Here is a 57,671-nt window from a genome sequence, read left to right on the forward strand (position 1 = left end):
ACGAGGCAGGGCTCATTACTAGGCGAGAACTCACAGAGCTCAATCGCAATCAACGCTTATTAGAAACCTTGCGCGCTAATCTGCACCTTATCGCCGGACGTCGGCAAGATGTGATTGCATTTGATTTGCAATCTCCTTTAGCGCATGCGATGGGCATAGAAGAAGAATCATCACGCCGAGCAAGTGAAGCGATTATGCGTCGCTATTATTGGGCGGCTAAAGCCGTTACCCAATTAAACGATGTGCTGCTACAAAATATTGAAGCGCTACTATTTCCACAAGAATCTAAAACGACCCATCCAATACCTGGCGAAGGAAATGAATTCTTTATCGAGCGTCAAGGCGTTCTAGATATCACGGATCCACAGCTCTTTCAAAAACATCCAGAACAAATTCTGCGCACCTTCCTTGTATTTGCGCAAACCGCTAGTGTAAAGAGCCTCTCTGCCACCATTTTTAGAGCGCTTTATAACGCTCGCACAAAAATGGATGCCAAGTGGCGCAGCAATCCTATTAATCGAGCACTTTTCATTGAAATCCTGAAGCAACCGGAAGGTGTTAGCCGAGCTTTTCACCTCATGAACCGCAGTAGCGTGCTTGGAAGATACTTGCCAGCATTCAGAAAAATTGTTGGCCAAATGCAGCATGACTTATTCCATGTGTATACCGTTGATCAACATATCTTGATGGTGTTACGTAATGTTCGTCGCTTTATGGTGCTTGAGTACACCCATGAATTTCCATTTTGCAGCAGCTTAATTGCTCGTTTCGAGAAACCTTGGCTACTCGTCATCGCGGCACTTTTTCACGACATTGCAAAAGGTCGTGGAGGCGATCACTCGCAACTTGGAAAAGCGGATATGCGCAAGTTCGCAAAAGATCATGGTCTAGATAAAAAAGATACTGAACTTTTGGTGTGGCTAGTAGCTGAGCATCTTAATATGAGTCAGGTTGCTCAGAAACAAGACATTACCGATCCCGATGTTGTGAAGGCATTTGCTAAGAAGATGGGTGATGAACGACACCTCACCGCCCTATATCTTTTAACTGTAGCCGATGTACGCGGTACCAGCCCTAAAGTGTGGAACGCCTGGAAAGGCAAACTACTTGAAGACCTCTATCGCGCTACCCTGAGGGTTTTAGGCGGTGCAAAACCCGATGCTTCCTCAGAGCTGGCTCTACACCAAGAAGAATCTCGAGCCAAACTTCGACTTTATGGCATCAGTGATGTCTCGTATGAAGATCTTTGGAAGCAATTAGATGTTGCATTCTTCCTAAGACAGGATTCATCCGATATCGCCTGGTTAACGCGCCACCTATACAACAAGGTAAATACAGATCAGCCGATTGTGAGGGCCAGACTCTCACCTGTTGGAGAGGGATTACAAGTAGCTGTCTATGTTAAGGATCAAGAGGATCTATTTGCTCGAATTTGCGCCTACTTTGAAAAACATGGCTTTTCTATTTGGGATGCGCGCATTCACACGACGCATCATGGCTATGCTCTTGATAGTTTCCAGATTTCAGGAAGCAATCTTGTAGATGAAGGCGGCAGCTATCGCGACCTGATTCAACTAGTTGAGTTCGAACTGACTGCGGCACTCTCAAAAGCCGACCCCTTGCCAAACCCTAGCATGGGCCGTTTATCAAGACAATCACGCATCTTCCCAATTCAGCCACGAGTTCACATGATGCCGGATGATCGAGGTCGCTATTACACCCTTGCACTATCTGCCAGTGACCGTACGGGCTTGCTTTACACAATCTCTAGAGTTCTAGCAAAGCACCAGGTTTCTATTCACTCCGCCAGAATTAACACCCTCGGCGAGCGCGTTGAGGACGTATTGCTATTAGATGCGGCCAACCTTGGGAAAAATCCAAAGCTGCAGATTCAGTTAGAGACTGAGCTGCTTGAAGCGTTAAGCGCTTAAGCGGTTTAAGGCCCTCTGAATACGAGCGCTTTCTACTTCATCAAAAGAGAACCAAGCGCAGCCTATGCTCTCAAGAGGCTTTTCTTCACGCAGTACTTTCAACTGATAAAGAAGATCGATGTGCAGATGGGCTGATTCGTTCTTTGCAGGATTAGCGGGTATTTCATGTACATCGACATCAATTGGCTCTGGATTCTCAGCATCAGCAACGCAAACTAAGCCTGTTTCTTCATAAACTTCACGAACAGCCGCTTCAATCGGTGACTCCCCTTCATCAATATGGCCACCTGGCTGAAACCACTTTTTAATGTGGGGATGAAAGATCAGCAGGACCTTATTGTCTCGAATAACCAAACCACTAGCAGTGATATGCCCTTCATTGGTTGCACGTGAATAGGGTCTCGAAGATGCAAGAATCGCATTTGCTTGTTCCACGCAATTCGATTGACTAACTATGGGAGAGATTTTTTCTAGAAGATTCATATGCAAGGGAAAAGCATAGACTTATGCTGCTGTGTGCGCCACCTTAAAGCAGTATAAGAAAGTTCTTACTTCAAGAGATCAAGCATACCCGCTTCATCAATCACTGGCACACCCAACTCTTCTGCTTTGGCGAGCTTGCTGCCTGCATCGGCACCAGCAACGACGTAGTCGGTTTTCTTCGATACTGAGCCAGCTACTTTTGCACCCGCTTTTTCAAGCAAGTCTTTAGCTTCATCACGTGTCATGGTTGGGAATGTACCCGTCAGAACAAAGGTCTTTCCAGCCACGGCGGCGCTGATCACCTTCTCCTCTACCGCAAGTTGCATGCCTGAGGCTAAAAGTTGCTCAATAACTTCGCGATTATGGGCTTCTTCCATAAAGCTTGTGATGGACTCAGCAACGACGGGGCCTACATCTTTAACGCTGAGTAACTCTTCTGTAGTTGCATCCATTAATGCATGCATAGACTGAAAGTGATTCGCTAAATCTTTAGCCGTAGTTTCACCAACGTGGCGAATACCCAAGGCAAAGATGAATCTTGCTAAAGTTGTATTTCTAGACTGATTGATTGCCTGTATAAGATTATCAGCAGACTTCTCACCCATGCGCTCAAGATTAGCTAAAGCGGTGAAACCCAAGCGATAGAGATCTGCCGGCGTTCTGACTAAGTTTTGATCAACTAATTGATCCACGATCTTTTCACCCAATCCTTCGATATCCATCGCCCTTCTGTGGGCGAAGTGAATAAGCGCTTGTTTGCGCTGGGCGCCGCAAAATAAACCACCACTACAACGAGCAACAGCTTCATCTGCCAGGCGCTCAATATGAGAGTCACATACTGGACAACGGGTTGGCATCTGAAATTCTTTGGCATCACTAGGACGACGATCTTTAACAACCGATACCACCTCGGGAATCACATCGCCTGCTCGCCTTACGGAAACCGTATCACCGATCCGAACATCCTTACGCCTAACCTCATCTTCATTGTGCAGTGTGGCATTGGTAACAGTAACGCCCCCCACCTCTACTGGGGCTAGACGCGCTACCGGCGTAATCGCTCCTGTACGCCCGACTTGAACGTCTATTCCTAAAACGGTTGTGAGTGCCTCTTGAGCGGGATACTTATGCGCCAATGCAAATCGAGGCGCTCTGGAGACATAGCCCAACTTAGCTTGCTCTGCAAATGAATTCACTTTATAGACAACGCCATCTATGTCATAAGGCAATTCATCGCGCTTAGCCCCAATAGCATTGTAGAAGTCGAGGATTTCTTGAACGGAATGCAATACCTTGCGCTCAGAGCAAACAGGCAAACCTAATTCAACATATTTATTTAGCAGTTCTTCATGCGTTTTTGGGAGCCAAGATTGTGGCTCAAGTGCACCAAGGCCATAGGCAAAGAATGAGAGTGGTCGTTTAGCCGTAATTTTGGAATCCAACTGGCGCAAACTACCAGCAGCTGCATTGCGAGGATTCGCAAATTCTTTTTCACCTGAGGCAGCAGCCTGTTGATTCATTTTTTGGAAATCTTTGAGGTACATAAATACCTCGCCACGCACCTCTAAGACCTTAGGAAGGTCTTTACCAGTCAACTTCAATGGAATAGCGCGAATCGTTTTGATATTGGCTGTGACATCCTCACCGCTAGCACCATCCCCACGAGTGGCGGCGCGCACTAAAGACCCATTCTCATAACGCAAGGAAATTGCAAGGCCATCAAACTTAAGTTCGCCAGCATAAGCCACGTGATCGGCGTGCAAACCTTCACGACAGCGACGATCAAATGCAACTAACTCTGCTTCTTCAAATGCATTATTGAGAGACAGCATTGGCACTTCATGCGTTACCGAGTCAAACTCTTTTAACGCAACACCTCCAACACGCTGAGATAAAGATTCAGAGGTCACCCATTCAGGATGGACTGCTTCAATATCTAGTAGCTCGCGATAGAGTTTGTCGTACTCAATATCTGGCAATAAGGGATTATCAAGAACGTAATAGGCATGCTCTAAGCGAGCCAATTCTGCTTGCAGAAATGCATAACGCTCCGCTAAATTTGTCGGACTTTTGGACGACAAAGTAATTCCTAACTAAAGAGTCTACTGGCAGTAGAAGAGCCTGCGGCAATACCAGACTTCTCGAGATTGGCATAAAGCATATCGAGGTGCTGTCGAATGCTAATCACAGCTGCTTCACTGAGATTAATACCATTGTCATCAACTAAGCGGCCATGCGCTGCTTGAGCAATCTCAACACCCTCACCCAACATTCTTTCGAAAGCTCGTTGATCTTGCGTAACTAAAGGAATCTCTAATAACAAGGTCAATTGTGTAACAGGTGTATTTGGATTTAGGTTGGTACTATTAAAAATAAGGTTGCCATTGCTAAAAAATTCATACCCACAGCCATTGCGAGCCAGTTTAAAACCACGCCGCCTCATTAGGGCATCAAAATTTTCCCAAGCACAAGGCTCATCAAACAAAACATTAATACTTAATTGAATATCGCTTTCTGCTGCAACCGCATCCAACTCTTTAGCACTCTCAAGCATCATATTGACACTTGGCATGTCGATTTGAGCGCCCAATGTATCCGCTAGGGCCTGTGCTCGAGAGCAAAAATCTGATAACTCAAGAACGCCTATTGGGCCTCGACGACTTGCCAATTGAATCGCTAGTTGTAACTCGGAATAGGAAGCTTCTGATCGGAGATCCTCCCAATCTTCTGTGGCATCTTGATCGGCATTAAGCCCCTCGCAACTCCATTGGATCGCAGAATTTTCATTCAAATCAGTCCAATGATGAATTTCAGCAAGAATTTCTGAACCAGAAATGGCTTCATCGAAGCGAAGTGTGATCACACAGTCAATGCGAGGATCGATTGAAAATTTTTCTTGCATAGAGCTGGTCACTGGTATTACATCACCAAAGCTTGGCTCTAAGCGACTTCCTAAATTGACATCAGCGAACCCTTTAGTAAGTGATGGTTCGGGTGCAATGCGATCATCAAACACATATGTGCTTTGCTCATTTGTCTTACGACGAGCACGAGAGTACTTCCAATTGAGAACGGCAACCAATATCAATATTAGCAAGCCGATAGCGGCCAAAGCAAACTGCAAATCAGACAAACCCAACATCGTCATGATTTGTTCTACGTACACTTAAGCAGCCTCCACCATAGAAACCGCCGAAGAAATATCCACGGCAACAATACGAGATACGCCTTGCTCTTGCATCGTGACGCCAATTAACTGATGTGCAATTTCCATGGTGATCTTATTATGCGAAATGAATACAAACTGTGTCTTTTCTGACATTTTGGCAACCATCTGCGCGTAACGCAAGGTATTTGCATCGTCTAATGGCGCATCAACCTCATCTAGCAAACAGAACGGAGCCGGATTCAATAAGAATAATGAGAAAACCAAGGCAATCGCAGTCAAGGCTTTTTCACCGCCAGAGAGTAAATGAATGCTGCTATTTTTCTTACCAGGAGGCTGCGCCATTACCTGAACGCCAGAGTCCAGAATTTCTTCACCAGTCATAACCAATTCAGCGTGTCCACCACCGAACAATTCTGGGAAAAGTTTTCCAAAGTGTGTATTGACTTGATTAAAGGTACCCTGCAATAAATCACGTGTCTCGGCATCGATCTTGGCGATTGCATCTGTCAGCGTCTGCATTGCTTCATTCAAGTCTGCAGATTGCGCATCTAAGAACTGCTTACGCTCACGAGAGCTGGCGAGCTCATCTAAAGCAGCCATATTTACCGGGCCCAAAGACTGAATTTCAGTATTAAGACGATTGACTTCGCTTTGTAGTGCGCCAATCTTCAGATCAGGACTAAAGCTTGCCTCTAAAGCACTTAGATCAGCCTCTGCATCGGCCAGCAATGTCGCAAATTGCTCATAGTTCAAACGAGCAGCTTGTTCACGTAACTGGAGATCAACCACCTTATCTCGCATCGGTTGCAAGCTACGCTCAATTTGCATGCGGGCTTCATCAGCCTCGCGCAATTGGTGCAATAGAGCATCCTGCTCCGTGCGCGCGTTTGCTAATGCAGCTTCGCGCGCACTCCGGGCTAATAACAAGCCCTGCAACTTCTCCTGTGCTTCTTCATCACTGAGGGTTTCTAGCTCTTGTGTAGCTTGATCATGTTTATCCTGAATCTCCATGATTTGGGTACGCGCAGTACTTTGATCACGCTGCAAATCAGCAATACGCTGTTGGAGTGAGCGAGTAGCAAATGCCGCTTCTTGAGCAGCCATCTCGGCAACACGCAAAGACTCACGTAAATGGTCGCGCTCTTGACTGGCGAGCTCTAATTTTTGCTGAGCTTGAGATAACGCTTCTTGATGCCCCTGTTTGGAATCTTCCAACTGGCTTAGCTCAGCAGCAGCTTGTTCATGAGTCAAACTCAACTGCTCCATTTGCTGACGCAGCTCGCTCAACTCATTCTGAATCTGCGTAGCGCGCTGACTATATTGCTCTTCAGCTTGAGTCAATTGCATTCTTTCCACTTCGAAGCCATGGGCCTCTTGCACAGACTGCTCAGCGGCAATGCGGGCTTGCTCCGCAGCCTGATGAGCGGCTTGGTAATTCGCTACGCACTGATCAAGTTCACCCTGCAATTCACTTTGCATTAATTGTTGAGCGCGTAATTGCTTCTCAAGACTTTCCATCTCTTGAGCGCGCGCCAACATGCCAGCTTGCTCAGAATCAGCCGCATAAAGCTGAACGCCGACACGACTTACTAAATGTCCTTGCTGGGTAACAAATGCACCGCCGGCAGGAAGCTTTTCGCGGCGATGTAAGGCATCTTCAAGACTAGAGGCAATATAAATATTGTCTAACCACTCTTGTAACACTGCAGTCAATCGAGCGGCGCCAGCACTTTGCACGCGACTTAGTAAAGGCGTGAAATCCGCCGGGGCAGATGTATGCGCAGGGCTAATTTCCTCAGTGAGCAAAATTGCCAAACGGCTTGGAGGTGCATCATTCGCTAATGCCAATGTTTCTTGAACGCTTTTTGCTGTTACCGCGGCTAAACGCTCACGCAATACTGATTCAAGAGCGGCTTCCCAACCACTCTCCACTTTTAATTCTTGCCAGAGTCGCTTACTTTCTTTGAGCCCCTTACTTTCCAACCATGGACCAATCTTGCCTTGCGCCTGAACGCTTGCTTGCAAAGCAGTTAGTGCCGTTAGCTTAGCCTCTGTTTGTGCTAAATCTTGATTGGCAACTTGTATCTTTTGCTGTGCGGCATTACGAGCCTCATCGGCCGCTGGAACGCGTTGCTGAGTTTCACTAGCGCGTGCTCTTGCCTCTTCTACCTTACGTTGCGCCATAGCATGACGATCAATCGCCATTTGCAATGCTTCAGCGTCCGGACGACGCATACCATCAAGCTCGCTCGTTAAGCGCGTCTCGCGACCTTTTAGCTCATCAGCCTGTGCAGCCATTGAACGAATACGCTCACCAAAACTGGCAAGACGTTGCTCAATTGTTGCCAAGGTCTCACGGGCGTTATTCAAATCTCGAGAAGCATTTTGATAAGCCTCATCGCGACTTGGCATTTGCTCTTGCAAACCATTTAACTCTGTTAGCAAGGTTTGTTCTTTTTCACCTGCTAATGTGAGCTCGTGTTCAGTAGTACGTTGCGCCTGCGCAGCATCGGTCTCTTGCACGGTCCAGCGCTGTAATTGTGCTTGCAGATCTTGAGTTTGTTGTTGCAATCGTTGGCGTGCTTCTTGAACATAATGAATTTGTGATTCAACCTGACTTACATCAGCATTAGTTTGATACAGCTCACCCTGTGCTTCAGATACCTTGTCTTGTAAGGCGTACTGTTGAGTACGCATGGTTTCAAGCTCAGCTTCAGAGTGGCGCAGCTTTGCTGTTTGCTCTTCCAAATTCACTTGAGTGTCGCGAATGCCGTTGGCATGGCGCTCTTGCTCTTTACCAGCCTCGGTCTGACGGACAAACCACAAAAGCTGTTGCTGCGATTTCATTTGCGCAGAAAGTTCAGCATGACGCTCAGCAACTGTTGCCTGCTTTTCGAGACGAGTCAGCTGCTGATCGAGTTCGCGCAGAATATCTTCAACACGCGTTAAATTTTCTACAGTATCTTCAAGACGAGCTGCGGTTTCTTTGCGACGCTCTTTATATTTAGAAACGCCAGCTGCTTCCTCAAGGAATACACGCAACTCTTCTGGTTTCGCTTCTAAAATTCGATTGATCGTTCCCTGACCAATAATCGCGTAACCTCTTGGACCCATACCAGTGCCCAAGAAAATATCTTGAATATCCTTGCGACGTACCACTTGGTTATTCACGTAATAACTAGAATTACCGTCACGCGTCAGTACACGTTTAATACCTAATTCAGTAAATGCGCTCCATTGACCTTGAGCACGACCTTCAGAATTATCAAAAATGAGTTCAACGCTGGCGCGGCCAGATGGTTTACGTAAACCAGAACCATTAAAAATGACATCCTGCATGGATTCACCACGCAATTCACTGGCACGGGATTCACCCAAAACCCAGCGAACAGCATCAATAATGTTGGACTTTCCACAACCATTTGGGCCTACAACGCCAATTAATTGGCCAGGCATTTCAAAATGGGTTGGGTCAACGAAAGACTTAAAGCCGGAAAGTTTGATGGATTTCAGTTGCACGGCGTACTTTGCAGGGAAAAAGGGGTTCTAAATAAAGGGCTAAAAAATTACATCCAAAGTGGGAAGATGATAGCAAGCTTAGGGCTACTTAGACGGGTTTTTGCCCCATCGTTATAATGATAAATCTACCTTCAGGGACAAAATCCCTTAACAATCTGATAGTTAACCAAAAAGCATGAGCCAATCACCACAAAACATCATTGAACAAGCCTGGGAAAACCGCGCAAACCTCTCACCAAACAGCGTTCCTGGAGATGTCCGTAGCGCAGTAAATGCCGTTTTAGAAGGCCTAAATAATGGCAGCATTCGAGTCGCCGAGCGTCGTGATGTGGGTAAGTGGGAAGTAAATCAATGGGTTAAGAAGGCTGTTCTGCTCTCTTTCCGCCTAGAAGACAATATTCCGATGAGCGCTGGGGGTTATACCCAGTTCTACGACAAGGTTCCAAGTAAGTTTGAGGGCTATACCGCTGCTGACTTTGCTGCAGGCGGTTTCCGTGTAGTACCACCAGCCGTTGCTCGTCGCGGCTCCTTTATTGGCAAAAATGCGGTGTTGATGCCTTCCTACGTCAATATTGGCGCTTATGTAGGCGAAGGTACCATGGTTGATACCTGGGCAACTGTTGGCTCTTGCGCCCAAATTGGTAAAAATGTTCACCTCTCTGGTGGCGTCGGAATCGGTGGTGTCTTGGAGCCAATTCAAGCTGGCCCGGTAATTATTGAAGATAACTGCTTTATTGGTGCTCGCTCTGAAGTGGTGGAAGGCGTTGTGATTGAAGAAAATGCTGTTCTCTCTATGGGGGTCTACATAGGACAAAGCACCAAGATTTACGATCGCGAAACTGGTGAAGTGCACTACGGTCGCGTTCCAGCAGGCTCAGTGGTTGTTCCTGGCTCGCTTCCTTCCGCCTGCGGCAAGTACAGTCTGTATGCTGCTGTGATTGTGAAAAAAGTAGATGCTCAAACACGAGCAAAAACCGCCATCAACGAATTGCTTCGCGACTAATCTAACTTCTGACACTTACTTATGAGCGCCGCCCTTGAGCTAACCGAAGCTCTCATTGCATGTCGTTCCGTCACTCCGGCGGATGGCGGCTGCCAAGATTTAATTGCCAAGCGTTTGCAAGCCATTGGCTTTCATACAGAAAGCGTTATCAGTGGCCCTGAAAATTTTCAAGTTACAAACTTATGGGCAATTAAAAAGGGTAAAGCTGGCGATCAAGGCAAAGTGCTCATGTTTGCCGGTCATACCGACGTTGTCCCAACTGGCCCAGTAGAGAAATGGACTAGTGATCCATTCACGCCAAGCATTCGCGATGGCAAGCTATATGGTCGAGGCGCTGCTGATATGAAAACATCTCTCGCTGGCTTTGTTGTTGCCACAGAAGAGTTTGTCACCTCACATCCAGATCACCAAGGTTCGATTGCTTTTCTGATTACAAGCGATGAAGAAGGTCCAGCTAACGATGGCACCGTGATCATGTGTGAGCGCCTCCAAAAACAGGGTCAGCGTTTAGATTACTGCGTGATAGGTGAACCCACTTCAGTAGATCAAATAGGCGACATGATTAAGAATGGTCGTCGAGGATCCCTATCTGGCAAATTAAAGGTCAAAGGTATTCAGGCTCACATTGCCTACCCTCACCTTGGCAAAAACCCCATTCATTTGTCAGCCCCAGCGCTTACCGCTTTAGTTGAAACTGAATGGGATCAAGGAAATGAGTATTTCCAACCAACCAGCTTTCAGATCTCCAATGTGCATGCTGGCACCGGAGCAAACAATGTCATTCCCGGCGAATTAGTGGTCGACTTTAATTTCCGCTTCTCCACAGAGAGTAAGCCTGAGCAATTGCGCGAGCGTCTAGAAAAAATCTTGAGTGATGCTGACCTAGACTTCGAAATTGATTGGGTTCTGGGTGGCAGCCCATTTATTACAGGCGATGGCGATTTAGCAGGCGCATTGCGCAAAGCAATTAAATCTGAAACCCAAGTGGATACCGAGCTCTCTACAACTGGCGGCACCAGTGATGGTCGCTTTATCGCCAAGGTCTGCAAAGAAGTTGTGGAATTCGGGCCTCTAAATGCTACTAGCCACAAAATCGATGAGTGCGTAAACGTTGATGATGTTGAGCCACTCAAAAACATCTATCGCAAAACACTTGAGCAGCTTATTGCTTAAGTCCAACTTCCGCTCCCTCTTTTTTAACTACAACCCGATCCATCATGGACCCTGAGCCTTCACAAGCCCTTTCAGTCAATCAATCGATTGAACTCATCAGTCAAAAATTAGAAGCCGCGAATTTACACTACGGGCATGGCGCAATTGATGCGCAAAGTGAAGCCCTATGGATTGTTAGCAAACAATTAGGGCTGAGTCCTGCTGATGCACTTGACCATTTAGATCAAACCCTCACGGGTGAGCAACATCAACTAGCACTGGCTGTTGCAGATGAACGCATCACTTCCCGCAAGCCACTTGCTTACATTCTTGGTGAAGCTTGGTTGATGGGGGTTCCATTTTTCTGCAGCGAACAAAGCATTGTTCCGCGCTCTTGGATTGCAGAGCTCATTGTTGATGGCTCATTAGAGCCATGGCTTCCAGCAGATGGGAAAGTACTAGATCTTTGTACTGGTAATGGATCACTAGCAATCTTATTGGCACTTTCATGTCCAGATATTCACGTTAGTGCATGTGACATCAGTTTACCCGCACTCTCAGTGGCAGCTCGTAACGTCGACCGTCATGGCTTAGGTACTCAGGTGGAGTTACTAGAGGGCGATCTATGGGAGGCTTTGCCAGAACCAAACGAAGACAATCTATTTGATCTGATTATTTGCAACCCGCCTTATGTAAATGCCGACTCCATGAGTGCTTTACCAGCTGAATACCATGCCGAGCCTGCGTTAGCGCTTGCTGGTGGTGACGATGGTATGGATCTCATCAGAAGAATTATTGCCAGTGCGCCCGACTACCTCTCTGAGCGTGGCGCAATTTTGATTGAAATTGGCAATGAGTATGAGAACTTCAAAAAAGCGTTTCCTCAAATACCTGTGATTTGGATGGAAGTTTCCGCCGGCGAAGAGCAAGTGCTACTCATTCAAGCGGAAGATTTGCGCTAAGACAAACGGCTTTAACTTAATTCTGCAGCTGCAGCGATCGCCTGATCAATACGCTCCACAGGAATCACTCTCAAGCCTGCAATTTTTGTCTTTGGCATATTGGCCTTCGGAATGATGGCAACAGTAAAGCCCAGTTTTGCTGCTTCCTTTAGACGCTCTTGCCCGCGTGGACATGGGCGGATTTCTCCCGCTAAACCCACTTCGCCAAACACAATCAACTCTTTTGGTAGCGCGCGATTACGAATAGATGATTGAATCGCAAGCAGTACAGCCAAGTCAGCAGCTGGCTCTGAAATCTTCACGCCACCAACTGCATTTAAGAACACATCCTGATCAAAACAAGCCACACCTGCATGACGGTGCAAAACCGCCAGCAACATAGCTAAGCGCGCCTGCTCTAAACCAACGGCTAAACGTCGAGGATTTGGTACATGCGCAGTATCCACAAGCGCCTGAATCTCAACTAACAGGGGTCTGCTACCCTCTTGAGTTACCAGTACACACGCTCCCGGAACCATTTGCTCGTGTTGCGACAAGAAAATAGCTGATGGATTTGTCACTCCGCGCAGACCTTTTTCAGTCATCGCAAACACGCCCAATTCGTTCACTGCACCAAAGCGATTTTTGATAGAACGAATTAAGCGAAAAGAAGAATGGGTATCGCCCTCAAAGTACAACACGGTATCGACAATATGCTCGAGAACTCGAGGACCTGCTAAATGACCATCTTTGGTGACATGCCCCACCATTAACACACAAATGCCACTAGCCTTAGCCGCCCTGGTTAATTGAGCGGCGCACTCGCGCACTTGCGCCACCGATCCCGGAGCCGAGCTTAATACTTCAGAATACAAAGTTTGTATGGAATCCACCACTAATACTTGTGGCTTAACGGTATCCATAATCGAAATCAGTTTCTCCAACTGAATTTCGGCCAGGACTTCTAACTGCGGAGCATTTAATGAGATGCGCTTCGCGCGTAAGGCAATTTGTGCGGCGGATTCTTCGCCGCTACTGTAGAGAACATTCATACCAACAGCACTCATCTCCGCGAGAGCTTGCAACAGCAGGGTAGATTTACCAATACCAGGATCACCGCCCAGGAGCACAACGCCACCAGGAACCAATCCGCCACCCAATACGCGATCAAACTCTTCTACACCTGTGCTAAATCTTGGCAAATCTTCCGCCGTAATGGCCGAGAGCTTTTGTCGGGGCAAAGATTGCGCCAAGCCCTGAAATCGAGAATTAGATGTCGTCTCTGGCAAACCCTCTTCTAGAGTGTTCCAAGACTGACAAGATGGGCATTGCCCTTGCCACTTCGCAGAAGTGCCTCCACAGGACTGACAGATATAAACCGTTTTTACTTTAGCCAAGGATGACTCAATGAAAATAAGAATGCATGAAAAAAATTAATCGAGTTGCGTACCAGCTTTATTTTCTTGAGCACGCTTAGGCGCATCTTTACGACGCTGCTCTAGATCCGCCGCTCTTGCAGCCGAAGCTTTTTGTTTTTCTTCAAACTCACGTTGGTTTTCAGCGCGTTCGGCAGCTTTTTCTGGGGAAGCACGCTGAGCAGTGCGTTTTTGATCTTCTTGATCCTTAATGCTCTTGCGTAACTTACGTTGCACCTCATGCAATGCACGTTCCTGTTCACTGATGGGATCGATTTCTTTACGATATTCAGCTCGTGCGCTACGCAGACAATAATTTACCCAGTAGTTCTGATAACAATCAGTTTGTGCCTTACCCCAACGATACTTTGCCCAATCGCGTTGCAGCTCAAGCTCTTGCTCTATCTTATTTAACTGCTCCAACTCAGCCTCTTCAGCTGGCGTAGCAATTACTACTCCACTGATCGAGCTAACCAATAAAAATATGGCAATGAGAAATTGAGGTTTCGAGGGCAAATTTTTTCTCAAATTTCCACCTTAGCCCCAAGCTCAACCAAGCGATTGGCTGGAATTCTAAAAAAATCGGACGGTTTTGCAGCATTCTGCATCATCCAACTAAAAAGCTTTTCTCTCCACAATGCCATACCAGGCGATGAAGAGGGGACAATGGTATCCCGCGAAATAAAGAAAGAGGTATCCATAACGTCAAAGTGAATGCCTTCGTGCTTCTCGATTAATTTAAGCACATAATTAATATCAGGCGTCTCTTTAAACCCATGAACTGCTCTAACCAAATACACGCCCCCACCAAAATCTTTCATCGTAATGCGCTGGTCATCGTTTACATAAGGCACATCCCAAGTGCTCAACTTGACAAAAAAGATCCGGTCATGCATCACCCGGTTATGCTTTAAATTGTGCAACATTGCTACTGGAACATAATCGACATGGGCTGTCAAAAAGATTGCTGTGCCCTCAACTCGATGTGGCGGGTGAGCCAATAAGCCCTGAACAAAAGCCTGCAGTGGAATGGAACCTTCAACCATTTTGGCACGCAATAGTTTGCGGCCACGATACCAAGTAATTAGGCAGGTAAAAATTAAGAGCCCCAAAAATAATGGGTACCAACCACCATCTTTAATTTTGATGAGATTTGCACTCCAGAAAGAAAAATCTAAAACGAAAAAGACAGATGTAAGCACAATCACTAGAATAAAATTCATCTTCCATTCGCGATACATCACAACTGCGAGCAATACCGCAGTAATCATCATGGTCGATGTCACGGAAATGCCATAAGCGGCAGCCAAATTAACAGACGCCCTAAACTCAATAATAGTAATCACGACCATAAACAACAAGGCCCAGTTAACCACTGGCACATAAATCTGTCCTTGCTCAGAATCTGAAGTGTGCATGATGGTCATGCGCGGCATAAAGCCGAGCAATATTGCCTGACTTACAAGAGAATAGGCGCCAGATATAACCGCTTGAGACGCAATTACCGTGGCAGCTGTTGCCAGAGCAACTACTGGCCATAGAGCCCATTCAGGAACCATCAAATAAAACGGATTAGACGCAGCACTTGGATTAGAAAGTAGTAGCGCACCTTGGCCCAAGTAATTAATTAATAAGCTTGGTAAAACCACAAATAGCCATGCATAACGAACTGGATTTCTACCAAAATGTCCCATATCCAAATACAAAGCTTCTACCCCAGTTACGACCAACACCACGGCACCCATCACAATATAAGCAGTTGTGGGATGGAGGGACACAAAATGGACTGCATGAATTGGATTAATCGCACCAATAATTTGTGGTGCCGCACCAATATTTATCACTCCTAAAATGGCGAGCACAATAAACCAGGCCAAAGTAATCGGACCAAACAGCTTTCCTACGGCAGCGGTTCCAAATTTCTGAATTAAAAACAACGCAATTAAGATGGCCAACGAAATTGGAATAATGAATTTATGCAAACTAGGTGTTGCGATTTCAATACCCTCAACCGCAGAAAGAACGGAAATAGCCGGCGTAATCACAGACTCACCCAAAAGCATGCATGCACCAAGCATGCCTAAAATCATCAAGCAGAAATAGGTTTTTGAATCACTCTTATATGATCGCAAAGCAAGTGCCATCAAAGAGAGAACGCCGCCTTCGCCCTTGTTGTCTGCTCGCATCACAAACAATACATATTTAAAAGTCACCACCAGTATCAGTGACCAGATCATCATGGCAATTACGCCGAACAAAGCCTCTGGAGAAAATGCAATTCCATGCTCAGGATCAAAACATTCTTTAAGTGCATATAGCGGGCTTGTTCCTATATCGCCAAACACCACCCCAATGGCAGCGAGCATTACCGCACCCAAGCTACCCTTTTTATGGCTGTTAGGGTCTTCATGCAAATTGACCGGGTTTAATAGCGTTGAACTGGAAAACTCTGGGTTGCTAATTGACATTGCAGGCCTTTGGCTCTTTGTTGCGTGGCAATATATTACTCCCTAAACTAGACCTTCCCAAATGACAATGAGCAACCCAAAACCGCATTTTTTAAGCATATTTTGTGGAATCGGTCGACATTGCAGTGCAAAAAATGGTAGAATCAAACATTCAGACGCGGGGTGGAGCAGTCTGGCAGCTCGTCGGGCTCATAACCCGAAGGTCGTAGGTTCAAATCCTGCCCCCGCAACCAAGAATTACATAATAAGCCCTTAATTTTTAAGGGCTTTTTCCTTTTTATCGATATCAATTTCCCATCTATGCCATAAACGTCTACTGCTTGATCGCATAAACCAGCTCGAGACCTCGGGACCATGCTTAAAAAGCCATACTTGAGCGCCCGTATTTGAGGTTTGATAGAACGGGATCCCAAGACTTTTGTAACGGGCTGTAACAGTTGAGTGCGGATGCCCATAGCGGTTGCGATAACCGTTCTGAGCAAAAGCAATGTCTGGCTCTAAAGTTTTTAATAAATCTATTGATGATGAAGTTTTGCTACCGTGATGCGGCGCCATAAAAATAATTTGTCGATCGCCAACTTCTCTCAACATCGCCCCATCTAAGCGCTTAGTAATTTCTGCCTCCCCTTGACGCTCAACATCACCAGTCAACCAGAACGAAAAATTCTTATTCCGCACCTCGAGAACGCAACTCATTTCATTGGGCTTCATGGAATATTGTTTTTGAAAGTGAGTCGATTCATGTGGATGCCAAATCACAAACTCCACCTGATCCCAAATCCAACGTTGACCATAACGACAAGGAATACTTGCAATCTTTCTAGCGTTTAGATTAATCAATAGTGGGTTATCGCTTGGCAAAGAACCCATCATTTCATTAAAAGTAATTTTCTTTAGCAACGAAGCTGCATCACCCACATGGTCGCTATCACTATGACTAATTACGATGCGGTCAATTTTGCCAATACCTCTGCCTCGTAAATACGGCAATATGGTTCGCTGCCCTGCGTCATCACCTTTACCCTGGATGGGCCCCGTGTCATATAACAAACGTTTACTCGCGGTTTCAATCAAGACTGACGTGCCTTGACCAATATCTAGCACCGTCGCTCTGAATTCACCCGACCTTAAGTTATTGCCCATGAAATGAGACCAAGGCATAAAAAGTATTGCGGTTGGTATTAGCGCGCATAATCTTGACCGCCAAGACGACGACAACTCACCAGGTTGAATGGCATAAATTATTCCTATGATTGATGGCGCCAAAATCCACCACATAGGCTGACTTGACCACACCACAGCCCAACTCCAACTTGCCATCCACTCCAACAAGATTGCCAAATACTCCATTACGGCGTGCGCAGGTATTAACAGCCACTTTCCAAAAAATTCTGGTAACAATGCGCCAGCGATAGCCAAAGGCGTAACGATATAACTCACCACAGGAATAGCAAAAGCATTTGCCAGCGGAGAAACAACGGATACCTGATAAAACCAAAATAACGTTATGGGTAAGAGTGCAATAGTTACAACAGCCTGTACTCGACAAGCCTCACGACATGCTTGTATTAGCCGCGATATCCATGGCGCCTCCAACTCTCTACCCGTCGGTACACCAAGTAAACCAGAGGAATTTTTCATGGCGTACAAGATGGCTGCTACTGCACCAAAAGATAACCAAAATCCTGGGGTGTAGGGTGCCATTGGATCAATCAATAAAACAAATGCTAGCGCCCACCACCAAATATCAAATGATCTTGGATTTCTGCCAGTCCAAAAGGCGAATGCAACCACGCCAACCATATACATCGTTCTTTGAGCTGGTATCTGAAATCCGGCTAGCCAGGCATATATAAACGCAGTCAAAAAACCTGACAAAGCCGCGACCTTACTTACAGGGAGCATTAGCGGCAAAAATCTACGTCTCCAAAAGAACGCAGCTAAAGTTGCTCCAACACCTGCCAACATCGTGACATGTAAGCCGGATATTGAAATCAAATGACCTATACCGGTTGCATTAAACACACCCCAATCATCTTGATGAATTGCATTTTGATCGCCCATTACGAGCGCAGTAATCACACCCGCATAACGCGCATCTGGAGACAAAGCTCTATTTATCTTTTTACGTAGCTTGTAGCGTGCTAGTTCCATTTGCAAAGCAAATTCGGTTAATTCAATATTTTTTATTATTAGCAATTTGCCCGCTTTAACTGATCCACTTGCTCCAAAGTTTTGATGGAAAGACCAACGTTCAAAATCAAACGTATAAGGATTTAAAGATCCATAAGGTCTTTTAAGTTTTACCTTCAATTTCCATTGCTGGCCTGGAATAATTTCTGGAATGATCTGATTACTTCTCCAGGCGGGTTGCCAGCTAAGATAGATTTGCTTTGGAAATTGAGCTTTGTTTTCACCGTTTAACTGAAGGCGATTAATTTCAAAAGCAAACTTTGCGCCAGTTTCACCACTTTGAGGCAAACCAATGACTCTACCCTCGATACTTAATTCTTCACCCTCCAAGTCCTGAGCAAGAATATTTTGCAAACGACTGTCAGCATAGTTTGCATTCCATGCAAAACCAAGAGTAAATAGCAAGGTACAGATGCAAAAAAGTCGTGCCCACTTAACCCTCTGGAATAAACAAGTTAGCAATATGCATGAGAGGGTTGAGCCAAAACAGATCCATTGCCATTGGAACGGCACCTGTGGCAAAAGAAAAAGAAGCGATCCCCCGGCAATAAATGCCGTAATTGCTAAGCGCAATGATTTAAGGGGCTGAGTTTAGACTTGAATTGTCGGCACTAAGCGCCGACCAACGAGGTAAAACTTGTAAGGTATTGCGCCAAACTGCTGAAGCAAACTCTAAATCATTCACGCCACGAATGGTTGCAAGCTCTTTAGCGATTCTAGGCAAAAAAGCGGGTTCGTTGAATGTTAAATTTTCAGCTTTCAACCAAGCAGGTGGAATGTCTGGTGCATCGGTTTCAGTAACAATACTCTCAAGTGGTAATTCTTTGATGAGTCTGCGAATCTGCAATGCACGCTCATACGTTGCAGCTCCACCAAAACCCAACTTAAAGCCAAGCTCAATAAATTGCTCAGCCTGCTGAAAACTGCCATTAAATGCATGTGCGATACCGCCAGGGATTTTTCGACGACGCAGCGCTTTTAATATGGCATCTTGCGAACGACGCACATGCAAAATGACAGGCAATTGAAATTTCTGAGCCAAATCCAATTGAGCATGAAAAAAATATTCTTGTTTACGCGGATCCAAGCCTTCAACAAAATAATCTAAGCCAATTTCTCCAATCCCAACAAACCTCGGATCTGAGAGTGCTTTGCTGATTTTCTCTTCCAGTAAATTCAGATCACTTTCATGAGCTTGATCGGTATACAAAGGATGAATACCCAAGGTATAAACCAGCCCTGGAATTTCATTGCTGTATTGCGAAACAAGTAATTGGACATTTTGTATATCCGCTACTCTTACTGTGGGCAAGAGAATTGCACGCACATTCTTTTCTCTCGCTGCGGCAATGACTCCCGTCAGAGATAAAGAGAACTCCAGTGCATCTAAGTGACAGTGTGTATCAATCCACATGGGAGCGAACTTACTGCGCAAAGGTTTTGAGTACTCCACGCTCTAAATGCAAAATACGATCACAACGTTGAGCGCGAACTGGATCATGAGTCACAATGACAAAGGCGGTACCTTGCTCACGTGCGATGTCCAACATTAAATCGAACACGCCATCAGCTGTTTCGGTATCTAAATTTCCTGTAGGCTCATCGGCTAACACACAACTTGGATTACCAACTAAGGCTCTAGCTACTGCAACACGTTGACGCTCTCCACCAGATAACTCTGCAGGTGTATGGAGCTCGCGATTGGCCAAACCAACTGCTTTGAGCATCTGACTTGCCCGATCCATTGACTCTTCATTACTTAAGCCACGAATTCGGAGCAATAAAGCCACATTCTCAATCGCGCTAAATTCATCCAAGAGATGATGAAATTGGTAAATGAATCCTAAGCTCTGATTACGCAGCTTATCTAGCTTGGAAACTGACAGTTGATTGATATCTTCACCGCCAAGAAAAACAGAGCCAGCGCTCGGAGTATCTAAACCGCCCAAGAGGTGGAGTAAAGTACTTTTTCCTGAGCCAGATGAACCTACAATGGCAACTTTTTCAGAATTGGCCACACTCAAATCTACAGACTTCAGAACCTCGACAGCGGTTGCCCCCTGACCATAGGTCTTAGCCAAGCCCTTAGCTAGCAATACAGGTGCATTGATATTACTCATAGCGTAGCGCCTCCGCTGGCTTAATCTTCGCAGCCCGACGACTTGGGTACAAAGTAGCTAACACGGATAGGCCAAAAGCCATTAATCCTACTGTTACTACATCACCCAATCGTACATCTGATGGCAACTCGCTAATAAAGTACACCTCGCGCGGCAAGAATCGCACTCGAAAAATTGCCTCAATCGCCGGAACAATGACATCAATATTGCAGGCAATTAACAAACCAAGTCCGACGCCAGCCAAGGATCCCATTAGCCCAATTGCTAAGCCCTGCACTAAAAATATTCTCTGTATTAAACCTGGGCTCGCACCCATGGTTCTAAGTATGGCGATATCAGCCTGCTTCTCATTAACCGTCATTACTAAAGTTGAGACCAAATTAAATGCAGCGACAGCAATAATGAGCGTCAGGATGATGAACATCATCTTCTTTTCAGTTTGTACTGCTGCAAACCAATTGCGGTTTGATCGGGACCAATCTGTAACCCACAATGCCTGAGGGACAACAGCGGCAAGCTCAGCCGCAACCTCAGGGGCAAGCTGCATGTCATCCACTTTGATGCGCAAACCCGATGGATCACGCAGGCGCAATAAGGCTGCAGTATCTTTCCAATGCATGATCGCTAAAGAGCTGTCGTATTCATAATGACCGCTATCCACAATGCCCACTACTTGAAGTGTTCGCATTCTGGGCATTGCGCCTGCTGGAGTTAAATCACTCTCAGGAACAATTAAATTAATTCGATCGCCAATACGTGCACCAACGATAGATGCTAATTGCGCGCCTAATGCAACACCAAAACCGCCTGGCTGAAGATCATTAATATTCCCAGCGATAAACTGTTTTGGAAGATCAGAAACTTTGCCTTCCTCGCCTGGAGCAATGCCACGAATAGCAACTCCACGCATGACGTTATCCCGAGTGAGCAATCCTTGCGAGTTCACCATCGGCGCAACTCCAACTACGTGCGGCTCTTTAGCTAACTTTTGTGCCAAAGGCTCCCAATTTGCCAATCCATCTGGCGCAGTAATTTCTACATGCGAAAGAACGGATAGCATTCGATCCCGCACCTCTTTCTGAAAGCCGTTCATGACCGATAGGACCACAATTAAGGAAGCGACACCTAAGGCAATACCGGCAGTAGAAATTCCAGAAATAAAGGAGAGAAAGCCATCGCGCTTGCCAACAGCCTTCCGGCGCTTGGAGCGGGTATAGCGTAAGCCAATTTCTAGATCGATTGGAAATCTCAACATAGCGACAGTTTAGACAATTGCGAGCACAAACAGATGGAAACTCCAAATGCCACCTAAAATTGGGGGAATGACTCAGAATTCTACCCTCCACCAAAATACCCAAGGCCAGCCCAAACGCTTCACCCTGATGCTAACGGGAGAGGATGTCTTGGAAGAACAGGGTGACAATCAAGCGCGCAAAGGATTACCGCATGAGCGCTTTCTACTCGGAGATAAGATTCCACTTGCACCCATTCTTCTGTTGGGGCAATCCACAATAAACTTTGATCCCAATCTAGAAATCGCATGCTTACAGCCCGTTCATCTGCATGCTACTCGTGATCATCTCATTTTAATGAGCCAGGATCAAATTGATCTGACAGAAACTGAATCAACACAATTACTTAATGTGGCACTAGCTTTGCTTAAAGAAGACTTTGAGCATTCCTTACTGTTTCAGAATCAACATTATTGGTTTATTCCTGCTGGACCATTTAGTAAGTTAGCCAGCTACAGCATCGATCAAGCACAAGGTCGTAATATTGATTGGTGGATGCCACATGACATACACGAGCAAGGCATCGCAAAGCGTTGGCGAAAATTGCAAAATGAAATCCAAATGCTTTGGCATATTGATACAGTAAATGAGGAGCGCCAAGCTAGAGGCTTACCCAGCATCAACTCCATATGGATTAGTGGCATTGGTAAGTTAAAGGATGTCAAAGCGCCAATGGCATTTGCACAAGCCAGCACGATAGTTGGTCAACACCCCTTGCTTACTGGGCTTGCCAAGTTCTGCGGTATTCCATCAATGACTTCTGATCATATTGAAAAGCTTGATGGTGCTTTTGCTTGGCTAGATAAGCCAGAAACCCTTTGGCCCCAGTTAGTTAGTCAATTACTAAATAAGCAACTTGATGAGTTGATGATTATTGATTTCCCTAATGGGAAACCTCGAGAGAGAATATTCACCATGCGTGATATTCAGAAGAAATCTTGGATATTCTGGAAAAAGCCAGAAGTCCTGACTTTGAAAGATGTAATTCAATCGTGAGTTCTTTTTCTAAACGATCTTTTTCAGAAAGAGCTGCTACCTGGCTAGAGCAAAGCGGCTTACACCCGCTGTTGGCTCGACTGTATGCCGCGCGAGGCGTGGAATCTCCGGAGGAGCTTTCTCTTGAGTTAAAAAACCTACTCTCCCCAAACGATCTAAAAAATTGCATCAGTACCGCGTCTTTACTCGCCGATATTTTGGAAAAGAAAGAGCCCATGCTGATCGTTGCAGACTATGACTGCGATGGGGCAACAGCCTGCGCCGTCGGCCTGCGCGGTTTACGAATGCTTGGCGGAGCGGATACTCCCATTCAGTTTTTAGTGCCCAATCGTTTTACGATGGGGTATGGCTTAACGCCTGATGTCGTCGAGTTGGCTGCTCAGCAAATCCCAAAACCGAAATATTTAATTACTGTCGATAACGGTATTGCTAGCGAAGCAGGTGTTGAGCGCGCAAATGAATTAGGCATGGCTGTAATTGTGACTGACCATCATTTACCCGGTGATAAATTACCCAAGGCTGCAGCCATCGTAAATCCAAATCAACCTAACTGCGCATTTCAAAGTAAAGCATTGGCTGGTGTTGGAGTGATGTTTTATGTATTAGTAGCGCTTCGCGCAGAATTGCGTAAGCGCGGTAAGTTTACCAACGAGACGCAGCCCAAACTAGAGAATCTTTTAGATTTGGTCGCACTCGGAACGGTTGCGGACGTTGCACAGTTGGATCGCAATAATCGAATTTTAGTTTCCAATGGATTAAAGAGAATTCGTGCTGGTATATCGCAACCTGGAATCCAAGCCTTGTTCCAAGTCTCCGCTCGCGATCCTCGCAAAGCAAATACTTTCGATCTTGGTTTTGCCATAGGGCCAAGACTCAATGCCGCTGGACGTCTTGCAGATATGACCCTAGGCATTCGCTTGCTATTAAGCGATAACGCTGAAGATGCCCTGAGTCTTGCTCAAGAGCTTGATCGTATTAATCGTGAGCGACGTGTGATCGAGACGGGAATGCAAGAAACTGCTCTCGCCCACCTCTACGAAGAGCAACTTGCGGGAACCATAGCCCAGCGTCCTAGTATTTGCTTATGGAATCCTGAGTGGCACCAAGGCGTTGTAGGTATTGTGGCCTCGCGCCTGAAAGAACGCTTTAATCGTCCTGCGATTATCTTTGCTCCTGATGGTAATACTGGAGAAGAGCTAAGAGGCTCAGGCAGATCCTTAACAGGATTTCATTTGCGCGATGCTTTAGATATTGTTTCGAAAAAAGAACCTGGCTTGATCCTAAAGTTTGGCGGGCACGCGATGGCTGCAGGCCTGACTATCCGTAAAAGTGATTTTGATCGTTTTGATATGCGCTTCCAGGAAGTTGCCAATAGCTTACTAAGCGCAGAATTACTGGAGCGACAGCACATTCATGATGGTGCCCTAAAAGCCTCGGAATTTACCCCTGAAATTGGCGATCTTCTTGCAGATGAAATCTGGGGCCAAGGATTTCCACAACCCATTTTCTATGGCGACTTTGAAATCACTCAACAGAGCTTGATGAAAGAAAAACACCTGCGTTTATTGGTAAAGCCATTGAGCGGCGACTCAAACTCAACCCCTGCCAAACCACTATCAGCTGTTTGGTTTAATCGTACCCAAAGCCTACCCGGCAAAGCCAAGCTCGCGTACCGCCTCGTGACTGATCGCTATCAAGGACAAGCTCGCGTCCAACTGATGATTGAGGCTCATGATGAAAGCCCAGCCAGCTGAGGGGCAATTGGAATAACCCCCTTATAATTATGGGATGGAAGCTGAACAACTAAACACCATCTCAAACACCTTGTCCGATCTGCTCGCCCGCGAGCAAGCCCTTCGGGGGTATCTTTGACTACGAAGTAAAGTCACGTCGCCTTACAGAAGTTAATTCCATCCTAGAAGATCCGAGCATCTGGGATGACCAAAAGAAAGCGCAAGCCTTAGGCAAGGAAAAGAAATTGCTTGATGGTGTGGTTTCTACTCTCACTGACCTTAATACCAATATCACTGGTGCCATTGAACTCTTCGATATGGCTAAAGAAGAAAGTGATTTCGAAACCATTTCAGCCATTGAAAAAGATGTAGAGAGCTATAGCAAGATCATTAATGATCTTGAGTTCCGTCGCATGTTCCATAATGAAATGGATTCATGCAACTGCTTTATTGATGTTCAAGCCGGCGCTGGGGGCACTGAAGCCTGCGATTGGGCAAGCATGCTCTATCGACAATACTTAAAGTATTGTGAGCGCAAGGGCTATAAAACTGAAATTTTGGAAGAGTCTGATGGAGATGTTGCAGGCATCAAGAGCGCAACGATCAAAGTCGATGGTGAATATGCTTACGGACATCTTCGCTCTGAAACAGGCGTTCATCGTCTAGTGCGCAAATCTCCTTTTGACTCATCTAATGGTCGTCATACTTCCTTTGCATCTATCTATGTCTATCCAGAGATTGATGATTCCATAGAAATTGAAGTCAATCCTGCTGATATTCGCACCGATACCTATCGCGCTTCAGGTGCAGGCGGTCAGCACATTAATAAAACCGACTCTGCCGTGCGTTTAACCCACGTTCCAACTGGAATTGTGGTGCAGTGCCAAAACGACCGCAGTCAGCATCGCAACCGCGCAGAAGCCATGAGCATGCTCAAGTCTCGTCTCTACGAACATGAGATGCAAAAGCGTCGAGCTGAGCAAGATAAGTTGGAAGCTAGCAAAACCGATGTGGGCTGGGGTCACCAAATTCGCTCCTATGTTTTGGATCAGAGCCGCATTAAAGACTTACGCACCAACGTTGAGATTTCGAATACTCAAAAAGTATTAGATGGAGATCTCGATGCATTTATTGAAGCCAGCCTGAAGCAAGGCGTTTAATTAATCAAGAATATGAACGATAAAACAAATTCAGCCAACACCCAAGCTCCAGCAACCGAAGCGGTTGATGAAAATCACATCATCGCCGAGCGTCGCGAGAAGCTAGCGAAACTTCGCTCAAACGGCGTAGCCTTCCCCAATGATTTTGTGCCAACACATTTAGCGGCAGATCTGCACGCCCATTTCGATAGTCTCACTAAAGAAGAGCTCGCCGAGAAAAAGATTCACGTGAAAGTGGCAGGTCGCATGGTGCTCAAACGCGTGATGGGTAAGGCCAGCTTTGCCACCATTCAAGACCGTAGTGGACAGATTCAGTTCTACATTAATGATGAGCTCACTGGTGCCGATACCCATGGCGCTTTCAAGCACTGGGATATGGGTGACTTCATTTCTGCCGAAGGCAATCTATTTAAAACCAATAAAGGCGAACTCTCGGTTGAGTGCAATCAATTGCACTTATTGAGCAAATCACTGCGCCCATTGCCGGATAAATTCCATGGCCTCTCTGATTTAGAAACAAAATATCGTCAGCGCTATGTTGACCTTATCGTTAATCCAGAAAGTCGCAACACTTTCAAGGCACGTAGTAAAGCGATCGCCTCACTTCGCCGTCACATGCTTGATGCTGACTTTATGGAAGTTGAGACACCGATGCTACACCCCATTCCTGGTGGCGCAGCAGCTAAACCATTTATTACCCATCACAATGCTCTAGATATGCAAATGTTCTTGCGTATCGCTCCTGAGCTTTACTTAAAGCGTTTGGTAGTGGGTGGCTTTGAGCGCGTATTTGAAATTAATCGTAACTTTCGCAACGAAGGCGTAAGCCCTCGCCACAATCCAGAATTCACAATGATGGAGTTCTATGCGGCATATACAGATTACCGCTGGTTGATGGATTTCACAGAAGGCTTGATTCGTGCTGCGGCGATTGATGCGCAAGGCACCGCAGTATTAACTCACCAAGGTCGTGAGCTCGATTTAAGCAAACCATTTCAACGTCTAACCATCAATGAAGCTATCTTGAAGTATTGCGGTCAGTCTGGCAAAAGCTATGACCCTACCCAGCTTGAAGATGCAGCTTTCATTCGGGCCGAACTCAAAAAAGGTGGTGAGAATCCAGACTCCCCCACCCTCAAAAACGCAGGTATAGGTGCATTGCAATTGGCGCTTTTTGAATTGGTTGCCGAGGAACACCTTTGGGAGCCAACTTACATCATTGATTACCCAATAGAAGTAAGTCCGCTCGCTAGAGAGTCTGATACTCGCCCAGGTATCACTGAACGCTTTGAGCTATTCATTACTGGTCGCGAGATTGCTAACGGCTTCTCAGAACTCAATGATGCCGAAGATCAAGCCAATCGCTTCCGCAAACAAGTGGAGCAAAAAGAAGCGGGTGATGAGGAGGCAATGTACTTTGACCATGACTTCATTCGCGCCCTCGAATACGGCATGCCTCCTACAGGCGGTTGCGGTATTGGCATTGACCGTCTGGTTATGCTCCTTACTGATGCGCCAAATATTCGTGACGTGATTCTCTTCCCACACTTACGTCGTGAAGAGGAATAAGCAAGCTGAGCATTAGAAGTTAATTCTGAAAATGATAAAAGGCACCAATAGGTGCCTTTTTAATTAACCTAAACTTAGAATTTAGTACGGGGATATTTCATCAAACCCATTTACATCATTTTGCAAGACTTGCTGTGCAATCAGCAAAATACCAGCGAAGAAACTGGTGCAGACCAATAGTGCAAACACGTGGTATTGATTTAAACCATTCTGCTCTAAAGCATTTAAATAAACTTCACTCTCTACAGCAAGATGCGTAGATAAAGCCAATAGCGCGACACCAACTATGACCTGAACAACAGAAAAAATTGAATTTGTTAGCTGTTTTCGAGCGTTAATATTTTGAGGAGCATTCACTAGCGCTGACTTGGCAATAACCGTTGAATTGTCTTGAAAGTACGTCATATAAGCCTTTAATCTTGTATGGATCAAATCTTATGAGGCGGCTTTATATTTGTAAACGAAGTACTTTTTATACCTAAACTACTTTTAGATATAAAGAACATTACATGCTGGTGTTTTTCCTCACCAATGTGAGCAATAGGACCACAAAAAGTACTAGAAACCAGAATGCAGACCATTCTGGCACTTGTAGACCAAGAATTGGAGGGAGTTTGGCGGCACAAAGACCGTCGGCTTTAAAAAGCCAAGGAATACTCTGGGACAACTGAAATTGATTGATCCATACTTCCAGCGGATCGATGCCGCAAGACGTGCTCGGGTGGGACAAAAGCCATACCTGATGACCAGCCACTGAAAAGCCATAGGCCGCTGATATGGTGGCCAATCCATGGAAAAATTTGCTTAAGCGGTTAAATCCGGGAGCCAAAAAACAAAAAATGGCGACCCCCAAAAACCCCACTCTTTGCAATATACATAAAGGGCATGGCAAAAAACTGACGCCCTGGTAGCCTGTCTGCTGCAAGATAACGGCAAACGTAACAAGCCCGAGAGAAAGCAGAGAAATAAATAAATATCGAGCCGGGGTCATCCAGGAATCATACTCCGCACAAAACTCTATCAGCCCCACCAAAAAACATACTTATGACTAAAAGTTTGATGCATATCACGACTTAGTACCATTTAGCGCCTGAATATCGGCAAATTAGAGCCCTGAGAATGGGATAATTGCATGATCTTTTAAACACCCTTTGACTATAAGTATTCATGGCTGCATATAACACCGAAACTGTTCTGTCCGTTCATCATTGGAATGACACCCTATTTAGCTTTACTACCACTCGTAATAAGGCACTTCGTTTTCGCAGCGGCCATTTTTTAATGATAGGTCTTGAGGTAGAGGGAAAACCTTTGGTGAGAGCCTATAGTGTTGCAAGCCCTAACTATGAAGAGCATCTCGAATTTCTAAGCATCAAAGTCCAAGATGGTCCACTCACCTCACGTCTACAAAAAATTCAGGTTGGCGACCCAATACTGGTTAGCGAAAAGTCTGTAGGCACATTAGTGCTTGATGATTTAAACCCAGGAAAACATCTTTACTTATTTAGCACAGGCACGGGTCTTGCGCCATTCATGAGCATCATCCGCGATCCTGAGACATATGAAAAATTTGAAAAGGTTGTGTTGATCCATGGCGTCCGCTTAGTTAGCGAGCTTGCCTATGGTGACTATATAAAAAATGAATTAACCCAACACGAATACCTTGGCGAACTAATTCGTGAAAAACTTATCTACTACCCAACAGTCACGCGAGAGGCATTCAAACACACGGGCCGTCTTACTACAGCCATTGAGTCAGGCCAGCTTTTTAAAGATATTGGTTTGCCACCATTGGATCCAGCCGTTGACAGGGCAATGATTTGTGGCAGCCCTTCAATGCTTAAAGAAACCTCTGAAATGCTAGACGCGAAAGGCTTTAAAGTTTCCCCAAGCCTTGGGCAGATGGGCGATTATGTGTACGAGCGCGCATTCGTGGAGAAGTGATAAGAAGCAATCTTTATTCTAAATAGTTATTTAGATATCTCTATTTATTTCTTGTAGATATATAAGGCAGTTGATACATTCTGATTAACAAGCTATCTATCAAGGAATAAAGATGTCACCCGTTCGCGAGCATTACAACCCAATCATCACTAAATTGTTGCGAGAGCATGATCGTTTGCCGCACGACAAAATCAATGAGCGCAAAAGCATTCAGAGACGTATTCTTTTTCTGATGACAACTATCAAGATGGAAGAGTTCTCCAACTCTTTTTCCTAAAGTAGCTAATGCTTATTTCTCAATAGGAATAAATCCATCTCGATTGGGCATCTTTACCAAAGGTAAGGTCTTAGCATCAATTACTTGATCTGCTGAAATAATCTTATTCAGATACAAAATATAAGCAGTAGCGGCATACACCTGATCATTCGTTAAAGATTGCGGTGCCTGATGTGGCATCGCTCTTTTGATGTAATCAAAAATTGTGGTTGAGTACGGCCAAAAACTTCCCACCGTTTTTACTGGCTTATCTGTATTTAACGCTCCGCCACCCACTAACCGATTTGCAGGGCCGCCTTGACCTTTATCGCCATGACATGAAGCGCACTGTTGCTGATATAGCTTTTCTCCAGCAGCCACAGTTCCAGAGCCAGTAGGTAGACCGGCACCAGTTGGGCCAACATCAATGTTCCAAGCACGTACCTGATCTTCAGAAATGGGCTTGCCAAGACCAACAGGGCCATGGGACTGATATCCACTCACACAACCCACGAGCGCCCCAATTACTGTCACACAGCTTACGAAGATGAAATATCTTTTAACGGCCATTAGCCACCTCTCCATTGGCTGCAACTCGCCAAGGTTGAATTGCATTATTGTGATAGAAGGTGTTTGCACTTTTTGCTTTGATAACTGCATCCATGGTGGGTTGAACTTCACCACTGGAGTCAACTGCCCTACTCATTAATGTAGCTGGCGCTCCATCCCAAACCCATGGAAAACGAAATCGAACCAGGGATTTATCCATCACCGGCTCTTGCAGTACAGCATCATTCCATGATTTACCGCCATTAGTTGAGACCTCTACTCTACGAATCTTCCCGTTACCAGACCAAGCGAACCCTGAGATTTCATAGAAACCCTTTGATTTAAGCTTCATCATGCCTGAGGGTTGCGTGATGACAGACTTTACTTCCATCGAAAAAGTAAATTGTGATGCCTTACCATCCGCCCGAAGATCAGTATACGCAGATGTCTCTTCGCGAGTTTGCCAGGGCTCAGTCCCCAGCTTAATTCTGCGTAACCACTTAATGCTCATATTGCCTTCATAGCCAGGCAAAAATAAGCGCAAGGGATAACCTTGCTCAGCACGCAACATCTCACCATTTTGAGCATAAACCAATAATGCATCATCCATTAACTTACTCATAGGAATACTACGAGTCATCGCTGCGCCATCGGCACCTTCCGCTAACGCCCATTTGGCGTTTGACTGCACCCCACACTCTTGCAAGATTGTAGATAGACGAACACCAGTCCACTCGCAACAAGAAACCAATCCATGAATCTGCTGAACCGTTTGATTACTTGCTTTCTTGAGTTCAGCTGCACTATTACCAGAGCACTCCAGAAAGTAGATTCTAGATTCAGACGGGAATCGAACAATGTCATCCATGGTAAAAATCATAGGCCGATCAACTAAGCCATGAATAACTAATCTATGTAAGTCAGGATTGATATCGGGCACGCCTGCATGGTGACGCTCAAACACCAGACCATTAGGGGTAATGATTCCATGCAAACTTTGTAAAGGAGTTCGTGATCCCGTTAAAAAAGTGGGTGCCGGAGAGGGTAGAAGGCGCACTACATTTTTTTCATACTTAGATGGCAGCCCATAAGGAGGATTTACGAAACCGGAACCCTGAGTCTTAGTCCAAGGATCGACTTCCAAAAATCCATTGTCTTGGTTTTTGAGAGGAGAAGAATGCGCGCTAGCGGCAGCCCCGACAGTAACCCCAACTGCAACTGAAGACTTTAAGAAATCTCGACGTTTAGAAAATACATCCTTCTTAGACATAAATACTTTGCCTCCAGTTTTAAGACAGCTCCGTCATGTATTTAAAGCATACAAGACAATCTACAACAGAATTACGTTCTTATGCTACGTAGAAAATAAATATTAGCCCCAAAAGAGCAATAAAAAGAGTTTCCACCACTAACATCAGCACTGGCTGCCAACCGAGCTTTGCTAACTCTTGAAAATTGGTTTTCAAACCAGCTGCAGCAATTGCAATAACTAACATCCATCGAGAAAGGCCACCAATCTGCTGGGTAACCACCAGCGGGAGTATTTTCATTGAAGCAATAATGGAAAGCGCCACAAAACCTAGTAAAAAAGTGGGGATCAGTTTTAAACTAGCCCACCCTAATTTATTTGAAGATTTTTGGGTGCCAAAGAAAATAGAGATGAAGAGTACTACTGGGAGCAATAAAGCCACTCGAAATAACTTCACTACAGTTGCAACGTCACCTGCTTCTGGGCCAAAAAGCATACCCGCAGCGACCACTTGAGCAACATCATGAATTGTGGCACCAATAAAAATCCCTGCAGATAGCGTGCTTACATTTAGCATTCGAAGCGCAAATGGGTAAGTAACCATAGCAATGGTAGAAAGCACCGTAACACCCACAACTACCAATAAAGTGAATTGCTCATTTGCCTTTGATTTCGGCAATACTGATGCTACAGCGAGAGCGGCAGAGGCCCCACAAATACCTACAGAACCACCTGCAATCAAACCAAAATCAGGCGCCAACTTTAAAATTCTGGCCAATAAAAATCCCAGCGCAACAGTGGCCACAACAGCGCATATCACCATTAATCCAGTATTAATGCCGATAGCACTGATATCAGAAAATGTAATTCGAATGCCTAAAAAAGCAACGCCTAAGCGTAAAATTGTTTTTGCGCAAAAATCTATGCCTGGTCTAACAGTATCTTGAAGATATAAAAAGTGTAGCGATAATCCAATCAACAAGGCATAAAGCAGCTGTGGACCACCATAATTTTCTGACAAAAAGCTAGTCGACATTGCAATTACTAAGCACACCAAGATGCCTGGTAAATTTGACTTAAGCATATTTACCATGAGTCTAGACAACTAACTCACTGAAATATTCATGCTGATGGGTATTTAGTGTCGAAACCCGCCACTCTAATGGCTCGTCCTGCATACCAAGTGCAACTCTTCGGATAATCAGAACTGGGGAATTTGGTTTTAGACCCAGCCACTCTGCATACTGCTTTCCAGCTAAGCCGGCCCTCAATCGCTCGCTACTTCGCACAACGGTTTGACCATACTTCATTTGATACAACTGGTAAATACTACCTTCACGCTGGATAAAGTCGGTGCGAGTGAGATTTTTGAAACGCATCTTATCTAAAGTGATGTGGTCAATCATGACGCAACGATCTTCGAGGTATAGGCGATTAATGATTCGCCAGATAGCGGCCCCCTCCTTAATTTCAAGCTTTTCTGCTTCTTCTTTGTTGGCTGATGCAGACTGCAAAGATACCAAATCTACTCGTGGATTTATTTTATTGTCAGCATCATGCTTAACAACATGAAAAAAGTAATACAGCAAGCGCTTAACATCATGTTCAGCAACAAAGGTACCTTTACCTTGCCGGCGAACCACAATACCCTCAGCCACTAATTCATCAACCGCTTTGCGCAGAGTACCAATTGAAACATCTAATTCTTTAGATAAATCCTTTTCGGCAGGCAAAGCCTGCCCCATAGGAAAACGACCCCTGACCAGATCTTCAGTGATCTTTTGCTTTACCTCTTGATAAGCAGCCAGGGATCTCATGCTCTACTTATGCAGACTCGTATAAGCGTGTTAATACAAACTCGCGGTGACCGAGAATCTCAGAAGCTGTCAGCTCACCATCTGCTGTACGCAACAGGCATTCCAACAACTTATCGCCAGCCTGATCCATATTTTCTTCGCGACGCAAAATACCCGATACGTCAACGTCAATATGCTCACTCATGGTGCGAACTGTTTTCGGATTCGCGCAAATCTTAATCACAGGAAGAATTGCATTACCAATCACGTTGCCTTGACCCGTTGGGAAGAAATGCGCTGCAAATCCAGCTGCCGCACAAAGAGTCACCATCTCTGCCGCTGCTGATGAAGAATCCATAAAGTGCAAGCCAGGAATTGTAGGCGTTTCAGCTTTATCTAATACGCTGTCCACGATACATTTCTTACCAATTTTCTGAATATTACCCAAAGCTTTTTCTTCGATAGTCGTAAGACCGCCAGCAATATTTCCTTTGGTTGGCTGAGAATCAGAAAGATCGCTCGTTTTATGACGCTCAATTACATCCTGATAGCGATCGAACATTTCGCGGAACTTTTTCTTGACTGCGTCATTACGGCAACGCGCTTCAACCAAATGTTCGCCGCCAGTTAATTCGGTTGTTTCACCAAAAACCAGAGTTGAACCAATTCCATACAACTTATCAAATGCATTACCCACAGTTGGGTTCGCCCCGCAACCAGAAGTAGTGTCAGACTCTCCGCATTTTGTGGATACCCACAGTTCAGATAAAGGCGCCTTAACACGCTGCTGCCTTGAAGCATGCTTCATCATTTTGTATGCAGCTTTACTTGCAGAAGCGATCGTAGCGGTATCGCCATTGCCTTCAATCCAGAAACCTTCAACCGGTTTGCCTGATGCTTTAATTCCATCCACTACGATCTTGGTCCACTGTGGTTCGATACCAATCACCACAACACCAGCAACGTTTGGATTAGATCCAGTTCCAATCAATGTACGGAAATGCAACTCTAAGTCCGCGCCAAACTGTAAACGGCCATAAGAGTGTGGAATCGCCATTGTGCCCTTGATGTTATTGGCAACAGCTTCGCAAGCCGCATTAGACAAGTCATCTAAGGGCAAAATTAATACGTGATTACGGATACCCATACGACCGTTCTCGCGACGGTAGCCCATAAAGGTTGCATCTTTTAAATTAATCATCTTTTTTCTTTCTCAATGAATAAATAGGGGGTTGGCTTACCAACGCTTTGTTTTAACGTTCTGAACATGAAGGTGCTCGCCTTTTTTGATGGGAGCAACTACCTTGCCAATGTCAATGCCATATTTCATGACGGTATCGCCTGGCTGAAAATCCTTTAAAGAAATTTTGTGGCCAATTGGAATATCACTCATTGATTTAAAGTTCAATGTCAAATCTCCATCCATCACCCAACCAATTAGATCGTCACCGGCTTTAACGCCTTCAACAACAACTACCCCTACGCCATCACCTGGCTCATGCACGACAAAATGGATCATTACTTTCTCCTCGTTAACCCCATTAAATTACGAATTACTCCATGACTGACGAATGCCAGTCTGAATTTCTCCTACCACCACTTCAGAAACATTCACGCCACCTTTAAAGCCGCTAGCGCGTTGCTTAAATCGACGTTCACCAGGAATTCTTGTGCCAGAATCAGCAGATAATTCCTTTAAAAAATCTCGCATTCTTCCAGCAAAAACATTTCCACCAGAAAGGCCTGGATCAATCGTCAATAAAAGTTGTCCAATACGCGGACGATTTCCTTTTGCATCAAAAAAGGAATCCGCCTCATAGGAAAAACGACTGCCCGATAGACCTACAACGAGTAACTCCACAATCAATGCAAGCAAGGCACCCTTGTCACCACCCAGCGGAACCATCAAACCTTTCAAGCCCTCTTGAGGATCGGTAGTTGGCTTGCCATCAGCAGTTAAAGCCCAGCCTTCAGGAATAGATTCGCCCTTTTTAGCAGCAACCAGCAACTTACCGCGCGCAACAGCCGAAAGTGACATATCTATTACTAATGGTTCATGTCCTTGAACAGGAAATGCAGCAGCCAAAGGATTGGTTCCAAACATTGCCTTACTTCCACCAACCATGGGCATGGCAGCTGGGGTATTACCAAATAACAATGAAATATAACCGGCGCGAGCTGCAGCTTCAGCATAATGTCCGGCAACACCAAAGTGATGACTATTAGTTACGGCAACCAGGCCAACGCCCGTTTTTGAAGCGAGATTAACAGATAGGTCAGTAGCAAAACGTAGCGCAGGGAACGCAAGACCATCACAGGCATCAACCAATGCAGCAGAAGTTTTAAATGGGCGAACTTTGATTTTTGGGGCAAGCTCTATGCGACCATTTTTTGCGTGCCCAGCATATTGAGATACACGCGCTAAGCCATGAGAAGCTAAACCATCTAATTCTGCAAGCGATAAGAACTGTGCAGTCTCAAATGCTGCTTTCTCTCCAATGCCGGCAGCCACCAAACCAGAGGATGCCAACTCGACCATCTGCTCATAAGACATGTTCATCTTATGCTCCTAAAAATAGATTAACTTCATCGGCAATCATTTGGCTAACCCGGTCATTACTCTCGTGGGTAACGCCAGCAATATGCGGCGTCAATATTAAATTCTCTATTCCCGAAAAATGACTTAAATCCTTAGCGGGCTCACTAGAAAACACATCCAGTGCAGCCCCGCCTAGATGACCTGAGCGCATGCACTCTGCCAAAGCCACTTCATCTACGATGCCGCCACGAGCCGTATTGATCAAACATGCGCCGGCCTTCATTTGGGCTAAAACATCGGCATTAAATAAGCCTTTTGTTTCTGGCAACAAAGGAAGATGAAGTGTTACTGCATCGCTTTGAGATAACAGCGCACCTAATGAAATGAGCGGAACCTCGAATCCTTCTAATGCCACAGCATTTCCACTTAGCACGGGATCATAAGCAAGACACTTCAAGCCAAATGCGTTAGCTTTTTTAGCAACTACTCGACCAATGCTTCCAAAACCCACTATTCCAATAGTTTTTCCAGAAAACTCGTGATAAGTCGAAAAACGGGGGCGAGGCCATTCGCCTTTTAATGTACTAATCGTTGCGGGAATAAATCCACGAGTTAATGCAACAGCAGCACCAATAACATATTCAGCGACAGATTCAGCATTTGCTCCAGTCGCCGGTATTACCTTAATGTTGCGCTTCGCGCATGCAGGCAACTCAATATTTTCAAGACCAACCCCAAGGCGGCCAACCACTCTCAGTTTTGATGCTCCGGCAAGCACTTCTTCGTTCACTTGCGTTAAGTTCCGGACAATCAGGGCGTCCACATTTTGCACTGCAGCAATTAGTGCAGGCCGATCCTTGTACAACTCAGGCTCGTAAGCAACCGAATGCTTAGAACGCAGGGTTTCTAAGGCTTGACTTGAAATGAACTCAGAGATCAAAATGGATGACATATCTAAATCATATAGATGATTTAGATATCTTGCAACACTCAATTCATTGTGCGATGCAAATTGAATTTAATTTCTTGCGCTCTGACTGGAGGAGACAGTGGTTTTACATAAGCTTATTACTATTAAATAGAGGTTGATCTTATTTTTAAGTCAAATCAAAGATAAGATACAAATATCACATTAACACCTAGGAGAACATGGGCATGTTTAAGCAAGTTATTCGCAATCTAAGCAAAAATTTCGTTTGGCTTGTTGGAGCTATAGCTGTACTTGCATCACCAATTTCGTATGCACAAAACTGGCCGACTAAGCCAATTAAACTTGTTATACCTTTTGCCGCAGGTGGCACTACGGATATTCTTGGTCGCTTACTCGCACAACAGCTTTCTAAAGACTTGGGGCAAAACGTCATTGTTGAAAATAAGCCAGGCGCTGGTGGCAATATTGCCGCAGAGTTTGTAGCTCAATCTGCAGCAGATGGTTACACCATCATGCTGGCTTCCGGAAGTATGCTCACTGTAAATCCTAGTTTGTACAAAAAATTACCTGTGAACTATGCAAAAGATTTTGTGTACATCACTAATGTAGCTAGTGGCCCGATGCTATTGTCTGTAAGCACCAAATTGCCAGTAAAAAATCTTGGTGAATTCATTGCATACGCCAAGACTAAGGATCTCAACTTTGGCTCTGCTGGCATTGGAAGCCAAGTTCATATGGCCGCGGAAAACCTGACCTACTCCGCCAATATTCCAGCTACCCACGTCCCCTATAAAGGGGAGTCTGCCGCGCTTAATGATCTTGTAGCAGGGCAAATTGATTTCATGGTTGGTAATCTGACTGCAGCAACTGGCTTTGCTAAAGCAGGACAGATTAAACCTCTAGCTGTTACTAGCTTAAAGCGCTCAAAACAATTACCAGACGTCCCCACTGCTGCTGAAGCTGGAATCCCTGGATTTGAATCTACTGGTTGGTTTGGTCTTGTAGCGCCTGCTAATACACCTAAGGCCATTACCGACAAAATCTATGCTGCCACTGTGAAAGCTGTTGGTTCAGAGGCCATGAGAAACAGCCTTGACCTCAACGGACTGACTGCAGTCGTAAACACACAAAAAGATTTTGAATCCCAAGTAAAAAATGAATCTGTCGTCTGGGAGAAGGTAATCAAAGGTCGCAATATTAGCGCCCAGTAAAAGCAAAGTCGCACTCCTAGGTGCGACTTTTTATTTACCCACTTGCAGCAGTTAATTCTTGTTAGGTATTTAATATCTTAATAAAAAAATATGAGTGAAAAAAAACGTACTGGTGCCAATGAATTTGTTGAAACTCTGGAATTAGCCGGTATTAACAAAATCTTTACCCTGTCTGGCAATCACATCATGCCCATATATGATGCCGTTTTTGGATCGACTATTGATTTGATTCATACTCGACATGAGGCAGCTGCAGTACACATGGCTGATGCTTGGGCACGACTTACTGGGAAAGTTGGGATAGCGCTTGTGACCGGTGGCCCTGGTCATGCAAATGCCATCTCCGCACTTTACACAGCTGGCATGGCTGAATCGCCAGTAATCCTTTTTTCTGGCCATGCACCCATAGGGCAACTAGGCAAAGGCGCATTTCAAGAAATGCATCAGGCAAATATTGCGGCACCGCTTACCAAAGCTTCTTGGGTATGCCCAAAACTTGAAGATATTGCAACGGATATTGCAAAAGCAATTCGTATTGCTACATCAGGTAGGCCTGGACCAGTTCATATTAGCCTTCCTACGGATGTTCTAGAAGCGTTAGCCACCAACACGAACATGCTCACAATAGATTCTTTCACCCCAGAATCCTCCGCCATTGATGCGGAAGAATTAATTGCTTTATTGGATCAACTAAAACAAGCGAAGAAGCCTCTCATCCTAACTGGTCCGATGATGTTGTCCAAGAATGGCAGGAGTCAGCTTCAAGCGCTTGAGGACTTTCTTGGAATTCCAACCATTGGCATGGAGAGCCCTCGTGGTATCAGCGATCCAAGTCTTGGTGCATTTTCTGAAGTTTTAAATCAAGCCGATTGCATATTACTGCTAGGCAAGAAAGTTGACTTTACTTTGAAGTTTGCACAAAGCCCAGGCATCAATCAAGATTGCACTTTTCTGCAAATTGATCCTGATCAGGCTGAAATTGATCGCACCAAGAAGGCTGTTGGTAGCCGACTAACTCATGTAATAAAGGTTGATATACCAACAGCTATTCAAGTCATCATGAAACTTGATAAGAATAAGTTAGCAAATTCTGATTGGAAAAACGAAGTGCGGAGTGCAATTCAATTTAGGCCCAGCGCCTGGGATGCCTTAGCTAAATCTTCAAATAAGATTCATCCTGCTCAAGCTTTAAAACCACTTCAGCAAATTTTAGATAGTCATCCAGATTCAATACTGGTTAGTGATGGCGGTGAAATTGGTCAATGGGCACAAGCTTGTCTTAGCGCCCCCAATCGAGTAATTAATGGAGTTGCAGGTTCGATTGGATCTGCCTTACCTTTTGCTGTTGCTGCAAGGGTTGCAAAACCTGATGTGCCAATTATTTCTGTCATGGGTGATGGCACGTTTGGATTTCATAGCGCAGAAATTGACACTGCCGTCCGCTATCAACTTCCCTTTATTTTGGTTGTTGGTAACGATGCGCGCTGGAATGCAGAGTATCAAATACAGGTTCGTGAATATGGCAAGGATAGAACGATTGGCTGTGAATTACTACCATCGCATTATGAAAAAGTTTGCGAGGCATTCGGTGGGCACGGTGAGCTAGTACAACACTCTGATGAAGTACTGCCAGCGGCAAAACGAGCACTAGAAAGCAAACTGCCCTCATGCCTCAATATCATGATCGAGGGTCTTGCTGCGCCGAACATAAAGCGCAATTGAAGTGGATCCGCACGGCAAATTCATTGAAGAATGCCAACAAATTATTGGCATTCAGAATGTATTGATCTCAGATTTAGATAAAAAACCATTTCTAATTGATTGGAGTAAGCGTTACTCTGGCAAGGCAATTGCAGTCTTAAAACCCAAAACCACCGAAGAAGTATTGGCCTTAGTACGACTCTGCAATCAAGAAAATATTGCCATCACTCCACAGGGTGGTAACACTGGTCTATGTGGTGCCGCTACGCCAAGGTTGCATGGAAATTCAGTTGTCATAAGCACTACTCGCTTAAATGCCATACGCGAAATTGACTTAGATAATTCCACTATCACCGTAGAGGCGGGCACAATCCTCTCTCAAGTTCAGGATGCAGCGTTAAATGCCAACATGCTATTCCCATTAAGTTTAGCCGCCGAGGGAAGCTGCACAATTGGAGGAAATTTAGGCACCAATGCCGGTGGCGTTCAGGTGCTGCGATATGGAAACATGCGAGATCTTACTCTAGGGTTAGAGGTAGTAACTCCAAGTGGCGATATTTTGCATGGCTTACGTGGCTTACGCAAAGACAATACTGGATACTCTTTAAAAGATCTTTATATCGGATCAGAGGGTACGCTTGGAATCATTACAGCAGCAACACTTAAGCTCTTTCCGCTTCCCCAATCTAAAGCAACCTCATTGGTTGCCATTAAAAATATTGAGTCGGCTATTAAGTTAATCGAATTAGCCCGCAAAAGATGCAATGCCGATCTAACAGCGTTTGAACTCATATCTACCCGTGCACTTTGTTTAGTTGAAAGCAAAGCTAAAAATTGGGAGTCCACCTTTAGCGCTAAATCAGGTTGGACGATTTTGCTAGAGTTCTCCAGCATGGAGGATTCGGAACGAAGCCGTTCCCAACTTGAAATATTGCTTACAGAGGCTTTTGAACTAAAGTTAATTGATGATGCCATCATTGCTAACTCAATCCAACAGAGTAAAGATTTATGGAGCATTAGAGAGAGCATTCCCGAAGCCCAGTTAAAGCTTGGAACCATCATTAAGCACGATATATCTGTACCGATTTCAAAAATTGCTGACTTTGTTAAAGATACTGAAGTCAAAATTAATGCGCGCTGGCCGGATACACAAACCATCATCTTTGGTCATGTTGGCGATGGAAATTTGCACTACAACTTAGCCCCTCTGGCAGCAGATATGTCCTCCAACAACATGGAATCAAAGAGGCAGGAAATTAATGAGCTCGTTCACAATCAAGTCTACCTATACTCGGGATCTTTTTCTGCCGAACATGGCATTGGGCAAGCAAAGAGAGAAGAGCTACCCTTAAGAAAGGATTCTGTTGAGATTAAACTGATGCGCACAATTAAAAAGGCTCTTGATCCAAAAAACTTAATGAACCCTGAAAAAGTTCTTTAAGGAATCTGTCGAGCAAGCAAAGTGACGCCTGCAAAAATCAAAATTGATCCATAGGCTATCCGCATTCCCGCATTGCTTAGCTTGGTGTGCACATGGGTTCCAAGCCAGATTCCAAGAAATGTTGCTGGCATTAAACAAACAGCTAACCCCATTACAGGCCAACTTAGAATCAAGCCTGTAACCAGCATTAAAGTTAGCCGTAGAAATGTCAGCATAAAAATGGCAAATGCCATCGTGGCACGCAATGCCCTAGGGTCATTGATACGCAAACCCAAGTAAGAAACATAAATTGGACCACCCGTTGCAAATAGTGCTGTAAATGTTCCACCCAGAAATCCAAACGGTGCAGCCCACCACTTGCTAATGGGGTCAACTATTTCCAGATTTCTTTGCCACAATACTCGCACTCCATTTAGCGCAGCAAAGCACCCCAAAATAATCAAAAGAGGTTCGCTTGGGGCCTTAATCAATAAGACGATACCCAAAATCATGCCAACCAAGCTAAAAGGAAATAACCACTTTAGCTCTTTGAGATTGGCATCCTTTGAGGATTTTTTTCCAACATACAAGGAAGCGCAAATATCAATTATCACCATCATTGGTACTACAGACTTCAGTGGATACATCTGCACTAAAAACGGAACTGCAACAATGGATGATCCAAATCCTGAAATGCCAAAAATAAAGTAAGCGCCAAAAATTATTAGCGTCGCTAATGCAAAGTGGACGGGATCAATTAATTCAAAAATATTATGTCTCTACAATATTGTTTGACCTGGCTTAATCATCGTAAACTGAACTGGCCGATTTTGGATGCTTAATTCATCTCGGTTCAGATTTACGGCGGTGTAATACGATTCTTCTAGAGAACCTGGATCAGGGAAGTCATCGCGATAGTGAGCCCCACGAGAATTCTCCCTAGATAAAGCAGCTTCAGTTACAGCTTGACTAACCAAAATCAAATTCTGCAAATTCATCCAGTCCTGCCAGGTGTTACTGTACTCCCGCTGAATATTACCAACGCCCATTTGCTTTAATTGAGATGCAAGCTCTTGAAGACGGTGGCGTGCGCGCAATAAGCTATCTTTTGTTCTTGAAATACCGACATCATCCCACATACACTCCGCTAGAGCATCACGAATCAGCTCGATATCTCCTGCCTCTTTCTTTAGAGGCTCTTCATGCAGACGAATGCTAGCGGCTACTTCATCTAGATTACATTCACGCAATTCTTGCGAGCTAACCCACTGTGCCATGGATTCGCCTGCTATGCCTCCGAACACAGTTGAGTTAGCAACCCCATTGCCACCTAAACGATTGGCGCCATGGACTCCGCCAGTATCCTCACCTGCCGCAAACAAACCGGGAAGGTCGGTACTGCAATCCTTTTTGAAAACTAAACCACCCATCATGTAATGGGCTGTGGGCACCACTTCCACCAAGTCATTAGCTAGATCAAAGCCGCTGTCAGCACATCGTTCTACCATTCCTTTGAATTGCTTGCGCACATTTTCTGGGCCCAAATGACTCATTTGGATATAAACACCTCCATTTGGGGTAGCACGCCCAGCACGAATCTCAGAATTAATCGATCTAGAAACAATATCTCTTGTAGCTCGTTCATTACGTGAATCATAGTTACCCATGAAGCGCTCTTTATTTCCATTCAAGAGATATCCACCCGCACCACGCAAACCTTCCTCTAGAACTGTACCCGTCATGCGAGTGCCTGGTCCAGCCAATAAACCAGTTGGATGAAATTGAACCATTTCCATGTCACGCAAAGTTAAACCTGCGCGCAATGCCATCGCTAAGCCATCACAACTCTTATCCCCAGATGGCGTGTGATACTTGTACATTGTTGGCCCGCCACCAGTTGCTAGCAATACTGCTTTAGCGCGGACCAATACAAACTGCCCGGTTTGCATATTGAGCATCAAAACGCCCGCAAGCGCTTTGCCGTCTTTGCTATGTATCAATTCAATAGCACGATGCTCTTCGAGACGATGAATTCCTCTTGACCAAACCTGTTCAGCTAAACGATTAATAATTTCAATTCCAGTTAAATCGCCTTTATGCACAGTGCGGTCAAAAGTCTGTCCTGCAAATGCCTTTTGATGGACAGTGCCATCAGGATTGCGGTCAAAAAAACATCCTAATTCATTCTCAAGCTCATGAATGCGCTCAACCGCTTTGCTGACTAATGTCCATGCTAGCTCTTGATTGGATAACCACTTACCACCATCAATCGTATCCATGAAATGGCGCTCAACGGAATCGCCCTCCGCAAGAGCAACGTTATACCCGCCCTGAACCATGCGAGTACAGCCACACTTGCCCAGCAATCCTTTTACCGCAATGGTGATATCTAATTCTGGATTAGCTTGATGTGCATGTAATGCGGCAAATAAGCCCGCACCACCCGATCCTAAAATCAAAATATCAGTATCAATGGTTGGAATGCTACTCATGAATGAATTCCTAAGCTCTTCAGAACAGCATCCTTGTTGCGTGCCACATCCCCTTTGACTTCTTGATAAATGCTGCCACCATGACTATCCATTGCCACCAATAGTGGTCCAAAATCTTTAATCTTGAAGCGCCACAGTGACTCAGGATTAAGGTCATCCATATCCACATCTTCAATTTGCTCAATCCAGGTGGTTTCTAAAGCTGCTGTACCACCAATAATGGCGAGATAGACGCCACCTAATTCCTGAAATGCTTGAGAAGAGCCCTCACGCATACCACCCTTACCAACAATCATACGTACGCCATTTTGTGACATTAGGGGTCTAGTAAAGCGCTCCATTCGATCTGATGTAGTCGTACCAATACAGATAGGTTGATACCCCGCAGGAAACTCTGAACTCATAGGCACTTTACGCACATTCGGCGCCGTATGAATTACGGCATGACCATTTAAATCAAAACGTGTCTTACGACCGTGATCAAACATATGAATTTGAGTTGCATCACGAATGCCAAACAGTGTGTTTTGCAGAGTAACCGTATCGTTAATACGAAGCTTACGAATATCTTCTTCGCTAACAGGGGTTGGGAGGTTGTAATGAGCCATAGCCTCTTTCTAAAAGCCGAACTTAATGCCAGCAGGTATAATAGTTGCACGCGCTCTACGAGCAGAGTGGCATTGCATATTGACTGCCACCGGATTTAAGGTGATATGGGTATGAGCCAACTCAACATGAACAGCAAAGGCGGTACCATCACCACCCAATCCCTGAGGACCAATGCCCAATTTGTTCACGGCGGCACTTAACTCTCTCTCAAGCTTGGCACCCTCCTCATCAGAACATGCACTACCTAAAGCGCGAGTTGCAGCCCGCTTTGCCATTGCGACACATTGATCAGATGTTCCGCCAATGCCAACCCCTACAATAGTTGGCGGGCAAGTCTTACCTCCTGCAGACACAACACTCTCAATAACAAATGCCTTGACTCCAGCAATACCATCAGCCGGAATAGCCATTTTTAAAAAGGAGTTGTTTTCCGAGCCGCTCCCCTTTGGCACCATCTCAATTTCTATCGATTCCAGATCATCACAAAAATCAATATGAATAGCGGGCATATCAATACCGCATGAAGTGTGATTATTTTTACGCGTAATGGGATGAACTACAGAAGATCTCAATGGATACTCTTTAGTAGCACGTTCGCACCCCTTACGGATAGCCGCCTTTAGAGCCATGCCATCAAATTGAACATTACTACCAATTTTTACGTTATAGATTGGCAGCCCAGTGTCTTGACACAAAAGGTTATCTTCACGTTCTGCAACTGAAATATTCGTGATCATGGTTTTCAAAACAACCTGTGCACGCTTATCCGTCTCAGACTTGTCGAGTTTATCAATACCAGCCTTGATGTCATCAGGAAGTATTTTTAGGGCTCGAATGTAAAGCTCTTTACAGGCTTCTTCAACCAAATTCATTTGTAACTGCATATCAACCTAATTAGTTAGCTAAAGATAAAAATAGAATTCCGCATGCGATCGCAAACAAGATAGAAATCTGAATCCAACATTTACGTAAGCCATGCCACGGCCCAAATTCAATCATGAGCAGGCGAACACCACCAGCCAAGTGAATTGCAAGCAAAATAACAAGTGTCCACTCCCCGAACTTGAATACCCAAAAATCTGTTAAACCAAGAGATTTCTGAAATCCCTCAGCACCTCTCAATGATTGCGACAACATCAAAAAATGCAATGGAATGAAGCAGGCAAGCACTAAGCCGGAGAATCGATGGCAAGCATAAGCAAAATAAGATAAGTGGCGTTTAGCCCGAATATCCAGCTTTGGTCTAGCTCTCATCAAGCACCCCCTGTGAATACACCAAAGACCGCTACTGTGCCTAAAACCAATATCAAGATTGCCAACAAACTAGAAATGGGCTTTACCAGCCTGCTCTTCGGAAAAGTTTCCTGAAGGATATTTGCAACACCTATCGGTGCATGCACAAAACAGGCAAGCACAAAAGTCTCATAAAAAATTGCAAAGCTAATGTTTCCCTGGGTGCGCCCTAAAATCTCTTGCGCGCTTAACCCGCCTCGTATTGCATAAAAAATAATTAGCAAATGGACAGCAACGCAGATACCAAGAACCATTGCGCTAATTCGTTGCGCATACCAAAGTTTTGCCTGAAGAACGCCACTCATAACTTACCCCACTTACTGCCACGCACAGCTGCTTTTGCAACTAATTTTTTCAATCCCGCAATACTTGCTGTTGGTTCTATTGCTTTGGGGCAACGCTCAGTACAGGATCCTTGGGTATGGCATGCGTGGCAACCAGCATCACCTGCAACGGCACGCATCCGCTCAAGCTGCTGAGTATCCCGAACATCATTCAACAGAGTCCATGCGCGGTTAAGAGCCGCGGGGCCTAAATAGTTGGGCCTAGCTTCAACCACCTCACAGGATGCATAACAAACACCACAACCAATACACTCTATTCCAGCATTTGCTAATTGACGCTCTTTAGAATCTGGCTCAACTTTTGCAAAATCATCATGCCGCGTTTGATTACCCTTGAAAAATCCAACTGCACCCTTCCATTTATTGAAGAACTCACGCATATCCGTTGCAAGATCTTTAATAACTGGCAGGTTATTCAGTGGTGCTATTTCTAAAGCATCCCCTTCCACAATTTGAGATACATGGGTCCGACAAGTCCATCTTGCAACGCCATTCACCGTCATTGCACATGAACCACACATACCTACGCGACAAGCAAAGCGATAGCTCAGCGTTGAGTCGAGTTTGCGTTGGATATAGGTGACCACATCCAAAACCGTTTGGTTTGGATTACGCGGTACCAAGTATTCGACGAATTCGCCCTCTTGCCCACCGCGCCAGACTTTTACTTTGAGATCTGTATTTGACATAGATTCATTATATTGGTGGAATATAAAAAATAAATCGAATATATTTTTCTTTGAGATAAATTATTTATTTATAATCAATATATGTCCAGTATCAGAATCCTCAAAAACTTCCTTGTGATTGCTCGCCACAAGAGCGTTGCCGCAGCCTCACGTGAAATTGGACTTACGCCGGCAGCGGCCGGCCAACAAATCCAGCAACTTGAAGAAGAAATCGGGCTGGAGCTTTTTGATCGCACCAAACGCTCACTTAGCTTAAATACAAGCGGTAGGTCCTTGATTGAACCAATCCAAGAAATCATTGCACGCTATGAGGCTCTTGGGTCGAATTTAAAATCCGACTTAAGTGGCACCATTGTGATTGGCGCTCTTGTTTCATCGCTCATGGGTGCATTTGGAAAAACGCTCAATGAGCTAAAACTGCGTTACCCTGATTTAGAAATCAAATTACTAGCGGGTCTTTCAAGCAACTTTCTAGACCAAGTCTTAGAAGGCAGCATAGATGGGGCGATTGTTACAGAATCGCCATTTGCCCTTCCTCAAAATATCCAGTGGACAGAGCTCTACAGGGAGCCGATGATTCTGATTACCCCCACCCTAGATTCGAAGAATTTTACAAAACCTTCTTCTTCAAAACTCAAACTACCATTTATTCGATTTGAACGAAATACTTGGACTGGTCATCTAGTTGATCAAACCATTAAAGCAAATAAATTATCTATAGAAGAAAGCATGGAGCTCAACTCTGTTGAGGCAATTATTGAACTGGTCAGGCAAGGGATTGGCTACTCAATAGTTCCCAAGTTAGCTAATATCCCATGGGGAACTGACCGGCAACTTGCCATTCAGAAGCTACCTGGTAAAACAATTTATAGAAAAGTTGGCCTACTAGAACGCAAAAAACACAACCGTCAAAATATTACTCTAGCGATAAAACAATTATTCTTATCTGATAATTAACCTTGCACCTACAACGATGAAGCATTTTTTATTTAATACCTCACTGGGTATGTGCACTCAATGATTCTCTTTAGCGTGATTGATTGAGTATTTGGGAATCTCAATTACTAAATCCTCTTTAGCCACAATTGCTTGGCAAGATAGACGTGATTGAGAATTCAATCCCCAAGCACGATCAAGCATATCTTCTTCATTCTCGTCTGGCGGATTGAGACTTTGATAACCCTCTTTCACAATCACATGGCAAGTAGTGCACGCACAAACCATATCACAGGCATGCTCAATTGGAATGTCATTTTCCAACAAAGCCTCGCAAATAGATGTGCCCGGTGAGACCTCGACAACTGCACCTTCTGGGCAATATTCACTATGAGGTAGAACAACAATTTGGGTCATGATGGCTTCTTATTTTCTGATTATTGATTTTTATACATCTTAAATCTCGGTAACATTCTTGCCAGCTAAAGCTTTTTGAATGCTGGCATTCATGCGCTTCTGAGCAAATTCATCAGTAGCTTGTGCTACATGATCAACAGCCTTACGAACAATTGCGCTGTCAGTCTCTTCATTTAGGATGATTTGTAATTTTTCAATCTCGCGATCAATAGCAGACTGCTCCTCCTGGCTCAAAAGATGTCGATCACTTACTAAAGCAGCCTGTACAGCATCAATCAAGCGTTGCGCGCTGACTTGCTCCTCTCTTAGGGATCTCGCAAGCAAATCCTCCTTGGCAGAGGCAAAACCATCTTGCAGCATCCGAGTGATTTCAGCATCTGTTAAGCCATAAGAAGGCTTTATATCGATTGAGGCTTTCACGCCCGAGCCTTGCTCTGTTGCGCTTACTGACAATAAGCCATCAGCATCCACTTGGAAGGTGACGCGTATGCGCGCGGCACCAGCTGCCATCGGAGGGATTCCCCTTAACTCGAAACGGCCAAGAGAGCGGCAGTCTTGAGCTAGCTCACGCTCGCCCTGTACTACTTGTATAGCCAGAGCTGTTTGTCCATCTTTAAAAGTTGTAAAGTCTTGTGCCCTAGCAACAGGAATCGGGGTGTTACGTGGAATGATTTTTTCCACTAAACCGCCCATAGTCTCCAAACCGAGGGACAATGGGATCACATCCAACAACAACCATTCATCATCTTTACTTTGATTGCCAGCTAATAAATCAGCTTGCATAGCGGCACCCAATGCAACCACTTGATCAGGATTTAAATTATTTAATGGTTGGGTGCCAAATAGCTCGCCAACTGCACGCTGCACATTAGGCATGCGTGTAGAGCCGCCCACCATTACCACACCTTTTACATCTGCGGACTTCAGGCCAGCGTCACGCAAAGCTTTCTTACATGCCATTAAGGTTTTAGTTACTAGGTTTTGAGTAATCTCAAAAAATTGGGCTTGGCTAACACCAACATTTACTACGGTTCCATCGGATAGTGTTTCATGCACACGCGCCAAAGGGTTGTGACTTAGTAGTTCTTTTGCATGCTTACAAGCTTGCAGTAATGTGCGATGGTCGTGTACAGATAGGGGCGGTAGCTTTGCCTGCTCTAAAACCCAACAGTACAGGCGATGATCAAAATCATCCCCGCCTAATGCAGAATCTCCACCAGTAGAGAGTACCTCAAAGACACCTCGACTCATTCGCAAAATAGAAATGTCAAAAGTTCCGCCGCCAAGATCATAGACGGCATAAACACCCTCAGAAGCATTATCTAATCCATAGGCAATCGCCGCAGCAGTCGGCTCATTTAATAAGCGGAGTACTTCGATGCCGGCCAACTTAGCAGCATCTTTGGTTGCTTGACGCTGTGCATCATCAAAATAAGCTGGCACAGTAATTACTGCGCCAACAATATCTTCTGAAACAGAATCTTCAGCAAGCTGACGCAATCTTGCCAAAATTTCTGCAGAAACTTCAATTGGACTTTTATCGCCAGCAACTGTTCTTAACTTCAGCATACCAGGTTGATCTACAAAATCGTATGGTGCGCTTTCGCTATTTTCGACATCACTTAAGCCACGACCCATGAAGCGCTTTACTGAAATAATGGTATTTTTTGGGTCGCTCACTGCGCTCTCTAAGGCTTCAAAACCTGCCTGAGTTCTGCCATTGGGCAAGTAACGCACGACTGAAGGGAGCAACTCACGACCTTGTTCATCTGGCAATACCTTTGGTAGCGCATCTCGAACAATCGCCACTAACGAGTTCGTTGTACCCAAATCAATGCCAACAGCAATGCGACGCTGATGCGGTGCGAGCGATTTACCTGGTTCGGAGATTTGTAATAAAGCCATAAGATTTCAGTGTGTAGCTAAATGAGCGCCGCAATTGCATCATCTAGCTCGATTGCAAATTTATCGATAAACAATAGCCCTCTGAGTAGCTCAGCGGCACGTTGGTAATTTTTGGAGCCATCAATTGCTTGAGTAATTTCCCCCAGGATATCTGATCTGGATTGCTCTACTTCAGTCATAAGAGCCTCAAGCTCTGGCAACTCCTCTGCTTGCTCATCGAGCGTGTCACGCCACTCCATTTGCTTCATTAAAAAGGCAGCCGGCATAGCGGTGTTCGTTTCCAACTTAGCATCCACCCCATTGAGCTGACATAAATAAAGCCCCCGCTGAATTGGATTCTTGAGGGTTTGATATGCTGTATTGGCTAAGGTTGCCATTTGCATCGCAATTCGTTGCTCTGCCTCACTACCACGAGCATGGCGATCTGGATGTACTTCTTTCTGAATTGCTAAGTAAGCCTGATCGAGTGCAGGCAAGTCGATGTTGAATTGCTGGTTGAGGCCAAAAAATCGAAAGTAATCGTCAGACGCGGAAAGATTCGCCACAACCACACTCATCTTTTACGTTCGGATTTTGAAACTTAAATCCCTCGTTCAAACCCTCGCGCACAAAATCCAATTCCGTTCCATCCAGGTAAGCCAAACTTTTTGGATCTACAAATACCTTAATGCCATTTGATTCAAATACTTGATCTTCCGCAGCTGGCTCATCTACATACTCCAACTGATAGGCCAAGCCAGAGCAGCCAGTGGTGCGAACACCTAACCGCAAGCCACAACCTTTACCGCGCTTCTCCAGATTGCGGTTAACGTGCTTTGCTGCTTTTTCAGTTAAGGTAATTGCCATGATGAATCTCAAATATTTCTATACTTATTTTGCAGGATGCTTTTCTTTGTAGTCAGCAACCGCTGCTTTAATTGCGTCTTCAGCCAAAATAGAGCAGTGAATTTTCACAGGTGGCAAAGCCAACTCTTCAGCAATTAAAGAGTTCTTAATTTCCAGCGCTTGATCTAAGGTCTTTCCTTTAACCCACTCTGTAACCAAAGAAGAGGAAGCGATTGCTGAGCCGCAACCATAAGTTTTGAACTTGGCATCCTCAATAACGCCTTGATCGTTTACGCGAATCTGTAGCTTCATTACGTCGCCACATGCTGGGGCGCCAACCATACCAGTTCCTACACTGTTATCGCCCTTTTCAAAAGAGCCAACATTGCGGGGGTTTTCATAGTGGTCAATGACTTTGTCGCTATATGCCATGGTATTTCCTCTTTAATTTCTCAATTTTGTTTCTTTAATGCGCAGCCCACTGAATGGTGCTGAGATCAATCCCGTCTTTATACATTTCCCATAATGGGGATAACTCGCGCAGCTTCGCAATCTTTTCCTTAACTAACTTAATTGTGAAGTCCACTTCTTCTTGGGTGGTAAAGCGGCCCAATGTAAAACGAATCGAGCTATGTGCCAACTCATCATTGCGGCCCAAAGCGCGCAATACGTAAGAAGGCTCCAATGATGCAGAGGTACAGGCAGAACCAGATGAGATCGCCAAATCTTTGAGAGCCATCATCATGGACTCACCCTCAACATAGTTAAAGCTGATATTGAGGTTGTGGGGCACACGGCTTTCCATATCGCCATTCACATATACCTCTTCAATATCTTTTAAACCAGCTAACAAGCGATCACGCAAGGCACGAATACGCTTACTCTCTTCTGCCATCTCAATGCGGGCTATACGAAATGCCTCGCCCATACCAACGATTTGGTGAACCGCCAAAGTACCAGAACGCATGCCACGCTCATGTCCACCACCATGTATTTGCGCTTCGATACGAATACGTGGCTTACGACGTACAAATAAGGCTCCAATACCTTTTGGGCCATAAGTCTTGTGTGCTGAAAAACTCATGAGATCGACTTTGATCTTATCAAGGTCAATTTCAACTTTACCGGTCGCTTGGGCTGCATCTACGTGGAAGATTACGCCTCGAGAACGACATAAGTCACCAATGCGAGGGATATCTTGCACTACGCCAATCTCATTATTGACATACATCACAGAAGTCAAAATAGTCCCTGGCTTCATTGCAGTCTCGAGCTGAGCAAAGTCAATCAATCCGTTTGGCAATACATCTAAATAAGTAACTTCAAAACCTTCACGCTCTAATTCGCGACAAGTATCCAAAGTTGCCTTATGTTCTGTTTTAACGGTAATGATGTGATTACCGCGATCCTTGTAAAAGTGAGCGGCACCTTTCAAAGCCAAATTAATACTTTCAGTAGCGCCACTAGTAAAGACGATCTCTCTTGGATCCGCATGAACCAATTGGGCAATCTCAGAACGCGCCCACTCAACTGCCTCCTCCGCAGCCCAGCCATATGCATGGCTACGAGAAGCGGCATTGCCAAATTGCTCGCGCAAATAAGGCAACATTTTGTCGACAACTCGCGGATCTATTGGTGTTGTAGCTGAGTAATCCATATACACCGGAAAGTGCTTAGGACTAAACATCGGAACCGGTTGTTGTGGAAGGTCTTGTGGTGCGTTCATGTTGTATTTCTAAATAAAGAATTGCTAATTAACTTTGCCGCGCCAAATTAAATACTGAATTCACGAGTGGCGCCTTTGGGGCAACTTCTTTTTTTACTGCTAGTACTGGAGCTGGTTTTTCAGCCTTTGTACCTTCAATTTTGACCTTCTTAGGACGCATGTCTTGGATCACAATGCCACGGCCTTCTTGCTGCTGCACTAGATCACGCAAGGTCACAGAGCTAAGGTACTCAACCATCTTTAAGTTCAGGTTGCTCCAAAGATCATGGGTCATGCAACGACCATGATTTTCTTCATCGGTGTGACAATTACCTTTACCGCCGCACTGAGTAGCATCTAAAGGCTCATCAACAGCCACAATGATGTCGGCGACACTCACTTCATTAGAGGGGCGAGCCAACGTATATCCACCTCCAGGGCCGCGCGTACTTTCAACAATATTGAAGCGACGTAGCTTGCCAAATAGCTGCTCGAGGTAAGAAAGCGAAATTTTTTGTCTCTGACTAATTCCTGCCAACGTCACAGGACCATGCGTCTCACGCAGGGCTAAATCAATCATTGCGGTTACTGCGAAACGACCTTTAGTTGTAAGTCTCATATGTCACCTTGGTAATGGATTGTTATGGACAGCTAATAGACAAGTGGGTAATACCTGACTATTCCACTCAACTTTACCATAAACCCTAGCAAACTGCTCGGGAATTATCTCAAAAAACCCCATTAGCCATGAGGCAAATGCGAATTAAGCCAGAAGATCCCTAGATCGCGCCCCAAATGCCATCTCCTTGATCTTGGAGAGTCGATCCCGCGTATTGGCTGCTTTTTCAAACTCGAGATTTTTGGCTTCAGCAATCATCTGCTTTTCTAAGCGTTTGATTTCATTGGATAATTCTTTCTCACTCATATCTTCATAGTGAGCACGCTCTTGCTCAATAGCCATTTCTTGACGCTTCTCTTTAACGTCGTAAACGCCATCAATGATGTCCTTAATACGCTTTTGAACCCCTTTTGGCTCGATTCCATGAGTTTTATTGAAAGCAATTTGTTTGCTGCGACGACGCTCCGTCTCGCCCATTGCTCTTTGCATCGAATCAGTCACTTTATCGGCATACAAGATTGCTTTACCACGGACATTTCGAGCAGCACGACCGATTGTTTGAATCAGTGAGCGCTCCGAACGCAAAAAGCCTTCTTTATCAGCGTCCAAGATCGCCACCAAAGATACCTCGGGAATATCTAAACCTTCTCTCAATAAATTAATACCGACCAATACATCAAACACACCTAAACGCAGGTCGCGCAAAATTTCAACGCGCTCAACGGTATCAATATCAGAATGCACATAACGCACTTTCACTCCATTGTCTGAGAGAAAATCAGTCAATTGCTCTGCCATACGTTTTGTAAGAACTGTGACTAAGACACGCTCACCAACTTTGACGCGCTCATGAATTTGGCTAAGCAAATCATCAACCTGAGTGCTTGCTGGTAGCACTTCAATTTCTGGATCAACCAAACCAGTAGGTCTAGCTACTTGCTCAACCACTTGACCTTGGTGCTGACTCTCGTATTCAGCAGGAGTTGCCGATACAAAAATCGTTTGACGCATCTTGGTTTCAAATTCGGTGAATTTGAGTGGGCGATTATCCATTGCAGATGGCAAGCGGAAACCAAACTCAACCAAGGTATGTTTCCGAGATTTGTCGCCGTTATACATGGCGTTTAACTGTCCGATGAGTACATGGCTCTCATCTAAAAACATTAGGGCGTCATTTGGTAAATAGTCGACTAAGGTAGACGGAGCCTCACCTGGCGCAGCCCCAGACAAGTGACGTGAATAGTTCTCAATCCCCTTACAAAAACCTAACTCATTCAACATTTCTAAATCAAAACGTGTCCGTTGTTCTAGTCGCTGAGCCTCAACTAATTTCCCGTCTTTAACAAACTCATCCAAACGAATTCGCAATTCCTCTTTGATTGTTTCAATAGCCTTCAAAACAGTTTCGCGAGGAGTCACATAATGCGAACTTGGGTAAACAGTAAAACGCGGAATTTTTTGCCTAATCTTTCCAGTAAGCGGATCAAAAAACTGCAAGCTTTCCACTTCATCATCAAATAATTCAACTCGAAGTGCTAGTTCATTATGTTCAGCCGGAAAGATATCAATGGTGTCGCCACGCACTCGAAATACACCACGCTTAAAATCCATCTCGTTGCGCTCATACTGCATGGCGATCAATCTGGTCAAAATATCGCGCTGACTCATTTTGTCGCCAGGTCGCAAGGTCATCACCATGCTGTGATAGTCGCCAGGGTTGCCAATACCGTAGATCGCTGAAACTGTTGCCACGATCACAACATCGCGACGCTCCAAAAGACTCTTCGTTGCCGATAAGCGCATTTGCTCGATGTGCTCATTAATAGAGGAATCTTTCTCAATAAAGAGATCCCGCTGGGGTACATAGGCCTCCGGCTGGTAATAGTCGTAGTAGCTCACAAAGTACTCGACCGCATTTTTTGGGAAAAACTCCCTAAATTCACTATAAAGCTGTGCCGCCAAGGTCTTATTTGGGGCAAAAACAATGGCCGGACGCCCTGTTCTAGCAATGACATTTGCCATTGTGAAGGTCTTTCCAGATCCAGTGACCCCCAACAATGTTTGGTAGGTCAGACCATCCTCAACCCCCTCCACCAAGGCATCGATAGCCGCAGGCTGGTCACCGGCTGGCGGGAAGGGCTGATATAGCTGATAAGGGGAGTCTGGAAAACTGACAAATTTGGCCGGATCAAGCTCATGCCCTGCATTTTCAGGGGAATCGGAGCCAGCTTTTTTCTGAGCTACTTTTGACTCATTTTTTGGGTCAGTTTTACTTAACTTAGGGGGCATCTCGGCTATCATTTCACCTGTGAGTATTCTTTACAGCGAATTTTGTACAAACAATGATTTTGCCGTTCTTATTAAGAAATAGTTAGCTCTGAACACAAAAACAGACAATTTAGCCTAATTTAACGTCAATTAATAACAAAACCATCCTTAAACCACCATTTTCGAAACCAAATGACCCTGTTTGCCTCAGTTCAATTAGCCCCAAAAGACCCTATTTTTGGCCTCACAGAAGCTTATGTCGCCGATCAACGCGCTGACAAAGTAAACCTTGGTGTTGGCGTTTACTACACCGACGAAGGCAAAGTTCCTCTTTTGAAGGCGGTTATTAAGGCTGAAGAAGCAATTGTGGCAAAACACTCACCACGTAGCTATATTCCAATCGAAGGTCCAAACCCGTACAACACTGCGGTGCAAAACCTATTATTTGGCTCGGATTCGGCATTAATTAAAGATGGCCGAGTAGTTACAGCAGAGTGCTTAGGCGGAACCGGTGCATTGCGTGTAGGTGCTGACTTTTTTAAGCGCTTGAATTTGAATGCTCCTTGCGCGATCAGCAACCCTACCTGGGAAAACCATCGCGGTATTTTTGAATCTGCTGGTTTTGAAGTGCTCGAGTACACTTATTTTGATGGCAAAACTCGTGGTGTTGATTTTGACGGCATGGTGAAGTCTCTTGAGTCTTTCCCAAAAAATACAACTGTCTTATTGCACGCTTGCTGCCATAACCCAACAGGCGCAGATATTACTGAGGCGCAATGGCGTCAAGTAATCGACATCTGCAAAAACAAAGGTTTGATTCCATTCTTAGATATGGCTTATCAAGGCTTTGCAGACGGCATTGATAAAGACGGTGTCGCCGTGCGCCTCTTTGCTGAGTCTGGCATGTCTTTCTTCGTATCGAGCTCTTTCTCCAAATCATTCTCACTATATGGTGAGCGCGTTGGGGCTTTATCCATCGTGACACAAAGTAAAGATGAGTCCACTCGCGTTCTCTCTCAATTAAAGCGTGTCATTCGTACAAACTACTCAAACCCACCTACCCATGGGGCCGCAATTGCTGCGGCGGTTTTGAATTCACCTGAACTTCGTCAACTTTGGGAAGATGAGTTAGCAGAAATGCGTGATCGTATTAAGGCAATGCGTCAGGGCTTAGTTCAAAAATTAGCTGCTGCTGGTGTTAAACAGGACTTCGCTTTTATTGAAAAACAACGCGGCATGTTCTCTTATTCTGGCTTAACCGCTGAACAAGTAGATCGATTGCAAAAAGAAGATGGCATTTATGCCCTTTCAACTGGACGTATTTGTGTTGCTGCCCTCAATACCAAAAATATTGATAAGGTAGCTAAAGCAATTGCCCGCGTGCTGGCGTAATAGGCCTAATGCGGTAATCAAGATTTAGAGGAGGTAGCATGCTTTATCAGTTACACGAGTTCCAAAAAGCCTTACTTCAACCAATGAGTTCATGGGCACGCGCTGCTTCTGAGGCATTGATTAATGCGGCCAACCCTGCATCAAAAGTTCCAGGCTCTGAGCGTCTGGCTGCCAGCTATGAGCTCCTCTATCGTTTAGGCAAGAACTACAAAAAACCAGAATTCGGCATTCGCTCCGTTATTGCCCATGGACATGAAGTCGCTATTCATGAAATTACTAAAGTTACAAAGCCATTTTGTAACTTGATTCGCTTTAAGCGTTTCTCAGATGACGTTGAAACAATCAAAAAACTAAAAGAAGATCCTTCTGTTTTGATCGTGGCACCACTCTCAGGTCACCATGCAACTTTGCTGCGTGATACCGTCCGCACACTTTTGCAAGATCACAAGGTATACATCACCGACTGGGTTGATGCTCGCAATGTTCCTGTGAGCGAGGGTGAATTTGGACTAGATGACTATGTTCACTACGTTCAAGAATTTATCCGTTTTATCGGCGCAGAAAATTTACATGTGATTTCTGTTTGCCAACCTACCGTACCTACTTTAGGCGCTATTTCATTAATGGCTTCTGCTGGTGAAAAAACTCCTGCCTCAATGATCATGATGGGCGGTCCGATTGATGCGCGTAAGTCGCCTACTGCTGTGAACAACTTGGCCGAACAAAAATCGCATGATTGGTTTGAGAGCCACGTCATTTACAAGGTTCCGCCAACCTATCCAGGCGCTGGTCGTCGGGTATACCCAGGCTTCTTGCAACACACTGGCTTTATCGCCATGAATCCTCAAAACCATTTGCAATCACATTGGGATTACTTCACCAATCTTGTGCGTGGCGACGAAGAGGATGCCGAGGCTCATATTCGTTTCTATGATGAATACAACGCTGTTTTAGATTTAGATGCAAAGTTCTACCTCGATACGATTAAAACCGTGTTCCAGGACTATGCATTGCCAAATGGGACTTGGGAAGTTGCAGGCAAGCTTGTAAAACCAGAAGATATTAAAAAGACTGCCTTACTCACAGTAGAGGGCGAGCTTGATGATATCTCTGGAAGTGGTCAAACGCGATCAGCTCATGGTTTATGTGCCGGCATTCCTAAAGAAGCTAAAGCGCATTACGAAGTGGCTGGCGCTGGTCACTACGGCATCTTCGCAGGTCGTCGCTGGCGTGAAAAGGTATATCCAAAAATTAAATCCTTTATTCGAGAGCATCAGCCTCAAAAACGCAAATCCGGCGCTAATTAATACAAATGAGAGACCCTAGCGTCTCTCATTTAAATTGGGAACTCGCAATACATGAAGACCAACAAGGTGAAAGAGCTTGCTGATCGCCTAGAGGATCTTCTTCCTCAAACCCAATGCACTAAATGCGGTT

General features: G+C 45.0%; 53 protein-coding genes and 1 tRNA gene (2 of these 54 cut by a window edge). 18 read left to right on the forward strand and 36 right to left on the reverse strand.

Going from position 1 to position 57,671, the window contains the following annotated elements:
• Positions 1–1,931: the 3' portion of a [protein-PII] uridylyltransferase gene (locus tag NHB35_RS07775; protein WP_353431808.1), read on the forward strand. The gene continues 667 nt to the left of window position 1, outside the view; 1,931 of the gene's 2,598 nt are visible here — the last part of the coding sequence; its start codon lies off the left edge, out of view; its stop codon occupies positions 1,929–1,931.
• Here the strand turns inward: NHB35_RS07775 and NHB35_RS07780 are convergent.
• From NHB35_RS07780 to smc, 4 genes are all read right to left on the reverse strand, one after another.
• Positions 1,920–2,366, reverse strand: coding sequence for an NUDIX domain-containing protein (locus NHB35_RS07780; RefSeq protein ID WP_353431809.1), 447 nt, complete (start codon positions 2,364–2,366; stop codon positions 1,920–1,922). The genes NHB35_RS07775 and NHB35_RS07780 overlap by 12 nt on opposite strands.
• 113 nt (positions 2,367–2,479) lie before the next feature.
• On the reverse strand, positions 2,480–4,495 hold the full coding sequence (gene ligA / locus NHB35_RS07785; RefSeq protein WP_353431810.1) for an NAD-dependent DNA ligase LigA: 2,016 nt from the start codon (positions 4,493–4,495) through the stop codon (positions 2,480–2,482).
• An 8-nt stretch (positions 4,496–4,503) separates the two neighbouring features.
• Positions 4,504–5,580 carry a cell division protein ZipA C-terminal FtsZ-binding domain-containing protein gene (locus tag NHB35_RS07790; RefSeq protein ID WP_353431811.1) on the reverse strand — a complete coding sequence of 359 codons (1,077 nt, stop codon included), beginning with the start codon at positions 5,578–5,580 and terminating at the stop codon, positions 4,504–4,506.
• Positions 5,581–9,102, reverse strand: coding sequence for a chromosome segregation protein SMC (gene smc / locus NHB35_RS07795; protein WP_353431812.1), 3,522 nt, complete (start codon positions 9,100–9,102; stop codon positions 5,581–5,583).
• Positions 9,103–9,277: 175 nt separating this feature from the next.
• On the opposite strand from smc, the gene dapD reads away from it, so the two are divergent.
• Genes dapD through prmB form a run of 3 tightly spaced genes read left to right on the forward strand, consistent with a single transcriptional unit; the run spans position 9,278 to position 12,219 of the window.
• Positions 9,278–10,105, forward strand: coding sequence for a 2,3,4,5-tetrahydropyridine-2,6-dicarboxylate N-succinyltransferase (dapD, locus tag NHB35_RS07800; RefSeq protein WP_215389188.1), 828 nt, complete (start codon positions 9,278–9,280; stop codon positions 10,103–10,105).
• Positions 10,106–10,126: 21 nt separating this feature from the next.
• Entirely contained in the window at positions 10,127–11,278 is a 1,152-nt protein-coding gene (gene dapE / locus NHB35_RS07805) for a succinyl-diaminopimelate desuccinylase (RefSeq protein WP_353431813.1), read from the forward strand.
• A 44-nt stretch (positions 11,279–11,322) separates the two neighbouring features.
• A complete protein-coding gene (prmB, locus tag NHB35_RS07810) occupies positions 11,323–12,219 on the forward strand; it encodes a 50S ribosomal protein L3 N(5)-glutamine methyltransferase (RefSeq protein WP_353431814.1) in 897 nt (298 codons plus the stop codon).
• A gap of 11 nt (positions 12,220–12,230) precedes the next feature.
• On the opposite strand, the gene radA is transcribed toward prmB, so the two are convergent.
• From radA to NHB35_RS07825, 3 genes are read right to left on the reverse strand one after another with little or no spacing between them, the layout of a single operon-like run.
• Positions 12,231–13,595 (reverse strand): DNA repair protein RadA, encoded by a 1,365-nt coding sequence (radA, locus tag NHB35_RS07815; RefSeq protein ID WP_353431815.1) that lies wholly within the window; start codon positions 13,593–13,595, stop codon positions 12,231–12,233.
• A gap of 36 nt (positions 13,596–13,631) precedes the next feature.
• Entirely contained in the window at positions 13,632–14,129 is a 498-nt protein-coding gene (locus NHB35_RS07820; RefSeq protein ID WP_353431816.1) for a hypothetical protein, read from the reverse strand.
• An 8-nt stretch (positions 14,130–14,137) separates the two neighbouring features.
• Positions 14,138–15,979, reverse strand: coding sequence for a potassium transporter Kup (locus NHB35_RS07825; RefSeq protein WP_353433425.1), 1,842 nt, complete (start codon positions 15,977–15,979; stop codon positions 14,138–14,140).
• Positions 15,980–16,237: 258 nt separating this feature from the next.
• Here NHB35_RS07825 and NHB35_RS07830 point away from each other — a divergent pair.
• Positions 16,238–16,314, forward strand: a tRNA-Met gene (locus NHB35_RS07830).
• A 19-nt stretch (positions 16,315–16,333) separates the two neighbouring features.
• On the opposite strand, the gene NHB35_RS07835 is transcribed toward NHB35_RS07830, so the two are convergent.
• The 4 genes from NHB35_RS07835 to NHB35_RS07850 form a co-directional block, all read right to left on the reverse strand.
• Positions 16,334–18,787, reverse strand: a complete 2,454-nt coding sequence (locus NHB35_RS07835; RefSeq protein ID WP_353433426.1) for a DNA internalization-related competence protein ComEC/Rec2 — start codon at positions 18,785–18,787, stop codon at positions 16,334–16,336.
• Positions 18,788–18,851: 64 nt separating this feature from the next.
• Positions 18,852–19,727, reverse strand: coding sequence for a TatD family hydrolase (locus NHB35_RS07840; RefSeq protein WP_353431817.1), 876 nt, complete (start codon positions 19,725–19,727; stop codon positions 18,852–18,854).
• Positions 19,699–20,394, reverse strand: a complete 696-nt coding sequence (locus tag NHB35_RS07845; protein ID WP_353431818.1) for an ABC transporter ATP-binding protein — start codon at positions 20,392–20,394, stop codon at positions 19,699–19,701. Before NHB35_RS07845 ends, NHB35_RS07840 begins: the two co-directional genes overlap by 29 nt.
• A complete protein-coding gene (locus tag NHB35_RS07850; protein WP_353433427.1) occupies positions 20,387–21,646 on the reverse strand; it encodes a lipoprotein-releasing ABC transporter permease subunit in 1,260 nt (419 codons plus the stop codon). Before NHB35_RS07850 ends, NHB35_RS07845 begins: the two co-directional genes overlap by 8 nt.
• A 70-nt stretch (positions 21,647–21,716) precedes the next feature.
• Between NHB35_RS07850 and NHB35_RS07855 the strand changes: the two genes are divergently transcribed.
• The 4 genes from NHB35_RS07855 to lysS all read left to right on the forward strand — a co-directional run bounded on the left by NHB35_RS07855 (position 21,717) and on the right by lysS (position 27,144).
• Complete coding sequence (locus NHB35_RS07855) at positions 21,717–22,682, forward strand: hypothetical protein (protein ID WP_353431819.1); 966 nt, start codon at positions 21,717–21,719, stop codon at positions 22,680–22,682.
• A complete protein-coding gene (recJ, locus tag NHB35_RS07860) occupies positions 22,679–24,436 on the forward strand; it encodes a single-stranded-DNA-specific exonuclease RecJ (protein ID WP_353431820.1) in 1,758 nt (585 codons plus the stop codon). The genes NHB35_RS07855 and recJ overlap by 4 nt, the downstream gene beginning before the upstream one ends.
• Before the next feature lie 34 nt (positions 24,437–24,470).
• Positions 24,471–25,575, forward strand: a protein-coding gene (gene prfB / locus NHB35_RS07865; RefSeq protein ID WP_353431821.1) for a peptide chain release factor 2 whose coding sequence is annotated in 2 segments (ribosomal slippage) — positions 24,471–24,542 and positions 24,544–25,575 — 1,104 coding nt in all. Because the reading frame shifts where the segments join, the coding sequence is not laid out codon by codon here.
• A 12-nt stretch (positions 25,576–25,587) separates the two neighbouring features.
• The gene (lysS, locus tag NHB35_RS07870; RefSeq protein ID WP_353431822.1) at positions 25,588–27,144 is read left to right on the forward strand and encodes a lysine--tRNA ligase; all 1,557 of its coding nucleotides are present in this window, start codon (positions 25,588–25,590) and stop codon (positions 27,142–27,144) included.
• An 81-nt stretch (positions 27,145–27,225) separates the two neighbouring features.
• Here the strand turns inward: lysS and NHB35_RS07875 are convergent, their stop codons facing one another.
• Together NHB35_RS07875 and NHB35_RS07880 are read right to left on the reverse strand one after the other, a co-directional pair.
• The gene (locus NHB35_RS07875) at positions 27,226–27,549 is read right to left on the reverse strand and encodes a hypothetical protein (RefSeq protein WP_353431823.1); all 324 of its coding nucleotides are present in this window, start codon (positions 27,547–27,549) and stop codon (positions 27,226–27,228) included.
• A 100-nt stretch (positions 27,550–27,649) separates the two neighbouring features.
• Positions 27,650–28,135, reverse strand: a complete 486-nt coding sequence (locus tag NHB35_RS07880; RefSeq protein WP_353431824.1) for a disulfide bond formation protein B — start codon at positions 28,133–28,135, stop codon at positions 27,650–27,652.
• Between the two features lie 176 nt (positions 28,136–28,311).
• Here NHB35_RS07880 and NHB35_RS07885 point away from each other — a divergent pair, with 176 nt between their 5' ends.
• Both NHB35_RS07885 and NHB35_RS07890 read left to right on the forward strand, forming a co-directional pair.
• Complete coding sequence (locus NHB35_RS07885; protein WP_215315778.1) at positions 28,312–29,088, forward strand: ferredoxin--NADP reductase; 777 nt, start codon at positions 28,312–28,314, stop codon at positions 29,086–29,088.
• 112 nt (positions 29,089–29,200) lie between these two features.
• Positions 29,201–29,365, forward strand: a complete 165-nt coding sequence (locus NHB35_RS07890; protein WP_353431825.1) for a hypothetical protein — start codon at positions 29,201–29,203, stop codon at positions 29,363–29,365.
• A gap of 12 nt (positions 29,366–29,377) precedes the next feature.
• On the opposite strand, the gene NHB35_RS07895 is transcribed toward NHB35_RS07890, so the two are convergent.
• From NHB35_RS07895 to NHB35_RS07930, 8 genes are all read right to left on the reverse strand, one after another.
• Entirely contained in the window at positions 29,378–29,914 is a 537-nt protein-coding gene (locus NHB35_RS07895) for a cytochrome c (RefSeq protein WP_353431826.1), read from the reverse strand.
• Positions 29,904–31,163 (reverse strand): sulfite dehydrogenase, encoded by a 1,260-nt coding sequence (gene soxC / locus NHB35_RS07900; RefSeq protein WP_353431827.1) that lies wholly within the window; start codon positions 31,161–31,163, stop codon positions 29,904–29,906. Before soxC ends, NHB35_RS07895 begins: the two co-directional genes overlap by 11 nt.
• A 79-nt stretch (positions 31,164–31,242) precedes the next feature.
• Positions 31,243–32,226: a putative sulfate exporter family transporter gene (locus NHB35_RS07905; protein WP_353431828.1), complete on the reverse strand. Its 984-nt coding sequence runs from the start codon at positions 32,224–32,226 to the stop codon at positions 31,243–31,245.
• 13 nt (positions 32,227–32,239) lie between these two features.
• Positions 32,240–32,959 carry a GntR family transcriptional regulator gene (locus NHB35_RS07910; RefSeq protein WP_353431829.1) on the reverse strand — a complete coding sequence of 240 codons (720 nt, stop codon included), beginning with the start codon at positions 32,957–32,959 and terminating at the stop codon, positions 32,240–32,242.
• A 7-nt stretch (positions 32,960–32,966) separates the two neighbouring features.
• Entirely contained in the window at positions 32,967–34,139 is a 1,173-nt protein-coding gene (locus tag NHB35_RS07915) for a UxaA family hydrolase (protein ID WP_353431830.1), read from the reverse strand.
• Between the two features lie 36 nt (positions 34,140–34,175).
• The gene (locus NHB35_RS07920; RefSeq protein ID WP_068322357.1) at positions 34,176–34,457 is read right to left on the reverse strand and encodes a flagellar biosynthesis protein FlgA; all 282 of its coding nucleotides are present in this window, start codon (positions 34,455–34,457) and stop codon (positions 34,176–34,178) included.
• A 27-nt stretch (positions 34,458–34,484) separates the two neighbouring features.
• On the reverse strand, positions 34,485–35,498 hold the full coding sequence (locus NHB35_RS07925) for an Ldh family oxidoreductase (protein ID WP_353431831.1): 1,014 nt from the start codon (positions 35,496–35,498) through the stop codon (positions 34,485–34,487).
• 1 nt (position 35,499) lies between these two features.
• A complete protein-coding gene (locus tag NHB35_RS07930) occupies positions 35,500–36,429 on the reverse strand; it encodes a hydroxyacid dehydrogenase (protein WP_353431832.1) in 930 nt (309 codons plus the stop codon).
• A gap of 203 nt (positions 36,430–36,632) precedes the next feature.
• On the opposite strand from NHB35_RS07930, the gene NHB35_RS07935 reads away from it, so the two are divergent.
• From NHB35_RS07935 to NHB35_RS07945, 3 genes are all read left to right on the forward strand, one after another.
• A complete protein-coding gene (locus NHB35_RS07935; RefSeq protein ID WP_353431833.1) occupies positions 36,633–37,619 on the forward strand; it encodes a tripartite tricarboxylate transporter substrate binding protein in 987 nt (328 codons plus the stop codon).
• 90 nt (positions 37,620–37,709) lie between these two features.
• The gene (locus NHB35_RS07940; RefSeq protein WP_353431834.1) at positions 37,710–39,341 is read left to right on the forward strand and encodes a thiamine pyrophosphate-binding protein; all 1,632 of its coding nucleotides are present in this window, start codon (positions 37,710–37,712) and stop codon (positions 39,339–39,341) included.
• A gap of 1 nt (position 39,342) precedes the next feature.
• Positions 39,343–40,761, forward strand: a complete 1,419-nt coding sequence (locus tag NHB35_RS07945; RefSeq protein WP_353431835.1) for an FAD-binding oxidoreductase — start codon at positions 39,343–39,345, stop codon at positions 40,759–40,761.
• On the opposite strand, the gene NHB35_RS07950 is transcribed toward NHB35_RS07945, so the two are convergent.
• Genes NHB35_RS07950 through NHB35_RS07980 form a run of 7 tightly spaced genes read right to left on the reverse strand, consistent with a single transcriptional unit; the run spans position 40,758 to position 46,167 of the window.
• A complete protein-coding gene (locus NHB35_RS07950) occupies positions 40,758–41,510 on the reverse strand; it encodes a sulfite exporter TauE/SafE family protein (protein WP_353433428.1) in 753 nt (250 codons plus the stop codon). The genes NHB35_RS07945 and NHB35_RS07950 overlap by 4 nt on opposite strands.
• A 9-nt stretch (positions 41,511–41,519) precedes the next feature.
• Positions 41,520–43,232: an FAD-binding protein gene (locus tag NHB35_RS07955; protein WP_353431836.1), complete on the reverse strand. Its 1,713-nt coding sequence runs from the start codon at positions 43,230–43,232 to the stop codon at positions 41,520–41,522.
• Entirely contained in the window at positions 43,229–43,840 is a 612-nt protein-coding gene (locus NHB35_RS07960; protein WP_353431837.1) for a fumarate hydratase C-terminal domain-containing protein, read from the reverse strand. Before NHB35_RS07960 ends, NHB35_RS07955 begins: the two co-directional genes overlap by 4 nt.
• Before the next feature lie 9 nt (positions 43,841–43,849).
• Positions 43,850–44,725, reverse strand: coding sequence for a fumarate hydratase (locus NHB35_RS07965; protein WP_353431838.1), 876 nt, complete (start codon positions 44,723–44,725; stop codon positions 43,850–43,852).
• Between the two features lie 10 nt (positions 44,726–44,735).
• Complete coding sequence (gene sdhC / locus NHB35_RS07970; protein WP_353431839.1) at positions 44,736–45,095, reverse strand: succinate dehydrogenase, cytochrome b556 subunit; 360 nt, start codon at positions 45,093–45,095, stop codon at positions 44,736–44,738.
• Positions 45,095–45,439, reverse strand: a complete 345-nt coding sequence (locus tag NHB35_RS07975; RefSeq protein ID WP_353431840.1) for a succinate dehydrogenase — start codon at positions 45,437–45,439, stop codon at positions 45,095–45,097. The genes sdhC and NHB35_RS07975 overlap by 1 nt, the downstream gene beginning before the upstream one ends.
• Complete coding sequence (locus tag NHB35_RS07980) at positions 45,436–46,167, reverse strand: succinate dehydrogenase/fumarate reductase iron-sulfur subunit (RefSeq protein ID WP_353431841.1); 732 nt, start codon at positions 46,165–46,167, stop codon at positions 45,436–45,438. The genes NHB35_RS07975 and NHB35_RS07980 overlap by 4 nt, the downstream gene beginning before the upstream one ends.
• Before the next feature lie 81 nt (positions 46,168–46,248).
• Here NHB35_RS07980 and NHB35_RS07985 point away from each other — a divergent pair, with 81 nt between their 5' ends.
• Positions 46,249–47,124 (forward strand): LysR family transcriptional regulator, encoded by an 876-nt coding sequence (locus NHB35_RS07985; RefSeq protein ID WP_353431842.1) that lies wholly within the window; start codon positions 46,249–46,251, stop codon positions 47,122–47,124.
• Positions 47,125–47,181: 57 nt separating this feature from the next.
• On the opposite strand, the gene fdx is transcribed toward NHB35_RS07985, so the two are convergent.
• The 8 genes from fdx to uvrB form a co-directional block, all read right to left on the reverse strand.
• The gene (gene fdx / locus NHB35_RS07990) at positions 47,182–47,520 is read right to left on the reverse strand and encodes an ISC system 2Fe-2S type ferredoxin (protein WP_353431843.1); all 339 of its coding nucleotides are present in this window, start codon (positions 47,518–47,520) and stop codon (positions 47,182–47,184) included.
• Positions 47,521–47,559: 39 nt separating this feature from the next.
• Positions 47,560–49,425 carry a Fe-S protein assembly chaperone HscA gene (hscA, locus tag NHB35_RS07995; RefSeq protein ID WP_353431844.1) on the reverse strand — a complete coding sequence of 622 codons (1,866 nt, stop codon included), beginning with the start codon at positions 49,423–49,425 and terminating at the stop codon, positions 47,560–47,562.
• A gap of 17 nt (positions 49,426–49,442) precedes the next feature.
• Entirely contained in the window at positions 49,443–49,970 is a 528-nt protein-coding gene (gene hscB / locus NHB35_RS08000; RefSeq protein WP_353431845.1) for a Fe-S protein assembly co-chaperone HscB, read from the reverse strand.
• Positions 49,948–50,271, reverse strand: coding sequence for an iron-sulfur cluster assembly protein IscA (iscA, locus tag NHB35_RS08005; RefSeq protein WP_353431846.1), 324 nt, complete (start codon positions 50,269–50,271; stop codon positions 49,948–49,950). The genes hscB and iscA overlap by 23 nt, the downstream gene beginning before the upstream one ends.
• Positions 50,272–50,295: 24 nt before the next feature.
• Positions 50,296–50,682 (reverse strand): Fe-S cluster assembly scaffold IscU, encoded by a 387-nt coding sequence (iscU, locus tag NHB35_RS08010; RefSeq protein ID WP_173956180.1) that lies wholly within the window; start codon positions 50,680–50,682, stop codon positions 50,296–50,298.
• 34 nt (positions 50,683–50,716) lie between these two features.
• Positions 50,717–51,937, reverse strand: a complete 1,221-nt coding sequence (locus NHB35_RS08015; RefSeq protein WP_353433429.1) for an IscS subfamily cysteine desulfurase — start codon at positions 51,935–51,937, stop codon at positions 50,717–50,719.
• 67 nt (positions 51,938–52,004) lie between these two features.
• A complete protein-coding gene (locus tag NHB35_RS08020; RefSeq protein ID WP_353431847.1) occupies positions 52,005–52,574 on the reverse strand; it encodes a Fe-S cluster assembly transcription factor in 570 nt (189 codons plus the stop codon).
• A gap of 144 nt (positions 52,575–52,718) precedes the next feature.
• On the reverse strand, positions 52,719–54,875 hold the full coding sequence (gene uvrB / locus NHB35_RS08025) for an excinuclease ABC subunit UvrB (RefSeq protein ID WP_353431848.1): 2,157 nt from the start codon (positions 54,873–54,875) through the stop codon (positions 52,719–52,721).
• Positions 54,876–55,034: 159 nt separating this feature from the next.
• Between uvrB and NHB35_RS08030 the strand changes: the two genes are divergently transcribed.
• The 3 genes in view from NHB35_RS08030 to rsxB are tightly spaced (at most 51 nt apart) and all read left to right on the forward strand, a layout consistent with a single transcriptional unit that may run on beyond the window.
• A complete protein-coding gene (locus NHB35_RS08030; RefSeq protein WP_353431849.1) occupies positions 55,035–56,234 on the forward strand; it encodes an amino acid aminotransferase in 1,200 nt (399 codons plus the stop codon).
• A gap of 38 nt (positions 56,235–56,272) precedes the next feature.
• Entirely contained in the window at positions 56,273–57,541 is a 1,269-nt protein-coding gene (gene phaZ / locus NHB35_RS08035; protein WP_353431850.1) for a polyhydroxyalkanoate depolymerase, read from the forward strand.
• 51 nt (positions 57,542–57,592) lie between these two features.
• Positions 57,593–57,671, forward strand: partial view of an electron transport complex subunit RsxB gene (rsxB, locus tag NHB35_RS08040; RefSeq protein ID WP_353431851.1) — the start only. Its footprint extends 614 nt past the window's final position; 79 of the gene's 693 nt are visible here — the first part of the coding sequence; the start codon lies at positions 57,593–57,595; the stop codon falls past the right edge of the window.

Origin of the sequence: Polynucleobacter sp. MWH-UH23A, from assembly GCF_040409805.1 — a bacterium.
Taxonomy (GTDB): Bacteria; Pseudomonadota; Gammaproteobacteria; order Burkholderiales; family Burkholderiaceae; genus Polynucleobacter.

Coding starts and splice junctions, on each gene's coding strand:
- dapD (WP_215389188.1), top strand. CDS start 9,278: ATGAGCCAATCACCACAAAACATCATTGAACAAGCCTGGGAAAACCGC.
- dapE (WP_353431813.1), top strand. CDS start 10,127: ATGAGCGCCGCCCTTGAGCTAACCGAAGCTCTCATTGCATGTCGTTCC.
- prmB (WP_353431814.1), top strand. CDS start 11,323: ATGGACCCTGAGCCTTCACAAGCCCTTTCAGTCAATCAATCGATTGAA.
- NHB35_RS07825 (WP_353433425.1), bottom strand. CDS start 15,979: ATGCTCGCTGCCATTGGGGTGGTGTTTGGCGATATAGGAACAAGCCCG.
- NHB35_RS07845 (WP_353431818.1), bottom strand. CDS start 20,394: ATGAGTAATATCAATGCACCTGTATTGCTAGCTAAGGGCTTGGCTAAG.
- NHB35_RS07855 (WP_353431819.1), top strand. CDS start 21,717: ATGACTCAGAATTCTACCCTCCACCAAAATACCCAAGGCCAGCCCAAA.
- lysS (WP_353431822.1), top strand. CDS start 25,588: ATGAACGATAAAACAAATTCAGCCAACACCCAAGCTCCAGCAACCGAA.
- NHB35_RS07875 (WP_353431823.1), bottom strand. CDS start 27,549: ATGACGTACTTTCAAGACAATTCAACGGTTATTGCCAAGTCAGCGCTA.
- NHB35_RS07880 (WP_353431824.1), bottom strand. CDS start 28,135: ATGACCCCGGCTCGATATTTATTTATTTCTCTGCTTTCTCTCGGGCTT.
- NHB35_RS07885 (WP_215315778.1), top strand. CDS start 28,312: ATGGCTGCATATAACACCGAAACTGTTCTGTCCGTTCATCATTGGAAT.
- NHB35_RS07890 (WP_353431825.1), top strand. CDS start 29,201: ATGTCACCCGTTCGCGAGCATTACAACCCAATCATCACTAAATTGTTG.
- NHB35_RS07895 (WP_353431826.1), bottom strand. CDS start 29,914: ATGGCCGTTAAAAGATATTTCATCTTCGTAAGCTGTGTGACAGTAATT.
- soxC (WP_353431827.1), bottom strand. CDS start 31,163: ATGTCTAAGAAGGATGTATTTTCTAAACGTCGAGATTTCTTAAAGTCT.
- NHB35_RS07905 (WP_353431828.1), bottom strand. CDS start 32,226: ATGCTTAAGTCAAATTTACCAGGCATCTTGGTGTGCTTAGTAATTGCA.
- NHB35_RS07910 (WP_353431829.1), bottom strand. CDS start 32,959: ATGAGATCCCTGGCTGCTTATCAAGAGGTAAAGCAAAAGATCACTGAA.
- NHB35_RS07915 (WP_353431830.1), bottom strand. CDS start 34,139: ATGATTAATTTAAAAGATGCAACCTTTATGGGCTACCGTCGCGAGAAC.
- NHB35_RS07920 (WP_068322357.1), bottom strand. CDS start 34,457: ATGATCCATTTTGTCGTGCATGAGCCAGGTGATGGCGTAGGGGTAGTT.
- NHB35_RS07925 (WP_353431831.1), bottom strand. CDS start 35,498: ATGAACATGTCTTATGAGCAGATGGTCGAGTTGGCATCCTCTGGTTTG.
- NHB35_RS07930 (WP_353431832.1), bottom strand. CDS start 36,429: ATGTCATCCATTTTGATCTCTGAGTTCATTTCAAGTCAAGCCTTAGAA.
- NHB35_RS07935 (WP_353431833.1), top strand. CDS start 36,633: ATGTTTAAGCAAGTTATTCGCAATCTAAGCAAAAATTTCGTTTGGCTT.
- NHB35_RS07940 (WP_353431834.1), top strand. CDS start 37,710: ATGAGTGAAAAAAAACGTACTGGTGCCAATGAATTTGTTGAAACTCTG.
- NHB35_RS07955 (WP_353431836.1), bottom strand. CDS start 43,232: ATGAGTAGCATTCCAACCATTGATACTGATATTTTGATTTTAGGATCG.
- NHB35_RS07960 (WP_353431837.1), bottom strand. CDS start 43,840: ATGGCTCATTACAACCTCCCAACCCCTGTTAGCGAAGAAGATATTCGT.
- NHB35_RS07965 (WP_353431838.1), bottom strand. CDS start 44,725: ATGCAGTTACAAATGAATTTGGTTGAAGAAGCCTGTAAAGAGCTTTAC.
- sdhC (WP_353431839.1), bottom strand. CDS start 45,095: ATGAGAGCTAGACCAAAGCTGGATATTCGGGCTAAACGCCACTTATCT.
- NHB35_RS07975 (WP_353431840.1), bottom strand. CDS start 45,439: ATGAGTGGCGTTCTTCAGGCAAAACTTTGGTATGCGCAACGAATTAGC.
- NHB35_RS07980 (WP_353431841.1), bottom strand. CDS start 46,167: ATGTCAAATACAGATCTCAAAGTAAAAGTCTGGCGCGGTGGGCAAGAG.
- NHB35_RS07985 (WP_353431842.1), top strand. CDS start 46,249: ATGTCCAGTATCAGAATCCTCAAAAACTTCCTTGTGATTGCTCGCCAC.
- fdx (WP_353431843.1), bottom strand. CDS start 47,520: ATGACCCAAATTGTTGTTCTACCTCATAGTGAATATTGCCCAGAAGGT.
- hscA (WP_353431844.1), bottom strand. CDS start 49,425: ATGGCTTTATTACAAATCTCCGAACCAGGTAAATCGCTCGCACCGCAT.
- iscA (WP_353431846.1), bottom strand. CDS start 50,271: ATGGCAATTACCTTAACTGAAAAAGCAGCAAAGCACGTTAACCGCAAT.
- iscU (WP_173956180.1), bottom strand. CDS start 50,682: ATGGCATATAGCGACAAAGTCATTGACCACTATGAAAACCCCCGCAAT.
- NHB35_RS08015 (WP_353433429.1), bottom strand. CDS start 51,937: ATGTTTAGTCCTAAGCACTTTCCGGTGTATATGGATTACTCAGCTACA.
- NHB35_RS08020 (WP_353431847.1), bottom strand. CDS start 52,574: ATGAGACTTACAACTAAAGGTCGTTTCGCAGTAACCGCAATGATTGAT.
- uvrB (WP_353431848.1), bottom strand. CDS start 54,875: ATGATAGCCGAGATGCCCCCTAAGTTAAGTAAAACTGACCCAAAAAAT.
- NHB35_RS08030 (WP_353431849.1), top strand. CDS start 55,035: ATGACCCTGTTTGCCTCAGTTCAATTAGCCCCAAAAGACCCTATTTTT.
- phaZ (WP_353431850.1), top strand. CDS start 56,273: ATGCTTTATCAGTTACACGAGTTCCAAAAAGCCTTACTTCAACCAATG.